Origin of the sequence: Aquabacterium olei, assembly GCF_003100395.1 — a bacterium.
GTDB lineage: Bacteria > Pseudomonadota > Gammaproteobacteria > Burkholderiales > Burkholderiaceae_C > Aquabacterium > Aquabacterium olei.
In genome coordinates this window covers 1923730-1981400 of sequence record NZ_CP029210.1, presented here as the reverse complement: position 1 = coordinate 1981400, position 57671 = coordinate 1923730, and the positions used below count along the sequence as shown (strand labels likewise).

At 66.9% G+C, this 57671-nt stretch carries 49 protein-coding genes (2 of these 49 only partly in view); 31 read left to right on the top strand and 18 right to left on the bottom strand.

Annotated features, from left to right (window positions below; genetic code table 11):
- Positions 1-608, top strand: partial view of a M3 family metallopeptidase gene (locus tag DEH84_RS09040; protein WP_109036560.1) — the end only. The gene continues 1444 nt to the left of window position 1, outside the view; only the last 608 of its 2052 coding nucleotides appear in the window; its start codon lies off the left edge, out of view; its stop codon occupies positions 606-608.
- Between the two features lie 22 nt (positions 609-630).
- Positions 631-1293, top strand: a complete 663-nt coding sequence (locus DEH84_RS09035; RefSeq protein WP_109036559.1) for a glutaredoxin family protein — start codon at positions 631-633, stop codon at positions 1291-1293.
- A gap of 47 nt (positions 1294-1340) precedes the next feature.
- On the opposite strand, the gene rpiA is transcribed toward DEH84_RS09035, so the two are convergent.
- Complete coding sequence (rpiA, locus tag DEH84_RS09030) at positions 1341-2012, bottom strand: ribose-5-phosphate isomerase RpiA (RefSeq protein WP_109036558.1); 672 nt, start codon at positions 2010-2012, stop codon at positions 1341-1343.
- A 36-nt stretch (positions 2013-2048) separates the two neighbouring features.
- Positions 2049-2849 carry an acetyltransferase domain-containing protein gene (locus tag DEH84_RS09025; RefSeq protein WP_109036557.1) on the bottom strand — a complete coding sequence of 267 codons (801 nt, stop codon included), beginning with the start codon at positions 2847-2849 and terminating at the stop codon, positions 2049-2051.
- A gap of 82 nt (positions 2850-2931) precedes the next feature.
- Between DEH84_RS09025 and DEH84_RS09020 the strand changes: the two genes are divergently transcribed.
- From DEH84_RS09020 to DEH84_RS09010, 3 genes are read left to right on the top strand one after another with little or no spacing between them, the layout of a single operon-like run.
- Positions 2932-4896 carry a peptidase U32 family protein gene (locus tag DEH84_RS09020; protein ID WP_109036556.1) on the top strand — a complete coding sequence of 655 codons (1965 nt, stop codon included), beginning with the start codon at positions 2932-2934 and terminating at the stop codon, positions 4894-4896.
- 4 nt (positions 4897-4900) lie between these two features.
- Entirely contained in the window at positions 4901-5848 is a 948-nt protein-coding gene (locus tag DEH84_RS09015; RefSeq protein ID WP_159098921.1) for an ATP-binding protein, read from the top strand.
- Positions 5845-6495, top strand: coding sequence for a response regulator (locus tag DEH84_RS09010; protein WP_109036554.1), 651 nt, complete (start codon positions 5845-5847; stop codon positions 6493-6495). Before DEH84_RS09015 ends, DEH84_RS09010 begins: the two co-directional genes overlap by 4 nt.
- Positions 6496-6516: 21 nt before the next feature.
- On the opposite strand, the gene DEH84_RS09005 is transcribed toward DEH84_RS09010, so the two are convergent.
- Entirely contained in the window at positions 6517-8940 is a 2424-nt protein-coding gene (locus tag DEH84_RS09005) for a TonB-dependent receptor (RefSeq protein ID WP_245932540.1), read from the bottom strand.
- A 230-nt stretch (positions 8941-9170) separates the two neighbouring features.
- Between DEH84_RS09005 and DEH84_RS09000 the strand changes: the two genes are divergently transcribed.
- From DEH84_RS09000 to DEH84_RS08980, 5 genes are all read left to right on the top strand, one after another.
- Positions 9171-10049 (top strand): UDP-2,3-diacylglucosamine diphosphatase, encoded by an 879-nt coding sequence (locus tag DEH84_RS09000; protein ID WP_109038297.1) that lies wholly within the window; start codon positions 9171-9173, stop codon positions 10047-10049.
- A 72-nt stretch (positions 10050-10121) separates the two neighbouring features.
- Complete coding sequence (locus DEH84_RS08995; RefSeq protein WP_109038296.1) at positions 10122-11702, top strand: thymidine phosphorylase family protein; 1581 nt, start codon at positions 10122-10124, stop codon at positions 11700-11702.
- A gap of 3 nt (positions 11703-11705) precedes the next feature.
- On the top strand, positions 11706-12629 hold the full coding sequence (locus DEH84_RS08990; protein WP_109036553.1) for a ribose-phosphate diphosphokinase: 924 nt from the start codon (positions 11706-11708) through the stop codon (positions 12627-12629).
- 34 nt (positions 12630-12663) lie between these two features.
- On the top strand, positions 12664-12984 hold the full coding sequence (locus tag DEH84_RS08985) for a DUF2322 family protein (protein WP_109036552.1): 321 nt from the start codon (positions 12664-12666) through the stop codon (positions 12982-12984).
- A 111-nt stretch (positions 12985-13095) separates the two neighbouring features.
- Positions 13096-15186, top strand: coding sequence for an NHL repeat-containing protein (locus DEH84_RS08980; RefSeq protein WP_159098920.1), 2091 nt, complete (start codon positions 13096-13098; stop codon positions 15184-15186).
- A 2-nt stretch (positions 15187-15188) separates the two neighbouring features.
- On the opposite strand, the gene purL is transcribed toward DEH84_RS08980, so the two are convergent.
- Positions 15189-19223 (bottom strand): phosphoribosylformylglycinamidine synthase, encoded by a 4035-nt coding sequence (gene purL / locus DEH84_RS08975; RefSeq protein ID WP_109036550.1) that lies wholly within the window; start codon positions 19221-19223, stop codon positions 15189-15191.
- A 152-nt stretch (positions 19224-19375) separates the two neighbouring features.
- Between purL and map the strand changes: the two genes are divergently transcribed.
- On the top strand, positions 19376-20197 hold the full coding sequence (gene map / locus DEH84_RS08970) for a type I methionyl aminopeptidase (RefSeq protein ID WP_109036549.1): 822 nt from the start codon (positions 19376-19378) through the stop codon (positions 20195-20197).
- Positions 20198-20285: 88 nt separating this feature from the next.
- Entirely contained in the window at positions 20286-22877 is a 2592-nt protein-coding gene (locus DEH84_RS08965; protein ID WP_109036548.1) for a [protein-PII] uridylyltransferase, read from the top strand.
- Here DEH84_RS08965 and DEH84_RS08960 read toward each other — a convergent pair whose 3' ends face one another.
- Positions 22878-23081, bottom strand: coding sequence for a DUF465 domain-containing protein (locus tag DEH84_RS08960; RefSeq protein ID WP_109036547.1), 204 nt, complete (start codon positions 23079-23081; stop codon positions 22878-22880).
- Between the two features lie 103 nt (positions 23082-23184).
- Between DEH84_RS08960 and DEH84_RS08955 the strand changes: the two genes are divergently transcribed.
- The gene (locus DEH84_RS08955; protein WP_109036546.1) at positions 23185-23949 is read left to right on the top strand and encodes a PP2C family protein-serine/threonine phosphatase; all 765 of its coding nucleotides are present in this window, start codon (positions 23185-23187) and stop codon (positions 23947-23949) included.
- A 1-nt stretch (position 23950) separates the two neighbouring features.
- On the opposite strand, the gene zapE is transcribed toward DEH84_RS08955, so the two are convergent.
- The 6 genes from zapE to xseA all read right to left on the bottom strand — a co-directional run bounded on the left by zapE (position 23951) and on the right by xseA (position 33327).
- Complete coding sequence (zapE, locus tag DEH84_RS08950) at positions 23951-25063, bottom strand: cell division protein ZapE (protein ID WP_179950580.1); 1113 nt, start codon at positions 25061-25063, stop codon at positions 23951-23953.
- Between the two features lie 174 nt (positions 25064-25237).
- On the bottom strand, positions 25238-26665 hold the full coding sequence (gene lpdA / locus DEH84_RS08945; protein ID WP_109036545.1) for a dihydrolipoyl dehydrogenase: 1428 nt from the start codon (positions 26663-26665) through the stop codon (positions 25238-25240).
- Positions 26666-26763: 98 nt separating this feature from the next.
- On the bottom strand, positions 26764-28047 hold the full coding sequence (gene odhB, locus DEH84_RS08940; RefSeq protein WP_109036544.1) for a 2-oxoglutarate dehydrogenase complex dihydrolipoyllysine-residue succinyltransferase: 1284 nt from the start codon (positions 28045-28047) through the stop codon (positions 26764-26766).
- Between the two features lie 89 nt (positions 28048-28136).
- Positions 28137-30992, bottom strand: coding sequence for a 2-oxoglutarate dehydrogenase E1 component (locus tag DEH84_RS08935; protein ID WP_109036543.1), 2856 nt, complete (start codon positions 30990-30992; stop codon positions 28137-28139).
- A gap of 326 nt (positions 30993-31318) precedes the next feature.
- Positions 31319-31900 carry a superoxide dismutase gene (locus DEH84_RS08930; RefSeq protein WP_109036542.1) on the bottom strand — a complete coding sequence of 194 codons (582 nt, stop codon included), beginning with the start codon at positions 31898-31900 and terminating at the stop codon, positions 31319-31321.
- Positions 31901-31974: 74 nt separating this feature from the next.
- The gene (gene xseA, locus DEH84_RS08925; protein ID WP_109036541.1) at positions 31975-33327 is read right to left on the bottom strand and encodes an exodeoxyribonuclease VII large subunit; all 1353 of its coding nucleotides are present in this window, start codon (positions 33325-33327) and stop codon (positions 31975-31977) included.
- 392 nt (positions 33328-33719) lie between these two features.
- On the opposite strand from xseA, the gene DEH84_RS08920 reads away from it, so the two are divergent.
- From DEH84_RS08920 to hemH, 11 genes are all read left to right on the top strand, one after another.
- Positions 33720-34361, top strand: a complete 642-nt coding sequence (locus tag DEH84_RS08920) for a MotA/TolQ/ExbB proton channel family protein (RefSeq protein WP_109036540.1) — start codon at positions 33720-33722, stop codon at positions 34359-34361.
- Positions 34362-34378: 17 nt separating this feature from the next.
- A complete protein-coding gene (locus DEH84_RS08915) occupies positions 34379-34813 on the top strand; it encodes an ExbD/TolR family protein (protein ID WP_109036539.1) in 435 nt (144 codons plus the stop codon).
- Between the two features lie 7 nt (positions 34814-34820).
- Positions 34821-35885, top strand: coding sequence for a tetraacyldisaccharide 4'-kinase (gene lpxK, locus DEH84_RS08910; RefSeq protein WP_109036538.1), 1065 nt, complete (start codon positions 34821-34823; stop codon positions 35883-35885).
- Between the two features lie 7 nt (positions 35886-35892).
- Complete coding sequence (locus DEH84_RS08905) at positions 35893-36120, top strand: Trm112 family protein (RefSeq protein ID WP_109036537.1); 228 nt, start codon at positions 35893-35895, stop codon at positions 36118-36120.
- Between the two features lie 3 nt (positions 36121-36123).
- A complete protein-coding gene (gene kdsB / locus DEH84_RS08900; protein WP_109036536.1) occupies positions 36124-36876 on the top strand; it encodes a 3-deoxy-manno-octulosonate cytidylyltransferase in 753 nt (250 codons plus the stop codon).
- 144 nt (positions 36877-37020) lie between these two features.
- Complete coding sequence (gene adk, locus DEH84_RS08895; RefSeq protein WP_109036535.1) at positions 37021-37677, top strand: adenylate kinase; 657 nt, start codon at positions 37021-37023, stop codon at positions 37675-37677.
- A 92-nt stretch (positions 37678-37769) separates the two neighbouring features.
- Complete coding sequence (gene dnaG, locus DEH84_RS08890; RefSeq protein ID WP_109036534.1) at positions 37770-39887, top strand: DNA primase; 2118 nt, start codon at positions 37770-37772, stop codon at positions 39885-39887.
- Positions 39888-40004: 117 nt separating this feature from the next.
- Positions 40005-42248, top strand: a complete 2244-nt coding sequence (rpoD, locus tag DEH84_RS08885) for an RNA polymerase sigma factor RpoD (protein ID WP_109036533.1) — start codon at positions 40005-40007, stop codon at positions 42246-42248.
- Positions 42249-42394: 146 nt separating this feature from the next.
- Positions 42395-43330: an adenylate/guanylate cyclase domain-containing protein gene (locus tag DEH84_RS08880; RefSeq protein ID WP_109036532.1), complete on the top strand. Its 936-nt coding sequence runs from the start codon at positions 42395-42397 to the stop codon at positions 43328-43330.
- A 105-nt stretch (positions 43331-43435) separates the two neighbouring features.
- Complete coding sequence (locus DEH84_RS08875; RefSeq protein WP_245932728.1) at positions 43436-43876, top strand: response regulator; 441 nt, start codon at positions 43436-43438, stop codon at positions 43874-43876.
- The gene (gene hemH, locus DEH84_RS08870; protein ID WP_109036531.1) at positions 43873-44970 is read left to right on the top strand and encodes a ferrochelatase; all 1098 of its coding nucleotides are present in this window, start codon (positions 43873-43875) and stop codon (positions 44968-44970) included. Before DEH84_RS08875 ends, hemH begins: the two co-directional genes overlap by 4 nt.
- Positions 44971-44987: 17 nt before the next feature.
- Here the strand turns inward: hemH and DEH84_RS08865 are convergent, their stop codons facing one another.
- The 5 genes from DEH84_RS08865 to DEH84_RS08845 form a co-directional block, all read right to left on the bottom strand.
- Positions 44988-46286: a DNA recombination protein RmuC gene (locus tag DEH84_RS08865; RefSeq protein ID WP_109036530.1), complete on the bottom strand. Its 1299-nt coding sequence runs from the start codon at positions 46284-46286 to the stop codon at positions 44988-44990.
- A 225-nt stretch (positions 46287-46511) separates the two neighbouring features.
- Complete coding sequence (locus tag DEH84_RS08860) at positions 46512-47156, bottom strand: CoA transferase subunit B (protein WP_109036529.1); 645 nt, start codon at positions 47154-47156, stop codon at positions 46512-46514.
- Between the two features lie 3 nt (positions 47157-47159).
- The gene (locus DEH84_RS08855; protein ID WP_109036528.1) at positions 47160-47870 is read right to left on the bottom strand and encodes a CoA transferase subunit A; all 711 of its coding nucleotides are present in this window, start codon (positions 47868-47870) and stop codon (positions 47160-47162) included.
- 105 nt (positions 47871-47975) lie between these two features.
- A complete protein-coding gene (locus DEH84_RS08850) occupies positions 47976-48446 on the bottom strand; it encodes an acyl-CoA thioesterase (RefSeq protein WP_109036527.1) in 471 nt (156 codons plus the stop codon).
- Between the two features lie 80 nt (positions 48447-48526).
- Positions 48527-49312: an SDR family oxidoreductase gene (locus DEH84_RS08845; RefSeq protein WP_109036526.1), complete on the bottom strand. Its 786-nt coding sequence runs from the start codon at positions 49310-49312 to the stop codon at positions 48527-48529.
- Between the two features lie 250 nt (positions 49313-49562).
- On the opposite strand from DEH84_RS08845, the gene DEH84_RS08840 reads away from it, so the two are divergent.
- The 3 genes from DEH84_RS08840 (at position 49563) to DEH84_RS08830 (ending at position 52860) form a co-directional block, all read left to right on the top strand.
- Positions 49563-51248, top strand: coding sequence for an electron transfer flavoprotein-ubiquinone oxidoreductase (locus tag DEH84_RS08840; RefSeq protein WP_109036525.1), 1686 nt, complete (start codon positions 49563-49565; stop codon positions 51246-51248).
- 81 nt (positions 51249-51329) lie between these two features.
- A complete protein-coding gene (locus tag DEH84_RS08835; RefSeq protein ID WP_109036524.1) occupies positions 51330-52406 on the top strand; it encodes a DUF72 domain-containing protein in 1077 nt (358 codons plus the stop codon).
- A complete protein-coding gene (locus tag DEH84_RS08830) occupies positions 52399-52860 on the top strand; it encodes a ribonuclease HI family protein (RefSeq protein WP_342755634.1) in 462 nt (153 codons plus the stop codon). The genes DEH84_RS08835 and DEH84_RS08830 overlap by 8 nt, the downstream gene beginning before the upstream one ends.
- Positions 52861-52886: 26 nt before the next feature.
- On the opposite strand, the gene tadA is transcribed toward DEH84_RS08830, so the two are convergent.
- On the bottom strand, positions 52887-53495 hold the full coding sequence (tadA, locus tag DEH84_RS08825) for a tRNA adenosine(34) deaminase TadA (RefSeq protein WP_425428999.1): 609 nt from the start codon (positions 53493-53495) through the stop codon (positions 52887-52889).
- Positions 53496-53501: 6 nt separating this feature from the next.
- Entirely contained in the window at positions 53502-54107 is a 606-nt protein-coding gene (locus tag DEH84_RS08820) for a 2'-5' RNA ligase family protein (RefSeq protein ID WP_159098919.1), read from the bottom strand.
- A 209-nt stretch (positions 54108-54316) separates the two neighbouring features.
- Here DEH84_RS08820 and DEH84_RS08815 point away from each other — a divergent pair, with 209 nt between their 5' ends.
- The 4 genes in view from DEH84_RS08815 to DEH84_RS08800 are tightly spaced (at most 18 nt apart) and all read left to right on the top strand, a layout consistent with a single transcriptional unit that may run on beyond the window.
- On the top strand, positions 54317-54484 hold the full coding sequence (locus DEH84_RS08815; RefSeq protein WP_109036520.1) for a periplasmic nitrate reductase, NapE protein: 168 nt from the start codon (positions 54317-54319) through the stop codon (positions 54482-54484).
- Positions 54481-54771 (top strand): chaperone NapD, encoded by a 291-nt coding sequence (locus DEH84_RS08810; protein ID WP_159098918.1) that lies wholly within the window; start codon positions 54481-54483, stop codon positions 54769-54771. The genes DEH84_RS08815 and DEH84_RS08810 overlap by 4 nt, the downstream gene beginning before the upstream one ends.
- Positions 54768-57272 (top strand): periplasmic nitrate reductase subunit alpha, encoded by a 2505-nt coding sequence (gene napA, locus DEH84_RS08805; RefSeq protein WP_109036518.1) that lies wholly within the window; start codon positions 54768-54770, stop codon positions 57270-57272. The genes DEH84_RS08810 and napA overlap by 4 nt, the downstream gene beginning before the upstream one ends.
- A gap of 18 nt (positions 57273-57290) precedes the next feature.
- Positions 57291-57671, top strand: the 5' portion of a protein-coding gene (locus DEH84_RS08800; RefSeq protein WP_109036517.1) for a nitrate reductase cytochrome c-type subunit. 84 nt of this gene lie beyond the right edge of the window; the window shows 381 of its 465 coding nt (coding positions 1-381); the start codon lies at positions 57291-57293; the stop codon falls past the right edge of the window.

Below are 57671 nucleotides of genomic sequence, written 5' to 3'. Positions count from 1 at the left end.
AGGTCGACGACATCGGCGTGGCCGGCATCAGCGGCGTCGAGTGGGATGCCGTTGAGCTGCCCAGCCAGTTCATGGAGAACTTCTGCTGGGAGTGGGACGTGGTGCAGAAGCTCACCAGCCACGTGGACACCGGCGAACACCTGCCCCGCGCGCTGTTCGACAAGATGACGGCGGCCAAGAACTTCCAGAGCGGCATGCAGACGCTGCGCCAGATCGAGTTCTCGCTGTTCGACATGCGCCTGCACGCGCAGCCGGGTCGCGAAGCCGACATCCAGGCGGTGCTCGACGGCGTGCGTCAGGAGGTGGCGGTCAACATCCCGCCCGCCTTCAATCGCTTCCAGCACAGCTTCTCACACATCTTTGCGGGCGGCTACGCAGCAGGCTATTACAGCTACAAGTGGGCTGAGGTACTCTCTGCGGATGCTTATGCCGCTTTCGAAGAGGCTGCAAGCGGTTCCCAGGGCGTGCTCAACCCCGAGGTGGGCCGCCGCTACCGGGAAGCGATCCTGGAAGCCGGCGGCAGCCGTGCGGCCATGGAGAACTTCAAGGCCTTCCGCGGCCGTGAGCCCCAGATCGACGCGCTGTTGCGCCATCAGGGCATGAGCTGACACCCGCGACAGATCCCACTCGATGTCCCGCAAAACTGTCCTGACCCTTCCGTCGGCCTTGCTCGTCGGGGCCATTGCCCTGATGGGATGGCAGCCTGCCTGGGCGCTCTACAAGGTCGTCGGCCCCGATGGCAAGGTCACGTACACCGACCGGCCGCCGCCCAACCAGCCCGCGCAGGCGCTGAAGGCCGACGGCAGTCCTGCGGCGACCGAGCGGCTGCCGTATGCCCTGCAACAGGTGGTCGGCCGCTATCCGGTGGTGCTCTACACCGGCCGGAACTGCGCCCCATGCGATGCAGGGCGGCAGATGCTGAAAGCGCGCGGCGTGCCCTTCACCGAGAAGACGGTGACCACCGCCGAAGACGCGAAGGCCCTGCAGCGCACCGAGAACACGGATGGCCTGCCGGTGCTGCGCGTGGGCGCCAAGCAGTTGCAGGGCTACGCGCACAGCGAGTGGGTGTCGTACCTGGATGCGGCGGGCTATCCTGCCCAGTCGGCCTTGCCCGCCACCTACCAGTGGCCCGCGCCACAGCCCTTGGTGACGCCGTCGCCGGCGGCCGGCGAGGCCTCGGGCGCGAGTGGCACGGGTCCTCGCCCTGCCCCGACAGCCGAGCCGACCCCGCAGGCCCCGGCAGGCTCGAATGGCGGCCGGGGCGGCAGTGCGCCGCCCGGATTCCGCTTCTGAGTGGCGGCTGAGGCCCGACGCGCGGTGCGCGCCCGGCCTTCACCCGATCAGAACTTGAGGGTTTTGACGCCCTGACTGGTGCCGAGCAGGCACACACTGGCCTTGTTGCGGGCAAACACGCCCACCGTCACCACACCAGGAATCTGGTTGATGTCGGATTCGAAGCGGGCCGGCTCGGTGATCTGCAGGCCGGTCACGTCGACGATCACGTTGCCGTTGTCGGTCGTACAGCCCTCGCGCACCTTGCCTTCGCCACCCAGCTTGGCAAACGCCCGAATCACCTGGGCCGCCGCCATCGGGATCACTTCGACAGGCAGCGGGAACTTGCCCAGCGCCTGCACCAGCTTCGACTCATCGGCGATGCACACGAACTGACGGGCCAGGTCGGCCACAATCTTTTCGCGTGTCAGGGCGGCGCCGCCACCCTTGATCATGTTGCCGCCATGGTCGATCTCATCGGCCCCGTCGATGTAGACGCCCAGCTCGGTCACGGTCTCCGCAGGCAGCACCGGGATGCCGAGCGCTTCCAGGCGCTGGGTGCTGCGCACCGAGCTCGACACCGCGCCCACCACCCGCTTGGGGTCGGTCTTGAGGGCCTCGCCCAGTGCGTCGATGAACTTGTCGACGGTCGAGCCCGTGCCCACACCGACAATGCTGCCGGCTTGCACGTAATCCAGGGCCGCACGGCCCACCAGGGTCTTGAGTTCGTCTTGCGTCATCGGGAACGTCTTTCTTCGAGGGAAGATGGGAACGCCTCAGGCCGGGATCGCACGGCCGGTCAGCGTCATCCAGGCGGCCAGCATGCCGATCAGCAGCGGCTGGTGCACCATGTAAAAAGTCAGGCTCCAGCGGCCCAGCGTGGCGAGCACGCGCGGAAACAGGGCTGGGCGAGCGGGGTCAATATTGTCGCCTGAAGTGCCTGCCGTGGTGCGAGCGCCCTGCAGCCAGCCTGGACGATTTGCCAACATCCACTGGGTGGCGGCCAGCCCCCACCAGATCACGCCCAGCCATGGCAGCAGCGGCACATGGTCTTCGGTGATGGGCTTGCGGGTCATGAGGCCCGTCCAGTCCAGCCAGGGTGCGTCGAACACGGGGTGCTGGAACAGCCGAGGCAACACCAGCGCCACCGCGCCTGCCAGCCACAGCCCGCGGCCCCAGCCAGCCGTGACGCGCGCGATCAGCAGCATCACCGCCATGCCGTGCAGCACGCCGAAGTAAATGAAGCTGCGCGGAAACATCGCCATGCTGCCCAGTGTGACGAGCAGCGCACAACCCGCCACCTGCGCCCAGCGGCGCCAGAACCGCGCCCAGGTCTGCCCCTGGTGAACCGCGATGGCCTGGCCGGCGCCCGCGCAGAGCAGGAACAGCGAGAGGATGCCGGTGCGCTGGGTGGTCCACAGCGGGTCGACATAGAAGTTGGCCTGAAGCAGGCGCCAGTTGGCCAGGTCGAAGCAGAAGTGGAAGGCCGCCATCCACAGCAGTGCCAGGCCTCGCAGGCGGTCCAGGCGGTCAAATCGGGGCAGCGCAGGGGGATGAAGGGCGGAACGGGCGACCATGGCGTTAGTATCTGCGGTTTGGCGCCCTGCCCCGCCCCTCGGGCAGCGCGCGCCGGTGTCCCTCTGCTCTTTTGCGCCTGCCATGCCCGCTTCCCGCCACGAGATCGAACTGCTCGCCCCTGCCAAGACCGCCGACATCGGCATCGAGGCCATCAATCACGGGGCCGATGCCGTCTACATCGGCGGCCCCTCGTTCGGCGCCCGCAGCAATGCCAGCAACGAGGTGAGCGACATCGCGCGCCTGGTGCAGCACGCCCACCGCTACCACGCACGCATCTTCACCACGCTCAACACCATCCTGCGTGACGACGAACTGGAGCCCGCACGCAAGCTGATCTGGCAGCTGTACGACGCCGGCGTCGATGCGCTGATCGTGCAGGACATGGGGCTGCTGCAGCTCGACCTGCCGCCCATCCAGCTGCACGCCAGCACGCAGACCGACATCCGCACGGTCGAGAAGGCCAAGTTCCTGCAGGACGTGGGCTTCAGCCAGATCGTGCTGGCACGCGAGCTGACGCTCCAGCAGATCCGCGACATTGCGGTGAACACGCACGCCAACATCGAGTTCTTCATCCACGGCGCGCTGTGCGTGGCCTACAGCGGCCAGTGCTTCATCAGCCACGCGCACACCGGGCGCAGCGCCAACCGCGGCGATTGTTCGCAAGCCTGCCGCCTGCCTTACAACGTGCTGGACGACGGTGGCCAGGTGGTGGCCTTCGAGCAGCACGTGCTGTCGATGAAGGACAACGACCAGAGCGCCAACCTGCGCGCGCTGATCGACGCCGGCGTGAGCTCGTTCAAGATCGAGGGCCGCTACAAGGACATGGGCTATGTGAAGAACATCACCGCCCACTACCGCATGCTGCTTGACGAGATTCTGGAAGCCAGCCCGGAGCTGACGCGCGCCTCGGCTGGCGAGTGCACCTTCTTCTTTCAGCCCGACCCGGACCGCAACTTCAACCGCGGCGCCACCGACTATTTCGTCAACGGGCGCAAGGAAGACATCGGCGCCTTCGAGAGCCCCAAGCACCTCGGCCTGCCGATCGGCGAGGTGGCCAAGGTGGGCGACCGCTGGTTCGATGTGGCGCTGAACCCGGCCGAGGCCGATTCCATCGAGAACGGCGACGGCCTGAACTACCTGACGCTGACCAAGGACATCGTGGGCGTGCAGGTGAACACGGCCGAGCCGGTGGGCAAGGCGGGGCGGCTTTGGCGTGTGTTTCCCAATGAGGAGATCGCCGCCCTGCCCGATCTGAAATCGGGTGTGGCGATCAACCGCAACCGCGACCGGGCCTGGGAAAACCTGCTGAGCAAGAAATCGTCCGAGCGCCGCATCGGCCTGTGGATGGACCTCGCCGACACCCCGGACGGGCTGCAACTGACCCTGACGGACGAGACGGGGCACGTGGGCGAGGCACGCGTGGTGTGCGACAAGCAGCCCCCGCAGCAGCCCGATCGCGCTGAAGCCACGTTGCGCGAGCACCTGGGCAAGCTCGGCGCCACGATCTTCCAGGCACACGAGCTGACCTTGCGCACCGCCCAGCCGTGGTTCGTGCCGGCTTCGGTGCTCAACAGCCTGCGCAGGGACGCCGTGGCAGCCCTCGAAGCCGCCCGTGCTGCAGCCCTTCAGCGTCTACCGCGCGCCGAGCCAGTCGATCCGCCGGTGCCGTATCCGGAGGACACGCTCACCTACTTGGCCAACGTCTACAACCACGCGGCGCGCGACTTCTACGCCCACCACGGCGTGAAGGTGATCGAAGCTGCCTATGAAAGCCACGAAGAGCTCGGCGAGGTCAGCCTGATGATCACCAAGCACTGCGTGCGCTTTTCGCTGAGCCTGTGCCCCAAGCAGGCCAAAGGCGTGACGGGCGTGCAGGGCACGGTGAAGGCCGCGCCGCTGCAACTGGTGAACGGCAAGGAGAAGCTGACCCTGCGCTTCGACTGCAAACCCTGCGAGATGCACGTGGTGGGCAAGATGAAGAAGTCGGTGCTCAACCAGGTTGCGGCGGCGCCCATCCAGTTCTACCGCAGCCGCCCGACGGCCTGATGCCGTGAGCAAGGCCGTGTCTCGGTTCGCTGCCGGCTGGGCGCAGGATGCCCTGCTCGTGCTGGCCGGGGTGCTGGCCTTCTTCGTCGTGGCGGGCCGCTTCGAACTGTTCGAGCGATTGCAGGCGGCCACGCGCGGGCTGGAACACTGGCAGCTCGACGAACTGCCGCTGACGCTGCTGGCCCTGTCGCTGGGGCTGCTGTGGTTTGGCTGGCGCCGCGTGGTGGATGCCCGGCAGGCGCTGGCGGCCCGCACGGTGGCCGAGCAACAGGCGCAAGCCCTGCTGACGGAGAACCGTGAACTGGCTCAGGCGCTGATCCGCGTGCAGGACACCGAGCGACGGGCGCTGGCCCGCGAACTGCACGACGAGTTCGGGCAGCACTGCACCGCGATCCGGGCCGATGCGCGCTACATTGCACGCGCAACCGACGTGCCGGCCGTGGCCGAGGGTGCGTGCCGGATCGACGAATCCGCAGAGCGCCTGCATGGGCTGGTGCGCGAGATGCTCGACCGCCTGCGCCCGCCCGATCTCGACAGCCTGGGACTGGAAGCCGCCGTGCAGGCCCTGTGCGAACGGTGGGAGGTACAGACCGGCATCGGTTGCGCCTTCGTGCCGCGGCCGGGCTCACCTGCGCTGCCCGACGACGTGGCCGTGACGGTGTACCGCCTGGTGCAGGAAGCGCTGACCAACGTGGCCCGACATGCCGAGGCCAGCCATGTGCAGATCGTGTTTGAGCCGCTGCCCTCGGCTGAGGGACTTCGGCTGCGCATCACGGACGATGGTTGCGGGCTGGCGCCCGACCGCCATCCGGCAGGCGCTGGCGGCGGGCATGGTCTGGCCGGCATGCGCGAGCGCGTCGCCGGCTATGGCGGCACGCTGAAGCTGGACAACGTGGAAGGCGGCGGCCTTCGCATCGAGGCCGATCTGCCTCTGGAGAACCTTCCCGCATGAGACAGACCCGTGTGCTGCTGGTCGATGACCATCCCGTTGTCCGTTCCGGCTACCGGCGCCTGCTGGAGCAGGACGGGGACATCACCGTGGTCGGCGAAGCAGCCGATGTCGAGGAGGGGCACACCGCCTGGGTGTCGCTCACGCCCGATGTGCTGGTGACCGACCTGTCGATGCCAGGCGCGGGCGGCGTGGAGCTGCTGCGCAAGGTGCTCGCGCGCGACTCGGAGGCCCGCGTGCTCGTATGCAGCATGTACGACTCGGCGCAGATGGTGCGCCGTGCATTGGACAGCGGCGCGCGCGGATTCGTCAGCAAGAACGCCCCGCCAGACAGCCTGGTGGCCGCCGTGCGTGCCGTGGACCGCGGCGGGCGCTACCTGAGCGCCGACCTTTCCCCGTCGTTGCTGAACCGGGCGGAGCAGGACGAGGCTGAGCGCCTCGCCGCGCTGAGCCAGCGCGAGTTCGAGATTTTCCGTCTGCTGGCCGAGGGTCACTCACCGGCCGAGTGCGCCCGGCTGCTGAGCCTGAGCCCCAAGACGGTGGCCAACAACCAGACGCAGATCAAGGACAAGCTGGGCGTCGCCACATCGGCGGCGCTCGTGCACCTGGCCCTGCGTCATGGGGTCATCGACGGTCGCCAGCCGCGCTGAGCGGCCAGCGACCGGCCTGCATCACATCGACCAGCGCAACGTGGCCCACACGGTGCGCGGCGCGCCCGGCGAGTAGAAGGTCGTGCCGATACCACCGGCATCGGTGTAGGTGCCGTTGGCCGCAAACGCGCGTGCGCCCAGCTGCCCGGCGGTGGCGTAATCCCGATCGAACAGGTTGCTCACACCCAGACGGATCGTGACGTTCTTCGTGGCCTGATAGCGGCCATTGAAGTTGAAGACCGCATAGCCCGGATTGCGCCCCGAACCAAAGGTGGTGATGCCGTTGGCCTGGTGCCGGTTGTCCTCATTGCCCCGCACCGGGCTGCCGCTGACCGCTTGCATGTCCAGGCCCACACGCCACTGACTGCCGAGGTCATACGCCACCTGCGCCTTGAGGATCTGGCTCGGGATCTGCGGGATGCGGTCACCCGGGTTCACCACGATGCCGTTGTCGGCGTCGGCGCCGCTGTGGTATTCGCTGCCCACCACTTCACGCGTCTGATAGGTGGCCTTCATCCACGTCAGGTTCATGCCCAGCGTCCAGGCCCCGTCACGGCCCTGCACGCCCGCTTCCACGCCCTGGCGGCGCGTGCGCCCGAAGTTCTTGAAGTAGCCGGTCGAGGCATTGTTGGCCACGAACAGGATGTCGTCGGTGTTGTCACCCAGGAAGGTGCCGAGGTTCCAGTTCCAGCGGCCGTCAAGCAGGCCGCGCACGCCCATCTCCCACGTGTGCGAGACGACCTGCTTGAGCGGCGGATCCCCGGCCATCGAGTTGGGCAGGCGGCAGCCGAACTCGGGGTCGGCGCAGCCCAGCTCCACCGAGGTCGGCGCGCGGCTGCTTTCTGCATAGCCGGCATAGGCGCTGAACGCGGGGCTCGGCGTGAAACTGACGCCCAGCGCCGGGTTGAACCGACGGAAGCGGTGGTTGCCGTCCAGCGTGCCGCGCAGTTCACCCTGCGTGGTCGCGTTGTTGTAGGGGTAGAGCTGGTCGGCGTTCTTCAGCCGGGTGTCGTTGAAGCGGCCCGAGGCTGTCACGTGCCACTGCTCGTTGAGGGACAGCGTGTCGCTGCCGAACAGGCTCCAGGTGGTGACACGGCCCTTGAGTCGCACGCGGGCGTCGAAGGCCTCGCTCGAATCCTGCGTGCCGTCGGCAAAGGCGTTCACCAGCGTCAGCGAGCGGTCGTCGTTCAGGTAGCCGAACTGTGAGCCCTGCGTGAAGTTCAGGCGGCTGCTGTCGAACGCCGCACCCAGCACACCCTGATTGCGCAGTCCCATCAGGTGGCCCTGCATGCTGATCTGCCCCTGCAGGCCCATGTTGCGCTGGCTGGTGCGCGTGCGGGTGGCAATGCCGGAGCAGGCCTCGTTGGGCTCGCCATTGATCGCGGCCTCGTCCACGCAGGCTGCGGGGCTCGGGCCCTCGCCGATCACTTCCTCGTTGAGGTCGCCGTTGAAGGTGCGGGTGCGGGTCTGACGCCAGTAGGCGTTGCCGCTGAGCATCACCTGGTCCGACAGGGCGTGCTTGAGTTGCAGGTTGAGCTGGGTGGCCCGGTTCTGCGTCTGGTCGGGCTTGGTGAACACGCTGCTGCGGTCGGCGGCAAGCAGTTCGCGCTGCTGCAGGCCGTTGCCGGTCAGATCGGTGTCGGCATGTGCCAGGCTCAGCTTCACGTCGGTGGCGCCATCACGCCAGCCCACCTTGCCGAAGAACTGGCCGATGCGCGAAGGGGAATCGTCGCGCCAGCCGCTGTCGCGGTAGGTCGTGCCCGCCACGAACCAGTCCAGGCCCTTGTCGTTGGCCCCACCGTGCTCGAGTCCCAGGCTCGCGCGGCCATGCTGCCCCGCGCTCAATTCGATCGCGGTGCCGGCATGGCGGCGACCGTCCTTGGTGTCGATGCTCAGCGCACCGCCCAGTGTGTTCAAGCCGAACAAGGGGTTGGCGCCAGGCATCAGCGTCACGCCGGCAATGGCAGCCTTGGGGATCAGGTCCCACAGCACCACGTCGCCAAACGCCTGGTTCTGGCGCACCCCATCCACGTACACCGACAGCCCCTGGGGTGTCCCAAGCAGCGGCGAGGCCGTGTAGCCCCGATAGTTCACATCCATCATGAACGGGTTGGCCTGCACCTCGTTCACGTGGACGCTGCCGAGCCGGCGGTTCAGGAACTCCGACAGGTCGGCTGCGCCGCTGTCCGCCAGATCGCGCAGGCTGGCCGACTGCACCGGCGCGGGAAAGACGTTGCGCGCCAGGCCAATGCCGGGCAGCGGTGTGGTGCTGATGACAGAGACGGAGGGCAGTTCGGCGCGGGCCACCAGCACGGGCGCCTCGCTCTGCGCGTGTGCCTGCATGGCCAGGCACAGCAGGCCGGCCGCCACGGACACGGCGCGGGGTTGAAGAAGGGGGCGCAGAGCGGCCTGCGCGGCGATGGGGCGGTGCACGGACTGTCGCACGGGGTCTCCTCGTCGTCTGACGTGTTCTCTCTTGGACGGATGGAGTGTCGGCAACCCGTCACGGCCCACACAGGGAAAATTTCCCGCACACCTGTGTCAGCCTGTGACACGGCGGGATAACCCCGATCCCCTCTCGGTACGCCATCACGGAAGCGTCACCGCGATGTCGCGCCGGTGTCACGACGGCCACCGACCATCGCGCCATGCGGCCCTGGTTCACCACCCCCCTGATGCGTGCCTGGCAAGCCGGCTTCGGACGGAGCGGCTCAGGCGCACTGTCACCCGCGCAGCCCGCTTCCGCCACGCCCCGGCGCGCGGCGCTGAAGGTGCGCACGGCCTGGATCTCGGACGTGCACCTCGGCACGCCGGGCTGCCAGGCCGACGCCCTGCTCGACTTCCTGCGCCACCTCGAGTGCGACACGCTCTACCTAGTCGGCGACATCATCGACGGCTGGCAGTTGCGCCGCCACTGGTACTGGCCGCAGGCCCATAACGACGTCGTGCAGAAACTGCTGCGGCACGCCCGCAAGGGCACGCGCGTGGTGTTCGTGCCCGGCAACCACGACGAGTTCGCGCGGCATTTTCTCGATCAGGCCTTTGGCGGCATCGAGGTCCGCGAGGAATGCGTCCACACGCTCGCGGACGGCCGACGGTTCTGGGTGACACACGGTGACCTCTACGATGGCGTGATCCAGTGCGCCCGCTGGCTGGCCCTGGTGGGCGATGCCCTCTACGAGTTCACACTGAAGCTGAACCGCCACCTGAACTCGCTGCGCGCGCGCCTGGGTCTGCCCTACTGGTCGCTGTCGAAGTACCTCAAGCTCAAGGTCAAGCGGGCCGTGAGCTATGTGAGCGACTTCGAGGAGGCCCTGGCCCGCGAAGCGCGTCGGCAGGAGGTGGACGGCGTGGTGTGCGGCCACATCCACCACGCCGAGATGCGCGACATCGGCGGCATCCTCTATTGCAACGACGGCGACTGGGTCGAGAGCCTGACGGCGCTGGTCGAGCATGCCGACGGTACGCTGGCCATCGTGCATTGGGCCGACCACATGGCCGTCAGCGAGCCCCACCCGGCTGACGCCGCTTGCGTCACATCAAGCGCTGGCTGACAAGCAGGACAGGCCCGCAAACAGCGCGAGGCAATTCAGGGGAAGATGACGGTCTGGATTCCGTTGTCTGCCATGTCACCTCCCCTCTCCCAGCCCAGCCCGACACCCGACACCCTGACGCCGCTGCGCCTCAAGCGCGTCGCCATCGACACCTACCGCGAGAACGTCGCCTACCTCCACCGCGAGTGCGCCATCTACCGGGCCGAGGGCTTTCAGGCCCTGTCCAAGGTCGAAGTGCGCGCCAATGGGCGCCGCATCCTGGCAACGCTGAACGTGGTCGACGACGCCTGCATCGTCGGGCCTGACGAGCTGGGCCTGTCGGAAGACGCCTTCGCCCAGATCGGCGTGCCGTCCGAGCACCCGGCCACCGTCAGCCAGGCCGAGCCACCCACCTCCATCTCGGCCCTGCACCGCAAGATCGCAGGCGAGCGCCTGACACACGCCGACTACCAGGCGATCGTGCGCGACATCGTCGACCACCGCTATTCCAAGATCGAGCTCACCGCCTTTGTGGTCGCCACCAACCAGGGCGAGCTCGACCGTGAAGAGGTCTACGACCTGACCGCGGCCATGGCCGGCGTCGGCCGGCGCCTGGACTGGAAGGCCCACCCGGTGGTCGACAAACACTGCATCGGGGGCATCCCGGGCAACCGCACGTCGATGCTGGTCGTGCCCATCGTGGCGGCGCACGGCATGCTGTGCCCCAAGACGTCTTCGCGCGCCATCACCTCGCCCGCGGGCACGGCCGACACCATGGAGGTGCTGGCCAACGTCGAACCGCCATTCGAGCGGCTGCAGGAAATCGTGCACACCCACCGCGGCTGCCTGGCCTGGGGCGGCACCAGCGAGCTCTCGCCGGCCGACGACGTGCTGATCTCGGTCGAGCGCCCCCTGTCCATCGACTCGCCCGGCCAGATGGTGGCGTCCATCCTGTCGAAGAAGGTGGCGGCGGGCTCCACCCACCTGCTGCTCGACATCCCGGTCGGCCCGACCGCCAAGGTGCGCACCGTGCCCGAGGCGCAGCGCCTGCGCAAGCTGTTCGAGTTCGTTTCGCGGCGCATGGGGCTGACCATCGATGTTGTCATCACCGACGGCCGCCAGCCCATCGGCTACGGCATCGGCCCGGTGCTCGAGGCGCGCGACGTGATGCGCGTGCTGCGCAACGACCCGCGCGCGCCCCACGACCTGCGTCAGAAATCACTGCGGCTGGCCGGCCGGATGCTGGAGTTCGACCCCGACGTGCGCGGCGGCGAAGGCTATGCCATCGCCCGCGACATCCTCGAATCGGGCCGGGCCCTCGAGCGCATGCAGGCCATCATCGAAGCCCAGGGCGCCCGTGCATTCGACCCGGAACACCCCGACCTCGCGCCGCTCACCTTCGAGGTGACGGCCCCGCAGGACGGGATGGTCACGGGCATCGACAACCTGCATCTGGCCCGCATTGCCCGGCTTGCGGGCGCGCCCAAGGTGCAAGGCGCCGGCGTCGACCTGCTGCACAAGCTGGGCGACACCGTGAAAGCCGGCGACACGCTGTACCGCGTGCACGCAGCCTTCCCCACCGACCTGGGCTTTGCCCGCCAGGCGTGCGAGCGCACCAGCGGCTTCATGCTGGGCAGCCCGGCTGACCTCACCGACCTACACGTCGAGTTCTGAACCATGCCAGACCTCTTGCTCCACTTTGCCGACGAGGCTGTGCCCGCCCAGCGCCTGGCCGCCGAGCTGGGCGTGCCTGCCGCCGAAATTGAACGCCATCGTTTCCCCGACGGCGAATGGCGCCTCCGCCTGCCCGTGGACGAGGCCGGTGGCTTGCCCGCCCACCTGATCGTCTACCGCAGCCTGGATCGCCCTAACGAAAAACTGATCGAGCTGCTGTTGCTGGCCCGGCAGGCCCGTCTGCTGGGCGCCGCCCACCTGACGCTGGTGGCGCCTTACCTCGCCTACATGCGGCAGGACATCGCCTTCCATCCGGGCGAGGTGGTCAGCCAGCGGGTCATCGGTCAGTTCCTCGCCGACCTGTTCAGTGCCGTCATCACGGTCGACCCGCACCTGCACCGCGTGGCCACGCTGGCCGAAGCCGTTCCCGTGGCCCGGGCGCTGGCCCTGTCCGGCGCGCCCATGCTCGCGCAGCTGGTGGCCGCACATCACGCCTCGCCCGTTCTCATCGGCCCGGACGCGGAATCGGCGCAGTGGATCGACAGCGCCGCGGCCGGCCGCGGCTGGCGCCACGGGGTCTGCACCAAGACGCGCCATGGCGACCGTGACGTGCGGATCACCTTGCCTGAGGTCGACGTGCGCGGACAGGCGGTCGTGCTCATCGACGACGTGGCCAGCTCCGGGCGCACCCTGGCCGAGGCCGCCCGCCTGCTGCTGGCTGCGGGCGCGCAGTCCGTGGATGCGGCCGTGACCCACGCCCTGTTTGCCGACGACGCGCTGAGCTTCATGCAGCAGGCCGGCATCCGGCATGTGTGGAGCACCGACTGCATCGCCCACCCGAGCAACGCCGCCCCCATGGCGCCGCTGCTCGCCGAGGCCGTGCGCACCGTGCAGCAGGCGCTGCGGCACAATACGGCCCCTCGTTGACCCCCTGCGCTCCGCACCCCGGAGCCCCCACACCATGGCCTTTGCCGACAACCTCAAGCAACTGCCCCCGGTCGCCCATCTCGCGGCCCTCGAGCTGATCAACGCCGCTGGCGAGGTCGCCGCCCGCATCGAGAACAAGCCCGGCCAGGCCGGCTCGCTCGCGGTGTACGCCGCCCTGGCCGCCAAACACGGCAGCATCGACACTGCGGCCGCCGAAGAAGGCCTCGAGATCTACGCCGAACACACCGCCGACTCGCGCGCCAACCCCGGCAAGCACCCCAACATCGACCGCCTGCTGGCCGTCATCGCATCGGGCCAGGGTTACACCGTGCGCCTGGTGCCGCAGGCGGGCTGAAGCCTCCGCCTCCGCCTCGCAGCCGGGGGAATCCGCGGCGAGCCGCAGCGCGGCCGCCCGGCAAGGCGGCCGGTATAGTGTCCCGACACACAAGAACGACAGGGGACACTGGTGGGGGCACGCATTCTTCGCTGGCTTGCATGGGCAGCCGTGCTGGCTTCGCTGGCCGCCATCGGCGCCAGCCTGTGGGCACAACGCCAGGCCGGTGCGCTTCAAGGACCGCAGGCGCTGGCGGCCCTGCCGGACGGCCAGGTCTGGCTCACCGTCAACGACGCGTTCTGGCAGCTCGATGCCGACGGTACTCTGCTGGCTCGCATCCCCATCGCGGCATTGGGCCTGCCCGACCGACCGGCCGCCATCGCGCCCGCGCCCGGCCAGCGGCTGCTCATCAGCCAGAACGGCAGCGCCATCCTTCAATGGCTCGACACGCGCACCCGGCGCCTGAGCGGGCAGACGGCGCTGCAGTGGCCCGACGACCTCCGCAAGCTGCTGGATCACCCGATGACCGTGGTCGTCAGCCCGCAAGGCGCGATCGCCGTGGCCACCGCAGGGGGGCACCGCGTGCTGGTGTTCGAAGTCGACGGGCGCTTCCGAGCCGTCACCCGCCCGGGCCTGTACCGTTTCACCAACGGGCTGTGGTGGGCGCCGGATGCCCTGTGGACCACCGACACCAACCGCTTCGCACTGGTCGAACTCGATCCACAGACCCTGCAGGAGCGCCGGCGCATCCAGTTCAAGCACAACGAGACGACTGCGCGCTACCTGAGCTGGGTCGCGCCCGTGCCCCAGGCCGACGGGCGTCTCCGGCCCCTGGCCAGCGTGGCCCGGATGCGCAACGGGATGCAGGTCGGCCGCATCGTCAACGTCTGGCCGGACGGCGACGAGCAGACCCTGCCCCTCCCCGATGACGCCCAGCCCCAGGACCTGGCCTGGCGGCACGACACCCTGCTGGTGGTGGATGGGGCCACCTGGCGCGTGCGTCGTTTCGGGCTGGACCGCGAAGCTCTGCCGGACTTCGGCGATCCCCACGCCCAGGCCGAACTGGCTGCGCTGTACGCAAAGCGGCAGGGTTTCGATCGGCTGTACCTCTGGGGATTGCGGGGCGGCGTGGCAGGGCTCGTGCTCGCCCTGGTTGCCCTGGCCTGGCAGGGGCAGCTGACCCGATCAAGCCGCGCGCGCGCCATGCGGCCCCTGCTGGCCACCCTCGGCACCCCGGTACTCGATGGCCCTGCCTTGCGCAAGGTGGCGCTGCGCGCCGCCTGGCCCTGGCTGCTGCTGCTCGTGTGGCTCGCGGCCTGGCAGGCACTGATTCGCCACTGGGAAGGCGACACCGCGGGCGACTCCGACAAGGCACGCATGGCCACGTGGGCCCTGTTCTTCGGGCTGCTGGCAGGCCTGGTTGCCCTGCTGCACGAGGTGCGCCGCCAGACGAAGCGACTCGCTGAAGCCCCCTGGGCCGAGGGCCTGCTGAACCTGCTCGCCGTACGCTGGCTGCAGACCGACGACGCCCTCGCGCAGTTGCTCGAGCCGGGCGAGCAGGTTCGCGAAACCTTCATCCTGCAACCGCTGGGCGGCCAGCGCTGGATCGTGCTGACCGATCGCCGACTGCTGAGCTTCCGGATCACACTCGGTCGCCGGGTGCTCGAGCACCGTGTGCCGAGGGCTGACATCGCCCGCGTGGCCTTGCCGCCAGCGGCACGCCTTACCGTGTGGCAGCGCCTGCTGCGTCAACCCGCCGACGATGGCTGGTTGCGACTGCAACTGCGTGATGGCACCATGGTGGAAGGCGCGGTGCGCTCGTCGGTCACTGCACGCCGTGTGGCGGCGCTGCTCAACGTGCGGGCGGTGCCGCGGCCCCGAGCCACCACCGGGGCGTCAGCCGCTTCACGCCGGCCCATTCCGGCGATGCTCGCTGCACTGGCCTCGTTCGCGGTGCCCGGCAGCGCACAATGGCTGCAGCGGCGCGCAGCCCTCGGCCTGATGATGTTCCTGGTGGCCGCGGGGTGGGCGAGCGTCATCACCGTGCGCGCGACCTGGGTGTGGTGGCATGGCTCAGCCGACATCGCCGCGCGCGTGCTCACGCAGGCCTGGGCAACGCAGCTGGGCTGGGGCCTCTTCTGCGCCTGGGATGCCTGGTATGCCGCCCCGCGACGCACCGACCGGGCGGCCCCATCGGCGCGCCCGGACCCCGCTTCAGACTGAGATCAGCCCACCCACTTGCGGGCGTTGCGGAACATGCGCAGCCACGGGCTCGGAGCACTCTTGTCGCCGCTGGTCCAGCTCATCTGGATGTTGCGGAACACGCGCTCCGGGTGCGGCATCATGGCCGTGAAGCGGCCATCGGCCGTCGTCACCGCGGTCAGGCCTTCGGGCGAGCCGTTCGGGTTGCACGGGTACACCTCGGTCGGCGCGCCGGTGTTGTCCACGTAGCGCAGCGCGCGGTGCACCTTGGCCGGGTCGCCACGCTGGGCGAAGTTGGCAAAGCCTTCACCGTGCGACACGGCGATCGGCATGCGGCTGCCGGCCATGCCCTGGAAGAACAGCGACGGGCTTTCCAGCACCTCGACCAGGCTCAGGCGTGCTTCGAAGCGCGTGCTCTGGTTGTGGGTGAACTTCGGCCAGTCCTGCGCACCCGGGATGATGGGGCTCAGGGCGGCCAGCATCTGGCAGCCGTTGCACACGCCCAGCGCGAAGGTGTCGGTGCGGCCGAAGAAGGCCGCAAACTGCTCGGCCAGCTGCGGGTTGAACATGATGGAGCGGGCCCAGCCTTCACCGGCACCCAGCGTGTCGCCATAGCTGAAGCCGCCGCACGCCACAAAGCCCTGGAACTGGTCCAGGCGGGCGCGGCCGGCCTGCAGGTCGCTCATGTGCACGTCGAAGGTGTCGAAGCCGCCCTGGTGCATGGCGTAGGCCATTTCCACGTGCGAGTTCACGCCCTGCTCGCGCAGGATGGCGACCTTGGGGCGTGCCTTGTGGATGAAGGGCGCGGCCACATCGTCCAGCGGGTCGAAGGTCAGGTGCAGGCTCATGCCCGGATCGGCCGGCGCCCCCACGGCGGCGTGCTCGCTGTCGGCACAGGCCGGGTTGTCGCGCAGCTGGGCGATGCGCCAGCTCACCTCGTCCCAGGTCTTGTGCAGCTGCTCCAGCGGCGCGGTCAGCACAGGCTTGGCATCGCGCCAGACCTGCACTTCCTGCGCGGCCTGGCCCTTCAGGTTGGGCTTGCCGATCACATGGGTGTGCTTGCTCAGGCCGTGTGCACGCAGCACCTGCAGCACGGCGTCACGCTCGGCGGTGCGCACCTGCAGCACCACGCCCAGTTCTTCGTTGAACAGCGCCTTGAGCGTCAGCTCATTGCGACGCTCGCCCACCTGGCCGGCCCAGTTCTTCGAGTCACCGAAGTCGGCGCGGCTGTCGTCGATGCCGGCGCTTTCCGTCACCAGCATGTCGACGTTGATGCTGACCCCGGTGTGGCCCGCAAAGGCCATCTCGCACACGGTGGCCCACAGGCCGCCGTCACCCCGGTCGTGGTAGGCCAGCAGCTTGCCGTCGGCGCGCAGGGCGTTCACCGCATTCACCGTGGCCTTGAGCAGCTCGGGGTTGTCGACGTCCGGCACCTCGTTGCCGAACTGGTTCAGCACCTGGGCCAGCATCGAGCCGCCCATGCGCTTCTTGCCTTCGCCCAGGTCCACCAGGATCAGGGTGGTGTCCAGCGGCTGGCCGTTTTCCTGCGTCACCAGCTGCGGCGTCAGCGTGCCACGCACGTCGCCGATCGACGCGAATGCGGTCACGATCAGCGACACAGGCGCCGTCACCTGCTTGGTGGCCCCGTTGTCGCTCCACTTGGTGCGCATCGACAGCGAGTCCTTGCCCACCGGGATGGAAATGCCCAACGCGGGACACAGCTCCAGGCCCACGGCCTTCACGGTGTCGTACAGCGCGGCGTCTTCGCCCTTTTCGCCACAGGCCGCCATCCAGTTGGCCGACAGCTTGACGCGCGGCAGCTCGATCGGCGCTGCCAGCAGGTTGGTGATCGCCTCACCCACGGCCATGCGGCCGGATGCAGGCGCGTTGACCGACGCCAGCGGCGTGCGCTCGCCCATGGCCATCGCCTCGCCGGCAAAGCCCTTGAAGTCGGCCAGGGTCACGGCCACGTCGGCCACGGGCACCTGCCACGGGCCCACCATCTGGTCGCGGTGGTTCAGGCCACCCACGGTGCGGTCGCCAATGGTGATCAAAAAGCGCTTGCTGGCCACGGTCGGATGGCGCAGCACGTCCATCGCCACCTGCTCCAGCGGCACGCCGGTCAGGTCCAGCTGGCCGCCGTCCCACTGCACGCGCTCAACGACGCGGTGCATCTTGGGCGGTTTGCCCAGCAGCACCTCCATCGGCATGTCCACGGCCTTATCGGCCTGCGGTTGGGTCGTGTCTTCGAGGATCAGTTCGAGCGCATCGGTGGCCGTGCCGATCACGCCGAACGGGCAGCGCTCGCGCTCGCACATCGCGGTGAAGATGGGCAGGCTTTCCGGGGCAATGGCCAGAACGTAGCGTTCCTGGCTCTCGTTGCACCAGATTTCCTTCGGGGCCAGGCCGGTTTCTTCCAGCGGCACCTTGCTCAGGTCGAAGCGCGCCCCCTTGCCCGCGCCGTCCACCAGTTCGGGGAAGGCATTCGAGATGCCGCCGGCGCCCACGTCGTGGATCGCCAGAATCGGGTTGTTCGCGCCCAGGCCCCAACAGTGGTTGATGACTTCCTGCGCGCGGCGCTCGATCTCCGGGTTGCCACGTTGCACCGAGTCGAAGTCGAGGTCGGCCGCGTTGGTGCCCGCCGCCATCGACGACGCCGCTGCGCCGGCCATGCCGATGCGCATGCCCGGGCCGCCCAGCTGGATCAGCAACGTGCCCGCACCGAACACAATCTTCTTCGTCTGTTCGGCGCTGATCGTGCCGATGCCCCCGGCGATCATGATGGGCTTGTGATAACCGCGGCGGATGGCCTCGGCGCCCTCACCCACCGTCTGCTCGAACACGCGGAAGTAGCCGCCCAGGTTAGAACGGCCGAACTCGTTGTTGAACGCGGCGCCGCCCAGCGGGCCTTCGGTCATGATCTGCAGCGGGCTGGCGATGTGCTCGGGCTTGCCGACGGGGTTCTGCTCCCACGGCTCGTTCGTGCCCGGCAGGTGCAGGTTCGACACCGAGAAACCCGTGAGGCCCGACTTCGGACGCGAGCCGCGGCCCGTGGCGCCTTCGTCGCGAATCTCACCACCGGCGCCCGTCGAAGCGCCCGGGAACGGCGAAATCGCCGTCGGGTGGTTGTGCGTTTCCACCTTCATCAGCACGTGGGCCAGCTCTTCGCGCGCCTTGTACTGCGGCGCGTTGGTGTAGCCCTCGGGCATCCAGCGCTCGATGGCGTGGCCTTCCATGATGGAGGCGTTGTCCGAGTAGGCCACCACGGTGTGCTGCGGGCTCACCTTCTCGGTGTGACGGATCATGCCGAACATCGACAGGTCCTGCTCGTGGCCGTCGATGGTGAACTTCGCGTTGAAGATCTTGTGGCGGCAGTGCTCCGAGTTCGCCTGGGCGAACATCATCAGCTCGACGTCGGTCGGGTTGCGCTTCAGGCCGGTGAAGGCGTTCACCAGGTAGTCGATTTCGTCATCCGACAGCGCCAGGCCGAAGCTCACGTTGGCTTCTTCCAGCGCCGCACGGCCGCGGGCCAGCACGTCCACATGGGCCATGGGCTGGCCGGGCTTCTCGTCGAACAGGTGGCGAGCTTCCTCGCGGGCCAGCAGCACGCTTTCCGTCATGCGGTCGTGCAGCAGCGCGGCGCAGGCGGCCAGTTCGTCGGCGGTCAGGCCCTTGGCGCCGCCCGTCAGCGAGCCCAGCAGACCGGCCTTCAACGTCAGGCGGTACTCGGTCACGCGCTCCACGCGGCGAATCGCCAGGCCGCAGTTGTGCGCAATGTCGGTCGCCTTCGAGGCCCAGGGCGACAGCGTGCCCAGGCGCGGCGCCACCACGATCAGTTCGCCGTCCTGCGGGCCCTCGTAGGCGTCGCCGTAGTTCAGCAGCGCGGCCAGCTTGTCGACCTCACCGGCGGCCAGGGCCTGGTCCGCGGCCACCCAGTGCACGTGCCGCGCATGCACGGCCGTGATCTTCGGGTTGATGGCCTGCAGCTTCGGCAGCAGCGCGTGGATCTGGTGGGGAGCCAGGGCGTTGCCGCCCTCGAAGTGCATCAGGGTCGACATCGGTGCGGGGGTGCGTTCGGTCACGGCGGAGGGCGGTCGTGCGGAAAAACGAGAATTTTACCGGCCCCTGTCCGGGAAAGCCCGCCACCCCCTCTGTTTCTGTTTTCCCTGACAGCGACATACCCCACGCCAATTGCGGATAATCCCTGCCCATGAGCATCACCATCAAGACCGGCGCCGAGATCGACGCCATGCGCGTCGCAGGGCGCCTCGCCTCCGAGGTGCTGGACTACCTCACGCCGTTCGTGAAGCCCGGCGTCACCACCGAAGAGCTGGATCGCCTCGCCCATGACTACATGGTCAATGTGCAGGGCTGCGTGCCAGCGCCCCTGAACTACGCGCCGGGCGGCCACAAGCCCTACCCCAAATCGATCTGCACGTCGATCAACCACCAGGTCTGCCACGGCATCCCGAACGACCGCCCCCTGAAGGACGGCGACATCGTCAACATCGACATCACCGTCATCAAGGACGGCTGGCACGGTGACACGAGCCGCATGTTCATCTGCGGCAATGGCTCGATCGCGGCCAAGCGCCTGTGCGCCTTCACCTACGAAGCCATGTGGAAGGGCATCGCCAAGGTCAAGCCCGGTGCACGCCTGGGCGACATCGGCCACACCATCCAGACCTTTGCCGAGAACAACGGCTTCTCGGTGGTGCGCGAGTTCTGCGGGCACGGCATCGGCCGCAAGTTCCACGAAGAGCCGCAGGTGCTGCACTACGGCCGCCCCGGCACACTGGAAGAACTCAAGCCCGGCATGATCTTCACGATCGAGCCCATGATCAACGCCGGCAAGCGCGACATCAAGTCGCTGGGTGATGGCTGGACCATCGTCACGAAGGACCGCTCGCTGTCCGCTCAGTGGGAGCACACCGTGCTCGTCACCGAAACCGGCTACGAAGTGTTGACGTTGTCGGCCGGCAGCCCGCCCATCCCGGACTTTGTCAGCGCCGCCCAGACCGCCAGCGCCTGACGCCACACCACCCGACCGGGCCCGAGCCGCCCGCTCGGGTTTTTTTCTGCGCCCCGCCAGGGCCAGGCCTGCTGTACCGTTCTCCCACATGACCCTGGACATCGCCGCCCTGCGGAACGACTTCCGCGCTGCCAAGACCGACCTGCTGACGCGTTTTCAGGACGCCCGGGCCACGTCTGCCTCGGCCAGCACGCTGCTGCTGCACCTTGCCCGGCTGGTCGACCGCACCCTGACCCGGTTGTGGGAGGACGTCGACATGCCCAAGGGCGGTGCGCTCGTGGCAGTCGGGGGCTATGGCCGCGGCGAACTCTTTCCCTACTCCGACATCGACGTGCTGGTGCTGCTGCCGGTGGTGCCCTCGGCCTCCGGAGAAGACCTCTGCGCACCCAAGGTCGAGGCGTTCATCAGCGCTTGCTGGGACATCGGGCTGGAGATCGGCTCCAGCGTGCGCACCGTTGACGAATGCGTCGAAGAAGCCCGCCGCGACGTCACCGTGCAAACTGCCTTGCTGGAGGCCCGCTTCATCTGCGGCACCCGCGCCCGCTTCGAGGAACTGGAAGCCAGCACCCACGAGCACATGGACGTGCCGGCCTTCCTCACAGCCAAGCTGCTCGAGATGCGCCAGCGCCACACCAAGTACGAGGACACGCCGTACGCACTCGAGCCCAACTGCAAGGAAAGCCCGGGCGGCCTGCGTGATCTGCAGGTGGTGCTGTGGCTGGCGCGCGCCGCCCGCCTGGGGCGCAACTGGGCGGAACTGGCCCGCAACGGCCTGCTCACTGCGTTCGAAGCGCGCCAGCTGCAACGCAACGAAGGCCTGCTCAAGCTGATCCGCACGCGGCTGCACCAGATCGCCGGGCGCCGCGAAGACCGGCTGGTGTTCGACCTGCAGACCGCCGTGGCCACCAGCTTCGGCTACGAAAGCACCAAGGCCCTGCGCGCCAGCGAAGCGCTGATGCGACGTTATTACTGGGCGGCCAAAGCGGTCACCCAGCTCAACCAGATCCTCATCCTCAACATCGAGGAACGCGTGCGGGGCTCACACGATGCGCCCATGCGCCGCATCGACGAGCGCTTCTTCGACCGCGGCGGTTTCCTGGAAGTGGCCCGCGACGATCTCTACGAGCACGACCGCCACGCCATCTTCGGCACCTTCCTGGCCCTGCAGCAGGACAAGACCCTGAAGGGCCTGTCGGCCCGCACCCTGCGCGCGCTCTACAACGCCCGCAACGTCATGGACGCGTCCTTCCGGCGCGACCCGGCCAACCACGCCGCCTTCATGCAGTTGCTGAAGGCCGACCACGGCCAGACCCACCTGCTGCGCCTGCTGAACCAGACCTCGGTGCTGGGCCGCTACCTGTGGGTGTTCCGCCGCATCGTCGGCCAGATGCAGCACGACCTGTTCCACGTCTACACGGTCGATCAGCACATCCTGATGGTCGTGCGCAACATGCGCCGCTTCTTCATTCCGGAGCACGCGCACGAGTACCCCTACTGCACGCAACTGGCGTCCGAGTGGGACAAGCCTTACCTGCTCTACGTGGCCGCCCTCTTCCACGACGTGGCCAAGGGCCGCGGTGGCGACCACTCCGAGCTGGGTGCGGTGGAAGTGCGCCGCTTTTGCAAGGACCACGGCATCACCGGCGAAGACGCCCGGCTGGTCGAGTTCCTCGTGGCCGAACACCTCACCATGTCGCGCGTGGCGCAGAAGGAAGACCTGTCCGACCCGGACGTCATCCAGGCCTTCGCGCGGCGCATGGGCAGCGAGCGTTTCCTCACCGGCCTCTACCTGCTGACCGTCGCCGACATCCGCGGCACCAGCCCCAAGGTCTGGAACGCCTGGAAGGGCAAGCTGCTCGAAGACCTCTACAAGCTCACCCTGCGTGCACTGGGCGGCGCACGGCCCCACCTGGATGCCGAGATCGAGGCGCGCAAGCAGCAGGCGCGGCACACCCTGGCGCTGTACTTCATGCCCGCCGGCATCGAGCAGAAGCTCTGGGCCACGCTGGACACCAGCTACTTCGCCCGCCATGACTCGGCCGACATCGCCTGGCACACCCGCATGCTGTGGCGCCACGTCGAAACGCTCAAACCCGTCGTGGCCGCACGGCTCTCGCCGGTGGGCGAAGGCCTTCAGGTGCTGGTGTATGCGCCCGACCGCCCTGACCTCTTCGCCCGCATCTGCGGCTACTTCGACCGAGCCGGATTCAGCATTCAGGATGCGCGCATCCACACCTCGAAGACCGGCTACGCCATCGACACGTTCCAGATCCTCACGGCGGGTTCCGCGCAATTCGAAGGCGTGCACTACCGCGACCTGATCGCCCTTGTCGAGAACCAGCTGGCTGAAGGCGTCGCATCCGACGCGCCGCTGCATGACCCCTCACGAGCTCGGCTGTCGCGTCGGGTGAAGTCTTTCCCGGTGCAGCCCCGTGTGAGCCTGCGGCCCGATGAACGCGCCCAGCGCTGGCTGCTGACCGTCTCCGCCAGCGACCGCTCCGGCCTGCTCTACGTGATCGCCCGCACGCTGGCCCGCCATCAGATCAACGTGCAACTGGCCAAGGTCAGCACCCTGGGCGAGCGCGTGGAAGACACCTTCCTCGTGACAGGCGATGTGCTGCGCGGGGACAAGGCCCAGCTGCAGGTCGAAACCGAGCTGTTGACCGCCCTCGAAGCCTGATCAGGCAGGCTCTTTCGGGTCGAGCAAGGCTTCCAGCCGCTCGATCCGATCGCGCAGCAACAGGCGGCGCTTCTTCAGCCGCCGCAGCGAGAGCTCATCCAGAGGCGACTGCTCCGCCATCCGGTCGATCATGTTGTCGAGATCGGCGTGTTCGATGCGCAGTTCAATGAGCTGGCGATGAGGGGAATGCAGGTTTTCTTGCATCGGGGGATGCCGCAAGGGCATGCACGACAGGCGCATCAACAAGGGAAGATTCGGGGCATCGCCTCAGCCCGAATCAAAGCGTTTCACGATTATAGTTTTCCCCATGATTGCACCAACCAGTTTCCGCCTGGTGGCGGCCACGGGCATCCACCGCGGAGACCGGCCATACCAACAAGATCAGGTGGCCATCCTGCCCCACCCCCGTACCGCGGGCTGCCTGATGGCCGTGGTGGCCGATGGCATGGGTGGCAAGAGTGGCGGACGCAAGGCCGCCGACCAGGTGCTCATGACGGCCCGCCAGGTGTTCGACCGCTATGTGCCCGGCACAGAAGAGGCGACCACCATCCTGGCCCAGCTGCTCAATGAAGCGCACCTGATGATCAAGCTGACGGCCATCGCTTTCGAGGAAGAGCCGCACAGCACGCTGGCGAGCTTCATCGTGAACCCCGACCTGACCGCCGACATCCTGCACGCCGGTGATTCACGGGTGTACCACTTCCGTGGCCCCGAGATGCTCTACCGCACGCTCGATCACTCCTTCGTCCAGCGCCTGGTCAACGAAGGGCAGATCACGGAAGAGGAAGCCAACGTGCACCCGCAGTCCAACCTGCTCACGGGCTGCCTCGGCACCCAGCAGGATCCGCCTCTGGCCGCCCACCGGCTGCGCGGTCTGCAGATCGGCGACAGCCTGCTGGCCTGCTCAGACGGTCTGTGGCACTACTTCACGCCCAAGGAGCTAGGCGCCATCGTGCACACCCTGCCGCCGCGCGAAGCGGCCGAAATGCTGGTCAGCAAGGCACGCCACCGCGCACGAGGCGGCGGCGACAACCTGTCGATGGCCCTGGTCCGCGTCGAGGCCCGCAGCTGAATCAGGTGATCGAGGTGTCGACCACCCGGCGCTCCTCGCTCAGGTACTCCTTCGATTGCATCTCGTTCAGACGCGAGACCGTGCGAGGGAACTCGTGCGACATCGGCCCTTCGGTGTAGAGCTGCTCCGGCGGCACCTCCGCCGAGATCACCAGCTTGCACTTGCGGTCGTACAGCACGTCCACCAGCCAGGTGAAGCGCCGGGCCTCCGAGGCCATCCGCACCGGCATCTGCGGCACGTTGCTGAGCATCAGCGTGTGGAACTGCGACGCCAGCTCAAGGTAGTCATTCTGTGAGCGCGGGCCGCCGCACAGCGTCTGGAAGTCGAACCACACCACGCCACCGGCACGGCGACGGGCCTTCAGCACCCGGTGCTCGATGTGCAGCTCCGGGCTGTCGTCGGCTGTCTCGGCCAGCTGCGAGAAGATCTGCCCCATCTCGGCATCGGTCTGGTCGTTCAGTGGTGTCAGGTACAACCGCGCCAGCTCCAGCGTGCGGCGGCGGTAATCGGTGCCACTGTCCACATTGATCACTTCCAGCTGCTGCTTGAGCAGCGCGATGGCGGGGAGGATGCGGTCTCGGTGCAGCCCGTTCGGATACAGCCCGTCCGGATGGAAGTTCGACGTGGTGACGATGCTCATGCGGTTGCGGAACATCGCGTCCAGCAGCCGGTGCAGGATCATCGCGTCCGTCACGTCGGCCACGTGGAACTCGTCGAAGCAGATCAGCCGGTGCTTGCGAGACATGCGCTTGGCCAGCACGTCCAGCGGGTCCTGCACGCCTTTCAGCTCATGCAACTGACGGTGCACCTCGCGCATGAACTCGTGAAAGTGCAGACGCGTCTTGCGCTCCAGCGGGACGGCGTTGAAGAAGCAGTCCATGATGAAGCTCTTGCCGCGCCCCACCCCGCCGTACATGTACACGCCCTTGGGCAGATCCGGGTAGCGGAGCATCTTGGTCAGCGCATTGCCGCGCTTGGCCTTGTAGTGCGACCACTCGTCCTGGCAGCGCTGCAGGGCTGCAATGCCCTTGAGCTGGGCCTCGTCGGCCTTGTAGCCGCGTTCGGCCAGGCTTTGCTGATAGAGCTGGGTGACGGAGATGGCGGGTGCGGGCATGACGCAGACGGCAGAAGGTTCTTCGACGAAAGCGCGCAGCGTAGCCGACTTCGATCGGCACGTGGCGCGGCCCCAAGAAAAAGGGGTGGCTCGCGCCACCCCGATGCACTCAGGATCCGGACAACACTGTCTCACGCCCTGGGCAGGCGTTTGACAGCGTGACGCACGACTGAATCAGAAGTTCAGCGTGCGCTTGTCCACCGCCAGGGCGGCTTCCTTGGTGGCTTCGCTCAGGCTCGGGTGAGCGTGGCAGATGCGCGCGATGTCTTCGGCGCTGGCCTTGAAGTTCATGGCGACCACGGCTTCCGAGATCAGCTCGGAAGCGTACGGGCCGATGATGTGCACGCCGAGGATCTCGTCGGTCGTCGCATCGGCCAGGAACTTCACGAAACCGTTGGTGTCACCCAGGGCACGTGCGCGCCCGTTGGCCAGGAAGGGGAAGGAACCGGCCTTGTAGGCACGGCCCTCCGCTTTCAGTGCCTGTTCGGTCTTGCCGACCCAGGCAATCTCCGGGCTGGTGTAGATCACCCAGGGAATCGTGTCGAAGTCGACGTGACCGTGCTGACCGGCAATGCGCTCGGCCACGGCCACACCTTCTTCTTCAGCCTTGTGGGCCAGCATCGGGCCGCGGACCACGTCACCCACCGCCCACACATTGGGCAGGTTGGTCTTGCAGTCGGCGTCCACCACGATGGCGCCACGTTCGTCGAGTTGCAGGCCCACCGCCTCGGTGTTCAGGCCGATGGTGTTGGGCACGCGGCCGATCGAGACGATCAGCTTGTCCACGGCCAGCTCTTGCGCTTCGCCCTTGGCGTTGGTGTACGCCACGGTCACGCCCTTCTTGGCCGTCTTGATGTCGCCGATCTTGACGCCCATCTCGATCTTCAGGCCCTGCTTCGTGAACAGCTTGTGCGCTTCCTTGGCGACGGCCTCGTCGGCGGCGCCCAGGAAAGTCGGCAGGCCTTCCAGGATGGTGACCTCGGCACCCAGGCGGCGCCAGACCGAGCCCATCTCCAGGCCGATCACACCGGCACCGATCACGCCGAGCTTCTTGGGCACGTCGTTGACCTGCAGCGCGCCGTCGTTCGACAGGATCAGCTTCTCGTCGAAGGCCGCACCCGGCAGCGCACGGGCGTTCGAGCCGGTGGCCACGATGATGTGCTTGCCTTGCAGCGTTTCGGGCTTGTCACCCGCCACCGCGATCTCGTACTGGCCATCAGCGGCCTTCACGAACGAACCACGACCGTGGAAGAACGTGACCTTGTTCTTCTTGAACAGGTACAGGATGCCGTCGTTGTTCTGTTTGACGACGGTGTCCTTGCGGGCAATCATCTTCGCGACATCCATCTCGAGTCCCTTGACCGAGATGCCGTGGTCGGCGAAGTGCAGCGAAGCGTGTTCGAAGTGCTCCGAAGATTGGAGCAGCGCCTTCGACGGGATGCAGCCGACGTTGGTGCAGGTGCCGCCCGGTGCGGGGCCGCCCTTGCTGTTCTTCCACTCGTCGATCGCTGCAACCTTGAAGCCAAGCTGTGCAGCACGGATGGCGGCGATGTAGCCACCGGGGCCGCCACCGATCACGATGACGTCGAATTGTTGGGACATGAAGTGTCTCCTGGGGTCCGGTCGTTGTCGGATTTGCAGTCGCCAGGCAGGCCCTCGTGAGGCCCGCCCGGCCGCAAAAAAACGGTTGTCAGTTCAGATCAGATGTCGAACAGCAGGCGGGCCGGATCTTCCAGCGCTTCCTTCATGGCCACCAGACCCAGCACGGCTTCGCGGCCGTCAATGATGCGGTGGTCGTACGACATGGCCAGGTAGTTGATCGGACGGATCACGATCTGGCCGTTCTCCACCACGGCGCGGTCCTTGGTGGCGTGCACGCCCAGGATGGCCGACTGCGGCGGGTTGATGATCGGGGTCGACAGCATCGAGCCGAAGACGCCGCCGTTCGAGATCGAGAACGTGCCGCCGGTCATCTCTTCGATGCCCAGCTTGCCGTCACGGGCCTTCACGCCGAACTCGGCGATCTTCTTCTCGATTTCGGCAAAGGTCATCTGGTCGGCGTTGCGCACCACCGGCACCACCAGACCACGCGGCGAGCCGACGGCCACACCGATGTCGAAATAGCCGTGGTAGACGATGTCGTTGCCGTCGACCGAGGCGTTCAGCACCGGGTACTTCTTCAGCGCATGCACGGCCGCCTTGACGAAGAAGCTCATGAAGCCCAACTTGACGCCGTGTTCCTTCTCGAACTTCTCCTGGAACTTCTTGCGCATTTCCATCACCGGGGCCATGTTCACTTCGTTGAACGTGGTCAGGATGGCGTTGGTGGCCTGCGATTGCAGCAGACGCTCGGCGACGCGGGCACGCAGGCGGCTCATCGGCACGCGCTGCTCGGGGCGGTCGGCCAGGTTGGCGCCGCCAGCCGGTGCCTGCACGGCGGGCAGCGACTTGGTCGGCACGCCGGTCGGGATGGCAGCGGCGGGAGCGGGAGCGGCTGCGGCAGCGGGCTTGGCGCCAGCGGCCACGGCGCCCAGGACATCACCCTTGGTCACGCGGCCATCCTTGCCGGTGCCGGCCACCTGGGCGGTGGTCAGGCCGTTGTCGGCCAGCAGCTTGGCGGCGGCGGGCATGGCCACGTCGGCCTTGCTGCCACCCGATGCGGCGGCGGCCGGCGCAGCGGCAGCAGCCGGGGCCGGCGTGGTCTCCACGGCCTTGACGGGCAGCGGGCTCACGGCCGTGTTGCCTTCGGTGTCGATGCGGGCAATGACCTCGTCCGAACCCACGGTCTCGCCGTCATTCTTCACGATCTGGGCCATCACGCCAGCAGCCGGGGCCGGCACTTCGAGCACCACCTTGTCGGTCTCGATCTCGATCAGGATTTCATCGGCCGCGACGGCTTCGCCGGGCTTCTTCTTCCATTGCAGCAGCGTGGCCTCGGCCACGGACTCGGACAGTTGGGGAACCTTGACTTCAACGATTGCCATGATGTGTATCTCCTACAGCGACCGCGTGCGGAAACCCGGCCCGGCAACAGGCACCGGGCGGGCGGCATCGCACCGCGGTCGAACAAACCTTACTTGGTGAGAACGAAGCCCTTGAGCTTGGCGAACGCCTGGTCCAACAGCGCTTTCTGCTGGTCCTGGTGCAGGTGGGCATAACCCACTGCCGGCGAGGCCGATGCCGGCCGGCCGGCGTAACCCAGCTTCTGGCCTTCGGTCATGTTCTCGTGGATGTAGTGCTGAACGAAGAACCACGCACCCTGGTTTTGCGGCTCGTCCTGACACCACACCAGTTCGGTGGCGTTGGAATACTTCTTGATCTCGGCGGCGAAAGCCTTGTGCGGGAAGGGATAGAGCTGCTCGACGCGGATGATCGCGACGTCGCTGGCCTTCTTCTCTTCGCGCTTCTTGACCAGGTCGTAATAGACCTTGCCCGAGCAGGCGATCACGCGCTTGACCTTGCTGGCTTCGATGTCGGCGTTCAGTTCACCGATCACCGTGCGGAACTCACCCTTGGTGAACTCGGTCAGCGGCGAGGTGGCGTCCTTGTTACGCAGCAGCGACTTCGGCGTGAAGATCACCATCGGCTTGCGGAACATGCGCACGATCTGTCGACGCAGCACATGGAAGATCTGGCTGGCCGTGGTCGGCTGCACGATCTGCATGTTGTTCTCGGCGGCCAGCTGCATGAAGCGCTCCAGGCGAGCCGAGCTGTGCTCGGGGCCCTGGCCTTCGTAGCCGTGCGGCAGCATCATGACCAGGCCGTTGGCGCGGCCCCACTTCACTTCGCCCGAGGCGATGAACTGGTCGATCACGACCTGAGCGCCGTTGGCGAAGTCGCCGAACTGCGCTTCCCACACGACCAGGCTGTTGGGGTCCGAACCGGCATAGCCATATTCGAAGGCCAGCACGGCCTCTTCCGACAGGATGGAGTCGATGACGACGAACGGCGCCTGGTTCTCGGCCACGTTCTGCAGCGGCACATAGGTGCCTTCGTCCCAGCGCTCACGGCTCTGGTCGTGGATCACGGCGTGGCGGTGGGTGAAGGTGCCGCGGCCGCAGTCCTCGCCCGACAGGCGCACCGGGTAGCCGGAAGCCACCAGCGAGGCAAACGCCATGTGCTCGCCCATGCCCCAGTCGACGTTGACCTCGCCACGGCCCATGGCCGCGCGGTCCGCGTAGACCTTCTTGACCAGTTGGTGCGGGGTGATCGATTCGGGCAGCGTCGTGATGCGCTCGGCCAGACGCTTCCACTCGGCGAGCGGGATGGCGGTGTCGCCACCGTCGGTCCACTTCTTGCCCAGGAACGGCGTCCAGTCCACCGCGTACTTGCGCTGGAAGTTGGTCAGCACCGGGTCCACGGTGTGACGGCCTTCGTCCATGGCAGCGCGGTAGGCCTTCGCCAGGTCGTCGCCCAGCGTCTCGCCCATGCCTTGTGCGGCCAGCTTGTCTGCGTACAGCTTGCGCGTGCCGGGGTGGGCCGCGATCTTCTTGTACATCAGCGGCTGGGTCAGGCTCGGCGTGTCCTGCTCGTTGTGGCCCAGCTTGCGGAAGCACACGATGTCGACCACGACGTCCTTGCGGAACGCCAGGCGGTACTCGAGCGCCAGTTGCGTGGCGAAGACCACGGCTTCCGGATCATCGCCATTGACGTGCAGCACCGGCGACTCGACGCCCTTCACGATGTCCGTGCAGTACAGCGTGGAACGCAGGTCGCGCGGATCGGAGGTGGTGAAGCCGATCTGGTTGTTGATGATGATGTGGACGGTGCCACCGGTCGTGTAGCCGCGGGTCTGAGCCAGCGCCAGGGTTTCCTGGTTGACGCCCTGGCCTGCAAAGGCCGCATCGCCGTGCACCAGCACCGGCAGCACGGTGTCACCCAGCGTGTCACCACGACGGTCCATGCGCGCACGCACGGAACCTTCGACCACCGGATTCACGATTTCCAGGTGCGACGGGTTGAACGCCAGCGACAGGTGGACGGGGCCGCCCGGGGTGGACACGTCGGAGCTGAAGCCCTGGTGGTACTTCACGTCGCCGGCGGGCAGCGCTTCGGGGGCGGTGTGCTCGAACTCGGCGAACAGGTCACGCGGCATCTTGCCCAGCGTGTTGACGAGCACGTTCAGACGACCACGGTGGGCCATGCCGATCACGATTTCCTGCACGCCCTTCTCGCCGGCACGCTGGATCACTTCGTCCATGGCAGCGATGAAGCTCTCACCGCCTTCGAGGGAGAAGCGCTTCTGACCCACGTACTTGGTGTGCAGGAAGCGCTCGAGGCCTTCGGCTGCGGTCAGGCGGTCGAGGATGTGCTTTTTCTTCTCGGCCGTGAACACCGGCTTCGAGCGGGTGCTTTCCAGCCGCTCCTGCCACCAGCGCTTCTCGGTCGGGTCGGTGATGTGCATGTACTCGGCACCAATGCTGCCGCAGTACGTTTCACGCAGCGCCTGCACGATCTCGCGCAGGGTCATGTGCTCGGCCTTGGTGAAGTACGTGTTCGTGGCCGAGAACGTGATGTCCATGTCCGACTCGGTGAAGTCGTAGAACGACGGCTCGAGTTCGGGGATCTTGGGACGTTCCGTGCGCTTGAGGGGATCGAGATCCGCCCAGCGGGAACCGAGGAAGCGATAGGCAGCAATCAGCGACTGAACGTGCACCTGCTTGCGCGACACGGCGAGATCAGCCGAGCTGGTCTTGACCATGAAGGCGTTGGCCTTGGCGCGCTGCGCAAACGACTCGACGACCGGGGCATGCGCCACGTCGCGGCCATCGGAGCCATCGGTTGCGGGGACGTTCTGGAGCGCGTCGAAGTACGACCGCCAGTTGTCCGGCACGGAGCCGGGGTTGTCGAGGTACGCCTCGTACAACTCTTCTACGTACGGGGCATTGCCCCCGAACAGGTACGAGTTCGACCTGAACTGCTGCATCATTTTCGCTCACCTCACTCCCAGGTTTCCTGGGACATTGGCTGGTTGAAAAACCTTCCGCGACACGGCTTGACCGGTTGGCGGATTGCGACCCGCCTTGCTGAATGCCGACACCCTGTGGGTATCAGGCCTCGCCAGCAAGGGCGACGGGAAGGGCCGTAAATAAACCAACGCGACTGTACCACCGTGCCCGGGGCTTCGCACGCCCTCCTGCGGAAAACACGGACTGACATCGCATTGGAGCCAAGCGTTTCACGGGCCGCACAAGAAAAAAGCCGGGCATTGCCCGGCTTTCCCTGCGCGCAGCGCGCACGATCCGCAAAAATCGCTCAGCCGAAATTCTTCTCGGCGAATTCCCAGTTCACGAGGTTGTTGAGGAAGACCTCGACAAACTTCGGACGGGCATTGCGGTAGTCGATGTAATAGGCGTGTTCCCACACGTCCACGGTCAGCAGCGGGGTGTCGCCCGTGGTCAGCGGCGTGCCGGCGGCACCCATGTTCACGATGTCGACCGAACCGTCGGCCTTCTTGACCAGCCACGTCCAGCCCGAACCGAAGTTGCCCACGGCCGACTTGGTGAAGGCTTCCTTGAAGGCGTCCAGGCTGCCGAACTTGGCGTTGATGGCATCGGCCAGCTTGCCGCTGGGGGCGCCGCCGCCGTTCGGCTTCATGCAGTTCCAGAAGAAGGTGTGGTTCCAGATCTGGGCTGCGTTGTTGTAGACGCCACCGCTGGACTTCTTGACGATCTCTTCCAGCGACATCGATTCGAACTCGGTGCCGGGGATGAGGTTGTTCAGGTTGGTGACGTAGGCCTGGTGGTGCTTGCCGTAGTGGTATTCGAACGTCTCCTTCGACAGGTGCGGCGCGAGGGCGTCAGGAGCGAACGGCAGAGGGGGAAGCGTGTGGGCCATGGTGTTGTTCCAGTTGGGGGTTGGACAGATGTGGGCGATTGTAGGCACGCGACAAGGGGTTCTGCCGCGTGAGGTCATTCCCCGAGCGCGGGGCGGGACTTGTGGGTGCCGGCCTCGGAGGGGGCCGCCTCGACCCCATTGACGTGCAACTGCAACACCCCGTCGGCCAGCACACCGCGGACTGTTGCGCCGACGGCCACCTCGGCCACGCTGGCCAGCGGATGACCGGCATCGTCACTGAGCCAGGCAAAGCCGCGCTCGAGCACGCGCCGGGGGTTGAGTGCCTCCAGCCGCCCCTCCGCAGCGGACAGCGTGTGTTCGGCGCGCTCGGTGCCTCGGGCCATGGCCCGCGCAAGCCGATGCGCCAGGGTGGGCAGCGTCTGGCGGGCCCGCTGCGTGCGGCGTTCACCCGCCGCCGCCAGCCTGTGCGACAGCAGGGCCAGCCCGCGATGTGCCTCGTGCAATGCCACCCCGGGTCGCGCGAGTCGGGCGGCGGCCCGGTCCAGGCGCTGGGCGTGACCGTCCAGACGACGACGAACCCGGTGATGCAGCAAGGCGGCCAGCCCTTCGAGCGCTGCGAGGGCCGCAGCACGGTCTCGCGCCACCAGTTCGGCCGCGGCCGTCGGTGTGGGCGCACGCAGGTCGGCAGCAAAGTCGCACAAGGTCACATCGGTCTCGTGCCCCACCCCGCAGACGACCGGCACCGGGCAAGCGGCAACGGCGCGCACGACGCGCTCGTCGTTGAAGGCCCAGAGGTCTTCGAGCGAGCCTCCGCCGCGGCACAGCACCACAGCATCCAGCTTCGTGCCCTGGCGGTGAAGCGCCGCCAGCGAGGCCAGCGCATCCACCAGTTGGGGGGGCGCCTCTGCCCCCTGCACGCTGGCCGGGGCCAGCACCACCTCGACATGGGGTGCGCGCCGTTGCAGCGCCGTCAGCACGTCGTGCAGGGCTGCCGCCGCCAGTGACGTCACCACGCCGATGCGCACTGGAAAGGCCGGCAGGGGTCGCTTGCGTGTCGGGTCAAACACCCCCTCGGCCTCGAGCCGCGCCTTCAGCCGCAGGAACTGCTCGTACAGCGCGCCCTCGCCGGCTGGGCGCAAGGCCTCGACGATGAGTTGCAGCTCGCCGCGGGCTTCATAGACGGCCAGCGTTCCGCGCGCCTCCACCAGCATGCCCTCGCCCGGCGCGAACTCGACCTGCGAAAGCGCGCGCCGGAACATCGCGCAACGCAGGCTGGCGCCGCCGTGCTCGTCCTTCAGCGTGAAATAGCCATGCCCGCTGGCAGCCCGGGTGAACCCGCTGATTTCGCCGCGCACGACGCAGGGGGAGAACCGCGCAGCCAGGGTGTCGCCAATGGCCTGCACCAGCGCCCCGACTCCCCACACGCGCGCCAAGGGGCGCTCCCCGCGCTCCAATCCACCCTGCATCAGATCACCCCTTCCTGACCCGCAAAACGCCCGCCCCCTGGCGCGCAGGGTCAACAAGTCCACAGGCGTGCCGGATCAAGGCACTGGCACACGAAGTGGCGAGCAGATCATTGCAAAGCGTCATAAGTCATTGATTTGAAAAGGTTTCGAAGCGCTCAAAAAACAGGCAATCTAAGAAACATGCCGTATTTTCGGGGGCCGCCGTTCGAAATCACAGGGTTGCCCACAAAGTTATCCACAGAAACGGTGGATGACTGTACGGTCGCCTTCGTGGCAAACCCCAGCGTGGATGGCGCCCGCCGTCGGCAGGGCACGCCCAAATCGACGCCATAATCCAGAGCTGTCCTGAGCGGGCCCGAGGAACGGCCCGCCCGACTTCCGGGGAGAACCTGTTGCTGTCCATCTTACAAGCCGCTGGCTGGCCCATCATCCCGCTGGTGCTGTGCTCCATCGTGGCCCTCGCGCTGATCATCGAGCGCTTCCTGAGCCTGCGCGCCGACCGCGTCGCACCGGGCAAGTTGCTCGACGAAGTGATGACCGTCACGCGGGGCAATCTGCCTCCCGCCGACACCATCAACAAGCTGGCCGAGAACTCGGTGATGGGCAAGTTGCTCGCGCAAGGCCTGCGTGCCGTGGCCGCCGAGCCCCGCATTGCCGAGCCGGCGCTGCGCCGGGCATTCGAGACGGCCGGACGCGACGCGGTCCATCAGCTTGAACGCAACCTCAATGCGCTCGGCACGATCGCATCGGCCGCCCCGCTGCTGGGCCTGCTTGGCACGGTGATTGGCATGATCGAGATCTTCGGTGCCTCGGGTGCCACGGCCGGCACGCCCGGCGGCAACCCCGCCGAGCTGGCGCACGGCATCTCGGTCGCGCTCTACAACACGGCCTTCGGGCTCATCGTGGCCATCCCGGCCCTGATGTTCTACCGGCACTTCCGCGCCCGGGTGGACGCCTACACACTGTCGCTCGAGCAGGCAGCCGAGACCATGGTGCCGCACCTGCTGCGCCTGGGCGCCGGTGGCCGCCGCTGAGACAGGACGCCCGCGCCATGCAGTTTCGCAAGCACCGCCCGCAGGATGAGCCGGAGATCAACCTGATCCCCTTCATCGACGTGCTGCTTGTCGTCCTCATCTTCCTGATGCTGACGACCACCTATTCCCGCATCACCGAGCTGAAGATCAATCTGCCGGTGGCGAACGCGCAGTCCACCCAGGCTCGCCCGAAGGAGCTGGTGGTGATGGTGACCGCCGACGGCCGCTACGTGGTGAACCAGCGCATGGTGGAAGGCCGCGGCACGGACGTGCTGGCGGCGGCCCTCTCCGGCGCAGCCGGCACGGCGAAAGACACGATCATCGTCGTCAACGCCGATGCCTCGGCCAGCCACCAGAGCGTCATCAACGTCATGGATGCCGCCCGCCGCGTCGGACTCTCGCAACTGACCTTTGCCACGCAGTCCACCTCGGACGGCCGCGGCGCGCCCTGACTCCGATTTGTCGGCCGACTTCTTTCATCGCACCTGGGCCCGCCGTGGCCTGGCCGCCCGGCTGCTGTGGCCCGTGTCGGCGCTGCTGCTCGGGCTCGTGATCGCACGGCGCCTGGCCTATCGGTGCGGCTGGATGCATGCGAGGCGTCTGCCGGTGCCTGTTCTGGTGATCGGCAACCGCATTGTCGGCGGCGCAGGCAAGACCCCCACCACCATCGCCCTGCTGCATCACCTCCAGCGAGCGGGCTGGCATCCGGGCGTCCTGACGCGCGGCTACAAGGCCGCGCAAACCCCAGGCGGGCTCGTCTGCCTGGACGCGGCCACCGCGCCCACACTCGACGCCTCGCTCACGGGTGACGAGCCGCTGCTCATCTGGCGACGCACCAGCGTGCCGCTGATGATCGGCCCCAACCGCGCGGCCGCCGGCGAGGCCCTGCTGAAGGCTCACCCGGAGATCGACATCCTGGTGTGCGACGACGGCCTGCAGCACTTGAAGTTGCACCGCGACATCGAGGTGGTGGTGTTCGACGAGCGCGGCGCCGGCAACGGCTGGCTGATGCCGGCTGGCCCCTTGCGCGAACCCTGGCACGTTGAGCCCGCCTCGGCGCTGGTGGCGCCCCCCGTGGTGCTCTACAACGCGGCCCGAGCCAGCACACCGCTGCCCGGGTACCTGGCACGCCGCACGCTTTGCGCACCGCTTGCCCTTGCCCACTGGTGGGCCGGCGTCGACGGCGAGCGGCTCCCTCCGTCACAGTGCGGTCCCGTCGCCGCACTGGCCGGCATTGCCCAGCCCGACCGCTTCTTCGATGCGCTGCGCGCGCTGGGCTTTGCCGTGACGCCCATTCCGCTGCCCGACCACGCTTCATTCGGCACGCTGCCCTGGCCGGCCTCCACACCCCACTTGATCGTGACCGAGAAAGACGCGGTCAAGCTCGACCCGGCACGTGTTGCCCGCGAGCGACCCCATACGCAGGTGTGGGTGGCGGGTCTAGACTTCGAACCCGAACCCGGTTTCTGGCAGGCACTCGATGCCGCGCTGGCCCGCCTGCCTGCCACCCTGCATCCACATTGAGACTGCCATGGACACCCGACTCATCGATCTGCTGGTCTGCCCGGTCTGCAAAGGCCCCCTGCAACGCCCGGCGCCGGGCACCCACCTGGTCTGCGCCGCAGACCGCCTGGGCTTCCCCATTCGCGATGGCATCCCGGTGATGCTCGAGAACGAGGCAGTGACGGTGGACGACCAGTTGCAGCCCCTGCCCCCCACCCAGCCGACGCCCGCCTCCAATGCCGCCGAGGGGGCCTGAGCCATGGCGTTCACCGTGCTGATTCCGGCTCGGATGGCTTCCACGCGCCTGCCTGACAAGCCGCTGGCCGACATTGCCGGCCTGCCCATGGTGGTCCGCGTGGCGAGGCAAGCCTCACTCAGTCAGGCTGCCCGTGTGGTGGTGGCCGCAGATCACCCGCGCATCGTGGCCGCGTGCGAGGCCCATGGCGTGGCCGCGGTCCTGACCCGTGCCGACCACCCCACCGGCAGCGACCGACTGGCCGAAGCCTGCGAGCAGCTCGGACTGGATGGCGACGACATGGTGGTCAACGTGCAGGGCGACGAGCCGTTGATTGCGCCGACCTTGATCAATGCGTGCGCTGCCGAACTCACCGCGCGCAGCGAGTGCGTCATGAGCACCGCTGCCCACCCCATCACGGATGCCGCGCAGTTCGGCAACCCCAACGTCGTGAAAGTGGTGCTTGATGCCGCGGGGCGCGCGCTGTACTTTTCCCGTGCGCCGATTCCATGGTGGCGCGATGGGCCCGCACCGGCCACCCCGGCAGACGGCCCCGGCACACCGCTGCGCCACATCGGCATCTACGGCTACCGCGCGGGCTTTCTGCGGCGCTATCCCGGCCTGCCGGTCAGCCCGCTGGAGCAGGTCGAGTCACTCGAGCAGCTGCGCGTGCTGTGGCATGGCGAGCGCATCGCCGTGCACATCACGCCGGATGCGCCCGGCCCGGGGGTCGACACCCCGGAAGACCTGGCCCGCGTGCGCGCCCTGCTGAGCTGACCGGACAGGCCTGTGCCCGCTGGGCACTGTGTCGTTTTGGCGCAGGGCAAACCGCCTTTTGTGCGAGGTTGCACATGGTATCCTCGCTGACTTGTCAGCTGTTCGGGATACGACCAACAGCTCCAACGGATACCGAGGAGATACATGAGACTGATTCTGTTGGGCGCGCCCGGCGCCGGTAAGGGAACCCAGGCCGCGTTTTTGTGCCAGAAGTACAGCATTCCCCAGATTTCGACGGGTGACATGCTGCGCGCGGCCGTCAAGGCCGGCACGGAACTCGGTCTCGCCGCCAAGAAGGTGATGGACGCCGGCGGCCTGGTCAGCGATGACATCATCATCGGTCTCGTGAAAGAGCGCATTGCCCAGCCCGACTGCGCCAACGGCTTCCTGTTCGACGGTTTCCCCCGCACGATCCCCCAGGCCGAAGCCATGAAGGCAGCCGGCGTGAAGATCGACTTCGTGCTGGAAATCGACGTGCCCGACTCGTCGATCATCGAGCGCATGAGCGGCCGCCGCGTGCACGTGGCTTCGGGCCGCACCTACCACGTCACCTTCAACCCGCCCAAGGTGGCTGGCAAGGACGACGTGACCGGTGAAGACCTGATCCAGCGCGACGACGACCAGGAAGAAACCGTGCGCAAGCGCCTGGACGTGTACCACCAGCAGACCCGTCCGCTGGTCGACTACTACGGCCAGTGGGCCGCCACTGGCGACACCGTCGCGCCCCAGTACCGCAAGATCAGCGGTGTGGGCTCGGTGGATGACATCACCACCCGCGCGGTCGAGGCCCTGAGCCGCTAAACTGGGCGGCAGCCGCCCTGGCTGCGCCCCTTGTTCGGCCCCGTCGCTAGGTGCGTCGGGGCCTTTGCTTTTCTGCCGCGCCTCTGCTGCCCGTGATCCCACCGTCATTCATCCAGGACCTGCTGGCCCGCACCGACGTCGCCGACGTCGTGGGTCGCTACGTCACGCTGAAGAAGGCGGGCATCAATTTCAAGGGGCTCTGCCCCTTCCACGGCGAAAAGACGCCCAGCTTCATCGTCAGCCCGACCCGCCAGACCTACCACTGCTTCGGGTGCGGCGTGCACGGCAATGCGCTGGGCTTCCTGATGGAATATGGCGGCCTCGGCTTTGTCGACGCCGTCAAGGACCTGGCCCAGATGCAGGGCATGCCGGTTCCGGAAGAGAACGTGCGCCCCGAGGAGCGCGAACGGCAGCGCCAGGCCCGCGAAAAGCAGGCCACACTGACCGACGTGCTGGCCCGCGCCGCCCAGCATTGGAAGCAGGAACTGAAAAAGTCACCCCGCGCGGTGCAATACCTCAAGGGACGCGGTCTGACCGGTGAGATTGCGGCGCGCTTTGCGCTGGGCTACGCACCGGAACGCTGGCAGGGACTGGCGAGCGCCTTCCCGAAATACGACGACCCGCTGCTGGTGGAGTCCGGTCTGGTCATCACGCCCGAGCCCCAGCCGGGCGAAACCGAAGGCAAGCGCTACGACCGCTTCCGCGACCGGATCATGTTCCCGATCCGCAACCCGCAGGGGCAGGTGATCGGCTTCGGCGGTCGGGTACTCGACAAAGGCGAGCCCAAGTACCTCAATTCGCCCGAGACCCCGGTCTTCGTCAAGGGCCGGGAGCTCTACGGTCTGTTCGAGGCGCGCGCCGCCCTGCGCAACAAGGGCTACGCCATCGTCACCGAAGGCTACATGGACGTGGTCGCGCTGGCGCAGTGGGGCTTTGGCAACGCGGTGGCCACGCTGGGCACCGCCTGCACGGCCGAGCACGCGCAGAAGCTCTTCCGCTTCACCGACCACGTCGTGTTCAGCTTCGACGGTGACGCCGCTGGTCGCCGAGCTGCCGGCCGCGCGCTCGAAGCCGCCCTGCCCTACGCCACCGACACCCGTCGCATCAGCTTTCTTTTCCTGCCGGCCGAGCACGACCCGGACAGCTACATCCGCGAGCATGGCCCGGAGGCCTTCGAAGCCTGCGTGAAGCAGGCCGTGCCCTTGTCGCGGCAGGTGCTAGAGCACGCCGCCATCGACTGTGATCTGGACAGCGCCGAGGGCCGCGCCCGTCTGCTGGTTCAGGCCATCCCGTTGATTGCGCAGTTCCCGGAAGGCGCGCTGCAGGGGCTCGTGGCCGACGACCTGGCCCAGATGGCCCGCACAGCCCCTGAAGAGGTGCGCCGTCGGCTCGCCGAGCACCAGTCGCGCACGGCCGACAAGGCGCAACGTCAGCGCGGCGACGCGCCGCGCGCCCCCCGCAGCCCAGGCGGAGACGCGGCCGAAGGCGCCTGGGATGCCAACGTGCCTGCCTTCGACCCGGACACCGGCGGGGGTTGGTCGGGCGACATGGGGGAGCCCGACTGGGGCGAGCCCTCGCAGACCGGCGGCGGCGCCTCACAGGGGGGCTGGGCATCGGGTGGGCACCGTCAAGGCGGTGGGCGTCCCTGGAAAAAGCCCTGGCGAGACGGGGGCGGCAGCCGCTGGCAGCGCCAGGGCAGCCCCGTCGAGCGCCGCCCCCTGCCCCAGGCCGCCACGCCGCTGGACCGGATCGTCTGGGCGTTGGTGTCCCACAGCGAGTTCTGGGAGCAACTGCCCGGCGCCACGCACGACCTGCTGTGCGACCAGCCCGCCCCCTACGGCGCCTTCTTCCGCTGGCTCGACCGCCTGCTGATCGACCAGGGGCTGCAGCCGGCCGACGCCCTGCTGGCCCTGATGCGCGGTGGTGAGGACGGCGCGCCAGCCGTGGAGGCCGACACGTCGCCATCCGACCTCGCCGTGCTGGCCAGGCGCGTCATGCAATTCGTGGACGTGCCGGACAACAAGGACACCGTGGACAACCTGCTGAACCTGATCAAGCCGCTGGAACTGGTGGCCCTCAGGGAGGAACTCGATTTGCTGACCCAGTCCGGCGAACTGTCGGAGGCCGCCGAGGCCCGCAAGCTGGAACTCGTGCGCCGCACCCTGGCGATGAAACTTGAAATCAGCCAGCACCGCCCCATTTCAGCCTGATGGGACGCCGCGGGATCCGGCGCTCACGCCGCACCGCAACATTTTTGACGACCCTCTTCGCTTGCGCGATAATGGAGGGTTCGACGATCCCCAAGATTCTCTATTCCGAGGAAGCGCATGACCGCGAAAAAAGCCGCGAAACCAGCCGCCAACCCTGCCGACACCGCCGAAGACACCCAGGTCGAACCGAAGGTCAAGAAGGCGAAAGCAGTGAAGGCCGCCGACGCCGACACGGTCGAGACCGCTGAACCGAAAAAGCGTGGCCGCAAGCCGAAGGCGGCAGCCACCACCACGACCCCTGCCAAGAAGGACGCCAAGAAGTCCTTCGATGAGGACGACGTGGGTGACCTCGAAGCCGAGATCGAAGGCGAACTCGACGCGGTGGAAGCCGAAGCCTCGGAAAGCGCAGCAGAGGAAGTGGGTGAAGACAAGCCCAAGGCCAAGCCGCTGCGCATGAAGGTGTCGCGTGCCAAGGAACGTGCGCTGATGCGCGAATTCGGCATCGACGAAACCGCCCTGTCCGAAGAGGAAGTCGCCAAGCGCCGCCAGGAGCTCAAGACCCTCATCAAGATGGGCAAGACCCGTGGTTTCCTGACGCACCAGGAAATCAACGACCACTTGCCAGAGAAGCTGGTCGAAGCCGAAATCCTCGAGGCCATCATCTCCATGTTGAACGACATGGGCGTGGCGGTCTACGAGCAGGCGCCCGATGCCGCCACCCTGCTGATTTCCGGCAGCGCCCAGACGCAGGCCACCGAAGAAGAAGCGGAAGAAGCGGCCGAGGCAGCCCTGTCCACGGTGGACTCCGAATTCGGCCGCACGACCGACCCGGTGCGCATGTACATGCGCGAAATGGGCACCGTCGAGCTGCTGACCCGCGAAGGCGAAATCGAGATCGCCAAGCGCATCGAAGGTGGCCTGCAGGCCATGATGCTGGCCATCTCGGCCTCGCCCACCACCATCGCCGAGATCCTCGGCCTGGCCGACAAGATCCGCGCCGGTGAAATGACCATCTCCGAGGTGGTCGATGGCTTCGTCGCTGCCGATGAGGCGGACGACTACGTGGCCGAAGAAGACTTCGACGAATTCGACGAAGAAGACGACGACGACGGCAACGGCGGCTCGAAGGCCCTGAGCAAGAAGCTGGAGGAGATGAAGAACCAGGCCCTGGCCAAGTTCGACTCCCTGCGCGCCAACTTCGAGAAGATGGCCAAGTCCTTCGAGAAGGACGGCTACAAGTCGGCCCCGTACAACAAGGCCCAGGAAGCCATCAGCCAGGAGCTGATGACCATCCGCTTCACGGTGAAGATCATCGAACGCCTGTGCGACGTGCTGCGCGCGCAGGTTGACGACATCCGCCGTTACGAGCGTGAACTGCGCAAGATCGTGGTCGACAAGTGCGGCATGCCGCAGGAGCACTTCATCAAGGTGTTCCCGCCCAACGTGCTGAACCTCGACTGGGCAGTGAAGGAGTCGCAGGCCGGCAAGAACTACAGCGCCGTGATGAGCCGCCAGCTGCCTGCCATCCAGGAGCTGCAGCAGAAGCTGATCGACCTGCAGGCCAAGGCCGTCGTGCCGATCGACGATCTGAAGTCGATCAACAAGCGCATGAATGAGGGCGAAAAGGCCTCGCGCGACGCCAAGAAGGAAATGATCGAGGCCAACCTGCGTCTGGTGATCTCGATTGCCAAGAAGTACACCAACCGCGGCCTGCAGTTCCTCGACCTGATCCAGGAAGGCAACATCGGCCTGATGAAGGCGGTGGACAAGTTCGAATACCGCCGCGGCTACAAGTTCTCGACCTACGCCACGTGGTGGATCCGTCAGGCCATCACCCGCTCGATCGCGGACCAGGCCCGCACCATCCGCATCCCGGTTCACATGATCGAGACGATCAACAAGATGAACCGCATCTCGCGTCAGCACCTGCAGGAATTCGGCTTCGAGCCCGATGCCCCGACGCTGGCCGCCAAGATGGAGATGCCCGAGGACAAGATCCGCAAGATCATGAAGATCGCCAAGGAGCCGATCTCGATGGAAACGCCCATCGGGGACGACGACGACAGCCACCTGGGCGACTTCATCGAGGACACCAACAACACCGCGCCGATCGAAGCCGCCATGCAGGCCGGCCTGCGCGACGTGGTCAAGGACATCCTCGACAGCCTCACTCCGAGGGAAGCCAAGGTGCTGCGCATGCGCTTCGGCATCGAGATGTCGACCGACCACACGCTGGAAGAGGTCGGCAAGCAGTTCGACGTCACCCGCGAGCGCATCCGCCAGATCGAGGCCAAGGCCATCCGCAAGCTCAAGCACCCCACCCGGAGCGACAAGCTGCGTACGTACCTCGACAACCTGTAAAACCCCTTGAGGTTTTCCCGCGACGCAACCCGGCTCCGGCCGGGTTTTTCATTGGGGCGTCGCATAATGTTCACCATATCTGTGCAACGTTGCACATTGCTCCAATAGCCAGCGACCTTTCGCAAGCCAAGCGACCTCCTCGCGCCATGGACTCCACCCGGGAACGCGCCATCCTGTTTGCCGACCTTCGCGGCAGCACGGCGCTGTACTTGAAGCTCGGCAACACCGAAGCGGCCACCGTCATCACCCACAGCCTGGCGATGCTCGGACAGATCGTTGCGCGCGCTGGCGGCCGCGTCGTCAAGACGCTCGGCGACGGCCTGATGGCCGCCTTCGATGACGCAGAACGCGCGGTCGAGGCCGCCGCCAGCCTGCACGACTCGCTCGAGCGCATCGTGCCGGTCAACGAGGGCCCGAAGGAAAAGGCTCCCGCCATCAAGCTGAAGGTGGCACTGGCCTGGGGCGAAACGGTCGAGGTGGCTGGCGATTGCTTCGGCGATGCCGTCAACGTGGCGGCGCGCCTGCTTGATCTGGCCGGAGACAACGAAACGCTCACCACGGGCGTGTTGCTGCGCGAACTGCCCAGCGACCAGCAGGAGCGCTTTCGCAGCATCGACAAGCTCTACCTGCGCGGGCGCAAGGACCCGGTTCCCGTGCTGCGCATGGAAAGCCTGCGTTTTGGTGACACCGTGGCCACCATGGCGCTCGACAGCCCTGAAACCGACATGCCCGATGGCATCCGCCTGATGTGGCTGTCGACCGAGCGGGTGTTCTCGACGGGCAGCATGCCCGTGGTCATTGGCCGCAGCCCGCAGGCCAGCTTCTGCATCGGGGACTCGCGCGTGTCTCGCTCGCACGCCCGGATCGAGTCGCATAGCGGACACCTTTACTTGAGCGACCTGAGCTACAACGGCACCCACGTGCGCTTCGATGGCGACGACCAGGTGCTGACGCTGCGTCGCGGTACCTGCACCTTGCACGGCAGCGGCGTGATTTCACTGGGCGCCCCCCCCAACGACCCCACCAGCACACAGATTCGCTTCGATGTGTTGAGCTTTTCCGACACATTGCCTCAGTACTGATGCCGACAGCCTTCGCGATGTCGGAGGCTTATGATCGAGACATCCTCGGGCCCAGGACGTGGCCCATCTGTCGGTCCGCCGTCGATTCCAAAGTGCCAATCGGACATGCCTGAACAGGCCCTGCAGCACCCTCCGGGACACCCAGCCAGCACCCTTGCCCCCCTGCGGGTGCTTTACGTTGAAGACAACCGCATCAACGCGATGCTGTTCGAAGAGGCCTTGCGCCCGCACCCCCAGATCGAGTTGCTGGTGGCCGAAGACGGCGAGATGGCCCTGAGCATGGCGCAGGCCCAGCCCCCGCACGTGCTGGTGCTCGATGCCCATCTGCCCGGCATGTCGGGCTTTGAGGTGCTCACCGCGCTGCGCCGCGTGCCTGGGCTCGAGACCACGCCCGCCTTCATGTGCTCGGCCGATGCGCTGCCTGAAGACCTGGCCAAGGCCCGGGCGGCCGGCTTTGTGGGCTACTGGACGAAACCCATCAACATTGTCGAAGTGACGACAACCCTGCGCGACCTGGCCAGCCGAGGCGACAATCGCACGCCATGAGCGTTGCCAAAGAACCCCCTTACACCCACGGCCAGTTGCCCCGCACGGCCGTCCTCCTCGTCAACCTCGGCACGCCCGAGGCCCCCACCCCCGCGGCCCTGCGCCGCTACCTGGGCCAGTTCCTGAGCGACCCCCGTGTCGTCGAGATCCCGCGGGCGGTCTGGATGCCCATCCTGCACGGCATCATCCTGCGCGTGCGCCCGGCCAAATCGGCCGCCAAGTACGCCAGCATCTGGACGCCCGAAGGTTCGCCCCTGCGCGCCTGGACCGAAAAGCAGGCCACGCTGCTGCAAGGCTTTCTGGGTGAAGCCGGCCACCAAGTGGTGGTGCGCCACGCCATGCGCTACGGTCAACCCTCGGTCGCCAGCCAGCTCGATGCCCTGAAGACCGAAGGCGCCACCCGCGTGCTCGTCGTGCCCATGTACCCGCAGTACAGCGGCGCCACCACAGCCAGTGTGATGGACGAGGTGTTTGCCTGGGGACGCCAGACTCGGCTGTTGCCCGAGCTGCGGCACATCAACCACTTCCATGATGACCCGGCTTACATCGAGTCGCTGGCGGCCAGCGTGCGCGATCACTGGCAGACCCACGGCCGGGGCGACCGCCTCGTGATGAGCTTCCATGGCATGCCCGAGCGCACGCTGCACCTGGGTGACCCGTACCACTGCGAATGCCAGAAGACCGGCCGCCTGGTGGCCGAGCGCCTGGGGCTGACGAAAGAGCAATACGTCGTCACCTTCCAGAGCCGATTCGGCAAGGCCAAGTGGCTGGAGCCCTACACCGAGCCCACGCTCATCAAGCTGGCGCGCGAAGGCGTGAAGAAGGTCGATGTCGTGTGCCCGGGCTTCGTGGCCGATTGCATCGAGACGCTGGAAGAGATTGCCATGGAGGGCAAGCAGGCCTTCCTGAAGAACGGCGGCCAGGCATTCCAGTACATCCCCTGCGTGAACGACCGGCTGGACTGGATCCGCGCGCTGTCAGGCATCGTGCAGCAGCACATGCAGGGCTGGCCGACCCAGGCGGCCCTGCAACCGACGACCGAGGCGCTGACGATGCAGCAGGCCCGCGCCCGGGCCCTGGGCTGCCCGCACTGACGGCCGCCCTCGCGCGCTCAACCCGCCGACAAGGGCTGGGCTGAGGCGGGCGATTCGGCCGCTTCCGGCTCGGCGGCGGCCGCCAGCGGCAGCAAGGAAGTGGCCTGCTCTTCCGGCAGCGATTCGACGTCCTTGAGCGCACGGCCCATCACGCGTGTGCGCGTCTCGACCGACGAGATGCTATTGCTGGCCTCCTCCAGCTTCTTTCGGGTGCGGGCCAGCACGTCGCCGAACTTGCCGAACTCGGTCTTCACCGCGCCCAGCACCTGCCACACCTCGGACGAACGCCGTTCGAGCGCCAGGGTGCGGAAGCCCATCTGCAGGCTGGTCAGCGTAGCGAGCAAGGTGGTGGGGCCGGCCAGCATCACACGCTGCTCGCGCTGCAGCGATTCGACCAGGCCCGGACGGCGCAGGGCCTCGGCGTAGAGCCCCTCGGTCGGCAGGAAGAGGATGCCGAAATCGGCCGTGTAAGGCGCAGCGAGGTACTTCTCGCGGATGGTGCGCGCCTCCAGTCGCAGCCGCTGCTCCAGCGCCTTGCCGGCGGCCTCGACACCGGCCGCGTCGGCGCGGTCGTGGGCGTCAAGCAGGCGCTCGTGGTCCTCACGGGGAAACTTCGCGTCGATGGGCAGCCACAGGGGCGCGCTGCCTGCCCCGCCCTGCCCCGGCAGCCGGATGGCGAACTCGACCCGGGCGCCGCTGCCCGGCACGGTTTCGATGTTGGCAGCGTACTGGTCGGGCGTGAACACCTGCTCCAGCAGCGCGGCCAACTGCACCTCGCCAAACACCCCGCGGGTCTTGACGTTGCTCAGCACGCGGCTGAGCGACCCCACGTCGCTGGCCAGGCGCTGCATTTCGCCCAGGCCCTTGTGCACCTGCTCCAGCCGCTCAGCCACCTCACGGAAGCGCTCGCCCAGGCGGGCTTCCAGCGTGGCGTGCAGTTTTTCATCGACCGTCTGGCGCATCTGCTCCAGCTTGCGCTCGTTGTCGGCCTGCAGGGATTGCAGGCGCTGCTCAACCGCTTGGTGCAGCCGGGCCATCTGCTCGTTGTGGGTGCGCGCCGTCTCGCCTTGCTGCTGCACCAGGGTCTGCTGCAACTGGCCCAGCGTCATGCCCAGCTCCTGCCGCGTCAGGGCCGCGGTGCGGGCCACGTCGTCGCGCAGCGTGCGTTCAAGGGACTCAGCCACGCGGTGATGGCCGTCTGCCAGGTCGTCCAGCCGTTGCTGCAAGGCCTCGGTGGGATCGGGCTGCGGGCGCAATGCCAGCCACAGCAACACAAGCAGGTTCACGCCCAGCAGGGCCCAGGTCAGCCAGTTCATCGCGGCATTGTCGCAGGCGGGTGGCTCAGGGGGTGAGCCCGGCCAGCCCCTGAGCCACCCGCCTTTTTTTACGACATGCCCCCGGTTGGACACTGCGGCCGACGACCACAAGGGTATCGAAATGGCAGCGGCCCAAAAGGCGATCGTCGTGATCGCACGGCAGGAACCGATGCCACAAAAAGGCTGCCCCGCAGGCGGCCTTCTCTCAGCTCCAGCAATCCCGCTTCAAGCAGCCTGCAGCGCAAACTCCACGTGCGCGCCCGTCTTGGTGCGGATCTCTTCTTCCGTCACCCCCGGCGCCAGTTCCACGCACACAAACCCCTTGGGCGTCACATCCAGCACGCACAGCTCGGTGATCACACGGTCCACCACGCCCACGCCCGTCAGCGGCAGCGTGCATTGCTGCAGCAGCTTGTGCTCGCCGTTCTTGGCGCTGTGCTCCATCAACACCACCACGCGCGCCACGCCGGCCACCAGGTCCATCGCGCCGCCCATGCCCTTGACCATCTTGCCGGGAATCATCCAGTTGGCCAGATCGCCCTTGTCCGACACCTGCATGGCGCCCAGGATGGACAGGTTGATCTTGCCGCCGCGGATCATGGCAAAGCTCTCGTGGCTGCCGAAGATCGAACTGCCGGGCAGCGTCGTGACGGTCTGCTTGCCGGCGTTGATCAGGTCGGCATCGACCTCGCTCTCATCCGGGAAAGGGCCGATGCCCAGCATGCCGTTTTCGCTTTGCAGCCACACGTCGATGCCAGGTGCCACGTGGTTGGCCACCAGCGTGGGCAGACCAATGCCCAGGTTCACGTAGAAGCCGTCCTGCAGCTCCTTGGCCGCGCGGGCGGCCATTTCGTCATGGGTCCAGGGCATGGCTCAGGCTCCCTTCGGGTTCTGTTGGGTGGTGCGCTTTTCGATGCGCTTCTCGGGCGTGGCATTCAGCACGATGCGGTGCACGTAAATGCCCGGCAGGTGAATCGCATCCGGGTCGAACGTGCCGGTCTCGACGATCTCCTCCACTTCCACCACGGTGATCTTGCCGGCCATGGCGGCCGCCGGGTTGAAGTTGCGGGCCGTGCGGCGGAAAATCAGGTTGCCGCTCTTGTCGGCCTTCCACGCCTTGACCAGTGCCACGTCGGGCACCAGGGCCCGCTCCATGACGTAGGTTTCGCCATCGAACTCGCGGGTTTCCTTGCCCTCGGCCACGATGGTGCCCACGCCGGTCTTGGTGAAGAAGGCCGGGATGCCGGCGCCACCGGCGCGGAGTTTCTCGGCCAGCGTGCCTTGCGGGGTGAATTCCAGTTCCAGCTCACCGGCCAGATACTGGCGCTCGAACTCCTTGTTCTCGCCCACGTAGCTGGAGATCATCTTCTTGATCTGCCGCGTGTTGAGCAACTTGCCCAGACCGAACCCGTCGACCCCGGCGTTGTTCGAAATCGCGGTGAGGTCCTTCACGCCGGACGCCTGCAGGGCGTCGATCAGCGCTTCAGGGATGCCGCACAGGCCGAAGCCACCGACAGCCAGCAGCTGGCCGTCTTTCACAATCCCAGCCAGCGCACTGGCGGCGTCGGGATAGACCTTGTTCATCCACACACTCCTTGGCAACAGGGGTTGTTCGCTGCACTGCAGCAAGGAAAGCGTACACCGGATAACGCGCAGAAATCCAGCGTACCGTGGATAAAAAACGCAGGGTTAGCGCGGGGGCAAGGCGGGGGGCGCGTCGTTGCCCTTCAGTGCAGGCAGATGGCCTTCGAGCGCGCGAATGGGCCCCGGCAACGGCAAGGGCCGGCCATCGGCCATGCTCACCCACACCAGCGTGGCCCCGCCCGCGGCATAGGGTGCGCCCGGCTCGTCGGCCCGCTCGATGCTGGCGTAGGTGTCGATGCTGGTGCGCCCGGGCGATCCCACATACAGCTTTACCACCACATCGCCCGGGTACACCAGCGGGCGGTAGAAGTTGCAGAAGGTGTTGGCGATCACCGGGCCTTCGGTGTCGGACTGGACCTGGCCGCTGATGGCCTCGATCCACGTCACGCGGGCCTGCTCCATGTAACGGAAGTAGACGGTGTTGTTGACGTGCCCCAGCACGTCCATGTCGCCCCACAGGATGGGCAGGCGAACTTCATGAACCAGGATCTTGTGTTCGGGGATGTCGAGACGCATGGCGGATCAGGAATGCAGATGCACACTCAAAGAAAACCCGTGTCTCAAATGTGGATGAGCCTCCGGGTTTTCAAGCGGGCTCAGGCAGCAGCCATGCCGTCGTCGGCGGAGATGATGGCGCCGTTGATGAAGTCGCTCTCGGCGGCACACAGCGTCACGATCAGCGAATCAAGGTCACGCGGCTGGCCCACGCGCTTGCGTGGCAGCATGTTGATGAGCTTCTGACCCGCCTCGGTTTCCCAGTGGTGGTGGTTGATCTCGGTGTCGATGTAGCCCGGGCAGATGGCGTTGGTGGTGATGCCGAAGCGGCCCCACTCTGCCGCCATCACCTTGGTCATGTGGATGACGGCGGCCTTGCTCATGCAGTACACCCCGATCTGCGGCAGGGTGCGCAGGCCCGCGGCCGAGGCGATGTTGACGATGCGCCCACCGGTGTAGGTGCCCGGGGCCGAGCCCTTGGCGCGCGCGAGCATGCGCTTGGCGACTTCCTGCGCCACGAAGAACGCGCCGCGGGTGTTGGTGTCGAAGACGTAGTCGTAGCTGTCGCTGGTGACGTCGATCAGGCGCTCGGTGGTGCTCACGCCCGAGTTGTTGATCAGGATGTCGATGGGGCCGACTTCGGTTTCGGCGTGGGCCACGGCCGAGCGGATGCTGGCCACCTCGGTCACGTCCAGGCCGACCACGTGGGCGTCGCCGCCGTAGGATTCGAGCTCAGAGCGCAGGGTCTTGAGCCGCTCGACACGGCGGCCGGCCAGCACCACGGCCGCACCGGCCTTGGACAGGGTGTGTGCGAACTGCGTACCCAATCCGCTGGAGGCACCGGTGATCAGCGCGACGCGGCCGGAAAGGTCGATGGTGTAGCTCATGCGTGGCTCCTCGAGGCCGCTGCTGTGCGCGGCACATGGTGTCTGACAAGCACCGAACTTAGCACGCGAAAACCGCCGTGCCACCTTGCGTTGCGTCGGGCGCTGCACCGCTAGAATTGAATCGAACGATCGTGCTTTTTTCTGCCAGAATACGCGGCGTCCGCCGATGCGGTGTCACCTTGCCCAGTGTCACTAGAATCGCGGGTTGCCCCGAGCCCCACTTACAGACGTCCCGAGAGAAGGAACAACGATGACGCCCCAGGAAATCCTTGAGCAGTTCGGCCCCCGCGAGTCGATGGAATACGACGTCGTGATCGTCGGAGCCGGCCCGGCTGGTCTGTCGACGGCGATCAAGCTCAAGCAACTGGCCGAGAAGGCCGGCAAGGAGATCTCCGTCGTCGTGCTGGAGAAGGGCTCCGAGCCGGGCGCGCACATCCTGTCGGGTGCCGTGATGGACCCGATCTCGATGAACGAGCTGTTCCCGAACTGGAAGGAGCTGGGCGCACCGCTGAACCAGCCGGTCACGGCCGACGAGGTGCTGGTGCTGAGCGAAACCGGCGCCACCGCCACCCCGCAGGCGCTGATCCCCAACAACTTCCACAACCACGGCAACTACGTCATCAGCCTGGGCAACGTGGTACGCTGGCTGGGCCAGCAGGCCGAGGCCCTGGGCGTGGAAATCTTCCCCGGCTTCGCGGCCGCTGAAGTGCTCTACAACGACGACGGCTCGGTCAAGGGCATTGCCACTGGCAACCTCGGCATCGACAAGTCGGGCGAGCCCACGGGCGACTTCCAGCTGGGCATGGAACTGCACGGCAAGTACACCATCTTTGCCGAAGGTGCGCGCGGCCACCTGGGCAAGCAGCTGATCGCCAAGTACAAGCTCGACGAAGGCAAGGACCCGCAGAGCTACGCCATCGGCATCAAGGAGCTGTGGGAGATCGACCCGGCCAAGGCCAAGCCCGGCCTGGTGGTGCACACCGCCGGCTGGCCGATGGACACCCAGACCTATGGTGGCGGCTTCCTGTACCACCTGGAAGACAACAAGGTCACGCTGGGCTTCGTGACGGGCCTGGACTACCAGAACCCCTGGCTGAGCCCGTTCGAAGAAATGCAGCGCTGGAAGACCCACCCCAGCATCAAGCAGTACCTGGAAGGCGGCAAGCGCCTGAGCTACGGCGCCCGCGCCATCACGGCTGGCGGCATCCTGTCGCTGCCGAAGTTCGTGTTCCCGGGCGGCGCGCTGGTCGGCTGTGACGCCGGCTTCCTGAACGCCGCACGCATCAAGGGCTCGCACGCCGCCATGAAGACCGGCATGCTGTGCGCCGAAGCCATCTTCGATGCGCTGAACGCCGGCCGCCAGCACGACGAACTGAGCGCCTACCCGGCCTCGTTCGAAACCAGCTGGCTCAAGGAAGAGCTCGACAGCTCGAAGAACTTCAAGCAGTGGTTCAAGAAGGGCATGTACGTGGGCATGCTGATGACCGGCATCGAGCAGTGGCTGCTGCCCAAGCTGGGCATCAAGGTCGCACCGTGGACCATCCACCGCACCGAGGCCGACCACACCCGCCTGAAGCCGGCGGCCGAGTGCGCCAAGATCGACTATCCGAAGCCGGACGGCAAGATCACCTTCGACCGCCTGAGCTCGGTGTTCGTCTCGAACACGAACCACAACGAGCACCAACCGGCGCACCTGACGCTGAAGAACGCGACGGTGCCGGTGCAGACCAACCTGGCCAAGTACGCGGGCCCGGAGTCGCGCTACTGCCCGGCGGGCGTGTACGAGTTCGTGAAGAACGACGACAACACCGACCGCCTGCAGATCAACGCGCAGAACTGCGTGCACTGCAAGACCTGCGACATCAAGGATCCGACGCAGAACATCGTCTGGATCACCCCGGAAGGTGGCGGCGGCCCCAACTATGCCGGCATGTAAGCTGCGCTGAACGACCTTCAGGGTCGGCCTGAACGAAGGGAGCCCAGGTGGCTCCCTTTTTGTTTGCTACGCTCGGGGCCGATGCAGGACGATCTCTTCGGCGCGATACCGGCGACCGAGCCCGCTGCCACGGCCGCCGGGCCCGCAGAAGCGCCCTCCTCCCGGGTGAAGGCCCTGCCTGTTCGACTGGCCGACGTGCCAGACGAACTGCGGGCGCTGGCGCAGCGGGTTCCACGGCTGGCGCACCTGGGCACGTCGTCATGGACCTACCCGGGCTGGACCGGCCACATCTGGGCCAGCGACCTGAGCGAACGGGTGCTGTCGCGGCACGGCCTGAGCGCCTACAGCCAGCACCCGCTGATGCGCACGGTGAGCGTCGACCGCAATCTGTACAAGGCGCTGACGGCCTCACAGTTTGCAGAGTACGCCGCGCAGGTGCCGGATGGCTTCCGCTTCATCGTCAAGGCGCCGGCCTCGGTGAGCGACGCGCTGGTGCGCGACGAGCATGGTCATTCGCGTGGTCACAACCCGCTGTTCCTGGATCCGGAGGTGGCCGAGCGCGAGTTCATCCGCCCGGCGCTGGAGGGCCTGCGGCACAAGATCGGCGCGCTGGTGTTTCAGCTGAGCCCGCTGCCGCGCGAGTGGCTGCGGCAGCCACAGCAGTTGCTGGACCGCCTGGCTCGCCTGCTGTGCGCCCTGCCCTCGTTGAAGCCCATTGCGCCAGACGGCGTGGTGGCCGTGGAGGTGCGAGACGCCAGCCTGGTCACGCGGGAGCTGGCCGAGGTGCTGAAAGCCGCGAGCGCGGCTTACTGCCTGGGGCTGCACGCGCGCATGCCGGCGATCGACGCACAGCTGCCTCTGTTGCGGGCGCTTTGGCCCTCGCCGCTGGTGTGCCGCTGGAATCTGCACCGCCGACATGGGGCCTATGGCTACGAGGCGGCGCGCGATCTGTATGTGCCTTTCGATCACATTCAGGATGCCGACCCGGACACGCGGGCCACGCTGGCGCGCGTGATTCGCGCCACGACCGGGGCCGGTCTGCCGGCCTATGTCTCGATCAGCAACAAGGCCGAAGGCTGCGCGCCGCTTTCTGTTGCCGCGCTGGCGGACGCGGTCTGCCAGCCTGCAGGCGATGCCACGGAGAGCGAGCGTGGTTGATCGCGAGGCCCTGCCCTGGCGCCTGCACTGTGATGGCAGCGCGGTGCCCAACCCCGGGCGCATGGGCATCGGGGCGGTGCTGGTTGCACCCGATGGCACGCGCCACACCGTGTCGGAAAAGCTCGCCGACGCCGGGTGCAACAACGAGGCGGAAGTGCAGGCGCTGGTGGCCGGTCTGCTGCTGGCGCGCAGCCTGGGGGCACAGGCGTTGGCCGTCCACACCGACAGCGACCTGATCGCAAAGCAGCTGGGGGCGCAGGCCCCGCCCGATCCGGTGCGGCTGCAGCCATTGCTGGCTCAAGCCCGCACGCTGCTCGGCACCTTCACCTCGCACACGTTGGGCTGGGTGCCCCGGCACCGCAATCAGGAGGCCGACACCCTGGCGCGCGCCGCGCTGGGCATGGCGCCCAAACCCACTGCCTGGCCCAAGGGGCGCCGGCAGCTCAAGCGGTGAGCCTGTCGGCTCGGCGCGCAGAGGTGTCAGTCGCGATCGAGGTCGCCGGGCGGTAGCTCCACGACCTGGGCCACGGGCAGCATGGGCTCCTCCTCGATCACGTCGAGGCCGTTCAAGGCCTGGCGGGCGGCCACCGCACGCACGGCATCGCGCTCGGCCCGGATCTGCGCGCGCCGCTCGGCGAAGAAGCGCTTGAGCATGAGGCTGGCCGGCTCCGCCAGCACGCCCCCGACGATGGCCGTGTGGTGGTTGAGCTGCCGATTGCCGAACAGGTCGAGCACGGAGCCGGCCACGCCGGTCTTGGGATCGGTGGCGGCGAACACCACCCGCTTGAAACGCGCGTGCATCAGCGCCATCGCGCACATGGCGCACGGCTCGAGCGTGACGAAGAGCTCGCACTCGGGCAGGCGGTAGTTTTCGAGCAGCTGCGCGGCATGGCGCAGGGCCACGATCTCGGCATGCGCGGTGGGGTCGTGCGTGGTGATGGGGCGGTTGTAGCCGGTCGCGACCACCTGCCCGGCCCGCATGATGACCGCACCGACGGGGACCTCGCCAGCCAGCCAGGCGTTCTGCGCCTGGTCCAGCGCAATGCGCATGGCGAACTCGTCGCTTGTGGGAGAGAGGGTGTCGGTCACGGCGAATCAGGATGAGGTGGTGGAAGCCTGGAGCGGCCAGCGCCCTTCTTCGATGTAGCGGCCTTGCCCGATCACGCTGCGCAGCAGCACGAACGAATCGGCACGCCAGTGGATGGGCGTGATGGCCCGCTCTTCGAGAGGCTGGCGTCCATAGAACAGCGTGAGGTGGGGATTGAAGGTCTTGTGCAGCACGCCCGCCGTGAGCCCGGCACGCAGCAGGCGGTCTTGCAGGGAGGCCTGGAAGCCCATCAGGGCTGGCTCTGCGTTGCCCCCGAGCAGCACGATGGGCAGGTTGCCCGGTCTGCCGGTAAAGCTGCCGACGTGGGTAAAGCTGACATCCAAACACGGGGCGGACACCCCGGCCGCGACCGAACGCGCGATGGCCAGCGTGCCAGCAGGAACGTCACCGGCGAAGTGCCCGACATGGAACAGGGTGACATGGAAGCGCGCCGTGCGCTCGGTCTTGACCGAGACACCCTGGTCGCGCGCTACCTGGGCAGCAACTTCTGCTGCCCGGCCTGCGGCGGCGGCATCGGGCATCAGCGCGAAGAAGAGGCTGTAGGGCTGCGGGTCGGCCGCAGCGAACCCGTCCAGCGAAAGTTGTCCTGACACCGCCACGCTCTCCTGCCCAACACTCCGGGCCTGCATTTTGCCCCTTGTTTGCCCAAGCGGGGCCGCTGGCCCGAGTTGTAAAACACATAACCATGCCGCCGTCATTTTCTTAGGATCACTTCAAAAAGACGTTGGTCCCCCAACGCAGACCGGCAGTCCCCGCAGTACCCGTTCCATCGAAGAACAACCTTGTCGCCAAGGAGACGCGTGTGGACGACACATCCGACCCGGCCCCCCCCTCGACCAAGCAGGAGGAGTGGCGTTCCTTCCTGTTCCTCACTGCTGTGATGGCGCCCGTGGTGACCATCGGGGTGGTGGCGGGATGGGGCTTCGCCGTCTGGATCTATCAGCTGATCACCGGGGACTTGCCAGGATGACCCGCAAGACCCAGGCCGTGGATGAGATCCACATTGCCGGTGTGATCGTGCACACACGCCAGCCTCACACCGTGGCCGCCTGCAGCGCCATGGATGCACTGGAGGGCATGGACGTTGCGCAGTTCTCGCCCGAAGGGCGCGTGGTGGCCGTGGTGGAAGCCCCGTCTGCCGGCGCCGTGATGGACCTGTTGGACCAGGTGCGCGGCATCGAAGGGGTGTTGAACGTGGCGCTGGTCTACCAGCACGCGGAACCGGCTGACGCCATGAATGAGGAGATGGGCCCATGACGACGCGCCGCGAGTTCATTCGCAATACCGCCGCTGCCACGGCGGCCACCGCAGCCGGGCTGCCCGCCACACTGGACGCCGCGAACGTGGTGACCGATGCCAGCAAGACGCAGCTCAAATGGTCGAAGGCGCCGTGCCGCTTCTGCGGCGTCGGTTGCGGCGTGAACGTGGCGGTGAAGGACGGCCGCGTGGTGGCCACGCACGGTGACATCAACGCCGAGGTGAACCGGGGCATCAACTGCGTGAAGGGCTACTTCCTCTCCAAGATCATGTATGGGGAAGACCGCCTGACGCAGCCCATGCTGCGCATGACGAACGGACGCTATGACAAGAACGGCGAGTTCCAGCCCATCAGCTGGGATCAGGCCTTCGACATCATGGCCGAGAAGTTCAAGCAGGCGCTGAAGGACAAGGGCCCGACAGGGATCGGCATGTTTGGGTCCGGGCAGTGGACGATCTGGGAAGGCTACGCGGCGGCCAAGCTGTTCAAGGCCGGCTTTCGCTCGAACAACATCGACCCGAATGCACGGCACTGCATGGCCTCGGCCGTGGCGGGCTTCATGCGCACCTTCGGCATGGACGAGCCCATGGGCTGTTACGACGACATCGAGCAGACCGACGCCTTCGTGCTGTGGGGCTCGAACATGGCCGAGATGCACCCGATCCTCTGGACGCGGCTAACGGACCGGCGCCTGTCTGCACCGCACGTGAAGGTGGCGGTGCTGTCGGTGTACGAACACCGCTGCTACGAGCTGGCCGACATCGCGATGACGTTCAGGCCACAGACCGATCTGGCGATCATGAATTACATCGCCAACTACATCATTCAGAACAAGCGGTTCAACCAGGATTTCATCAACAAGCACACCCGCTTCGTCATCGGCAACACGGACATCGGCTATGGCCTGCGGCCCGAGCACCCGTTGCAGCGCAAGGCGAAGAACGTGAAGGATGCAGGCGGTTCGCGGCCGGCCAGCTTCGAGGAGTACGCCCGATTCGTGAGCGCATACGACCTCGAGAGCGTGGCGAAGCTGTCGCAGGTGCCGAAGGAGCGCCTGGTGCGCCTGGCCGAGATGTATGCCGATCCAAAGGTGAAGGTGGTGTCGTTCTTCACCATGGGTTTCAACCAGCACACACGGGGCACGTGGTGCAGCCACCTGCTCTACAACCTGCACCTGCTGACGGGCAAGATCTCGTCGCCCGGTAACGGGCCCTTCTCATTGACCGGGCAGCCCTCCGCATGCGGCACCGCGCGCGAGGTGGGCACCTTCAGCCATCGCCTGCCCGCGGACATGATCGTGGCCAACCCCAAACACCGCGCCATTGCCGAACAGATCTGGAAGCTGCCACCCGGCACGATTCCAGAGAAGCCGGGGTACCACGCCGTGCTGCAGAACCGCATGCTGAAGGACGGCATGCTCAATGCCTATTGGGTGCAGGTCAACAACAACATGCAGGCCGCGCCGAACATCATGCAGGAAGCCATGCCGGGTTATCGCAACCCTGCGAACTTCATCGTGGTGTCGGACGCCTACCCGACCGTGACCACCATGGCCGCCGACCTGGTTCTGCCCACATCGATGTGGGTGGAAAAGGAAGGGGCGTACGGCAATGCCGAGCGGCGCACGCAGTTCTGGCACCAGCTGGTGAAGCCGCCGGGGCAGTCGCGCTCCGACCTGTGGCAGCTGATGGAGTTCTCGAAGCGCTTCAAGATGGAAGAGGTGTGGCCGCGCGAGCTGCTCGACCAGAAGCCCGAGTACCGCGGCAAGACGATGTTCGACGTCCTGTTCCGCAACGGCGCGGTCAACGCTTTCCCGCTGAGGGACATGGACCCGGCGTACGACAACGACGAGGCCAGGGCCTTCGGCTTCTATGTGCAGAAGGGCCTGTTCGAGGAGTACGCGCAGTTCGGGCGTGGCCACGGGCACGATCTTGCGCCGTTCGACGTGTACCACCGCGAGCGGGGCCTGCGCTGGCCGGTGGTGAACGGCCGCGAAACACGCTGGCGCTACCGCGAGGGTTATGACCCGTACGTGAAGAAGGGCGAGGAGGTCCGCTTCTATGGCAACCCGGATGGCAAGGCGGTGGTGTATGCGCTGCCCTACGAGCCGGCCGCGGAGGAGCCCGACAAGCAATACCCGTACTGGCTGTGCACGGGCCGCGTGCTGGAGCACTGGCACTCGGGCTCGATGACGCGACGCGTGCCGGAGCTCTACCGCGCCTTCCCCAACGCGGTCTGCTACATGCATGGTGACGACGCCCGGGCCTTGAACCTGCGACGCGGCGACATCGTCGAACTGGTGTCGCGACGCGGCTCGATGCGCACACGCGTGGAGACCCGGGGGCGCAACAAGCCGCCGCCCGGCCTGGTGTTCGTGCCCTGGTTCGATGCCAGCCAGCTCATCAACAAGGTCACGCTCGACGCCACCTGCCCGATCTCGCTGCAGACCGACTTCAAGAAGTGCGCCATCGCCATCCGCAAGGTGACGGACCGGGCCTAATGCACGAAAGGCATCACCATGAAGAACATGTCCATGGCCTTGTTGCTGGGCGTCTGTCTGGCAGGCGGCGCCATTGCGGTCGACATGACGGACCGCATGCGCGGCGCGCCCATCGAGCAGACCACCCGGCCGCCCCCCCTCACCAACGCCGACAACAGCGACGTCAGGCGGGTACGCAACTATGCGATGCAGCCGCCGGTCATTCCGCACAAGATCGAGGGCTACCAGCTCGACAAAAATGCCAACCGCTGCATGTTCTGCCATGCGCGCACCAAGACGCAGGAGAGCCAGGCGCCCATGATCAGCACCTCGCACTACATGGACCGCGACGGGAATTTCCTGGCCGAGCTGTCGCCCCGGCGTTACTTCTGCCTGCAGTGCCACGTGTCCCAGGTGCCG

Coding starts and splice junctions, on each gene's coding strand:
- DEH84_RS08960 (WP_109036547.1), bottom strand. CDS start 23,081: ATGCAAGAAAACCTGCATTCCCCTCATCGCCAGCTCATTGAACTGCGC.
- DEH84_RS08810 (WP_159098918.1), top strand. CDS start 54,481: ATGACCCGCAAGACCCAGGCCGTGGATGAGATCCACATTGCCGGTGTG.
- map (WP_109036549.1), top strand. CDS start 19,376: ATGAGCATCACCATCAAGACCGGCGCCGAGATCGACGCCATGCGCGTC.
- DEH84_RS09020 (WP_109036556.1), top strand. CDS start 2,932: ATGCCCGCTTCCCGCCACGAGATCGAACTGCTCGCCCCTGCCAAGACC.
- DEH84_RS08860 (WP_109036529.1), bottom strand. CDS start 47,156: ATGCCCTGGACCCATGACGAAATGGCCGCCCGCGCGGCCAAGGAGCTG.
- DEH84_RS08850 (WP_109036527.1), bottom strand. CDS start 48,446: ATGCGTCTCGACATCCCCGAACACAAGATCCTGGTTCATGAAGTTCGC.
- rpoD (WP_109036533.1), top strand. CDS start 40,005: ATGACCGCGAAAAAAGCCGCGAAACCAGCCGCCAACCCTGCCGACACC.
- DEH84_RS08935 (WP_109036543.1), bottom strand. CDS start 30,992: ATGATGCAGCAGTTCAGGTCGAACTCGTACCTGTTCGGGGGCAATGCC.
- DEH84_RS08905 (WP_109036537.1), top strand. CDS start 35,893: ATGGACACCCGACTCATCGATCTGCTGGTCTGCCCGGTCTGCAAAGGC.
- DEH84_RS08990 (WP_109036553.1), top strand. CDS start 11,706: ATGCCAGACCTCTTGCTCCACTTTGCCGACGAGGCTGTGCCCGCCCAG.
- DEH84_RS08875 (WP_245932728.1), top strand. CDS start 43,436: ATGCCTGAACAGGCCCTGCAGCACCCTCCGGGACACCCAGCCAGCACC.
- rpiA (WP_109036558.1), bottom strand. CDS start 2,012: ATGACGCAAGACGAACTCAAGACCCTGGTGGGCCGTGCGGCCCTGGAT.
- purL (WP_109036550.1), bottom strand. CDS start 19,223: ATGTCGACCCTGATGCACTTCGAGGGCGGCAACGCCCTGGCTCCCCAC.
- odhB (WP_109036544.1), bottom strand. CDS start 28,047: ATGGCAATCGTTGAAGTCAAGGTTCCCCAACTGTCCGAGTCCGTGGCC.
- kdsB (WP_109036536.1), top strand. CDS start 36,124: ATGGCGTTCACCGTGCTGATTCCGGCTCGGATGGCTTCCACGCGCCTG.
- hemH (WP_109036531.1), top strand. CDS start 43,873: ATGAGCGTTGCCAAAGAACCCCCTTACACCCACGGCCAGTTGCCCCGC.
- DEH84_RS09000 (WP_109038297.1), top strand. CDS start 9,171: ATGCGTGCCTGGCAAGCCGGCTTCGGACGGAGCGGCTCAGGCGCACTG.
- DEH84_RS09025 (WP_109036557.1), bottom strand. CDS start 2,849: ATGGTCGCCCGTTCCGCCCTTCATCCCCCTGCGCTGCCCCGATTTGAC.
- DEH84_RS08930 (WP_109036542.1), bottom strand. CDS start 31,900: ATGGCCCACACGCTTCCCCCTCTGCCGTTCGCTCCTGACGCCCTCGCG.
- DEH84_RS08955 (WP_109036546.1), top strand. CDS start 23,185: ATGATTGCACCAACCAGTTTCCGCCTGGTGGCGGCCACGGGCATCCAC.
- DEH84_RS09010 (WP_109036554.1), top strand. CDS start 5,845: ATGAGACAGACCCGTGTGCTGCTGGTCGATGACCATCCCGTTGTCCGT.
- xseA (WP_109036541.1), bottom strand. CDS start 33,327: ATGCAGGGTGGATTGGAGCGCGGGGAGCGCCCCTTGGCGCGCGTGTGG.
- DEH84_RS08995 (WP_109038296.1), top strand. CDS start 10,122: ATGTCACCTCCCCTCTCCCAGCCCAGCCCGACACCCGACACCCTGACG.
- DEH84_RS09035 (WP_109036559.1), top strand. CDS start 631: ATGTCCCGCAAAACTGTCCTGACCCTTCCGTCGGCCTTGCTCGTCGGG.
- DEH84_RS08985 (WP_109036552.1), top strand. CDS start 12,664: ATGGCCTTTGCCGACAACCTCAAGCAACTGCCCCCGGTCGCCCATCTC.
- DEH84_RS08915 (WP_109036539.1), top strand. CDS start 34,379: ATGCAGTTTCGCAAGCACCGCCCGCAGGATGAGCCGGAGATCAACCTG.
- zapE (WP_179950580.1), bottom strand. CDS start 25,063: ATGCCCGCACCCGCCATCTCCGTCACCCAGCTCTATCAGCAAAGCCTG.
- DEH84_RS08865 (WP_109036530.1), bottom strand. CDS start 46,286: ATGAACTGGCTGACCTGGGCCCTGCTGGGCGTGAACCTGCTTGTGTTG.
- DEH84_RS08965 (WP_109036548.1), top strand. CDS start 20,286: ATGACCCTGGACATCGCCGCCCTGCGGAACGACTTCCGCGCTGCCAAG.
- DEH84_RS08845 (WP_109036526.1), bottom strand. CDS start 49,312: ATGAGCTACACCATCGACCTTTCCGGCCGCGTCGCGCTGATCACCGGT.
- DEH84_RS08880 (WP_109036532.1), top strand. CDS start 42,395: ATGGACTCCACCCGGGAACGCGCCATCCTGTTTGCCGACCTTCGCGGC.
- DEH84_RS08855 (WP_109036528.1), bottom strand. CDS start 47,870: ATGAACAAGGTCTATCCCGACGCCGCCAGTGCGCTGGCTGGGATTGTG.
- DEH84_RS08840 (WP_109036525.1), top strand. CDS start 49,563: ATGACGCCCCAGGAAATCCTTGAGCAGTTCGGCCCCCGCGAGTCGATG.
- lpdA (WP_109036545.1), bottom strand. CDS start 26,665: ATGTCCCAACAATTCGACGTCATCGTGATCGGTGGCGGCCCCGGTGGC.
- DEH84_RS08835 (WP_109036524.1), top strand. CDS start 51,330: ATGCAGGACGATCTCTTCGGCGCGATACCGGCGACCGAGCCCGCTGCC.
- adk (WP_109036535.1), top strand. CDS start 37,021: ATGAGACTGATTCTGTTGGGCGCGCCCGGCGCCGGTAAGGGAACCCAG.
- napA (WP_109036518.1), top strand. CDS start 54,768: ATGACGACGCGCCGCGAGTTCATTCGCAATACCGCCGCTGCCACGGCG.